This is a genomic window from Alicyclobacillus kakegawensis NBRC 103104 (assembly GCF_001552655.1).
Taxonomy (GTDB): domain Bacteria; phylum Bacillota; class Bacilli; order Alicyclobacillales; family Alicyclobacillaceae; genus Alicyclobacillus_G; species Alicyclobacillus_G kakegawensis.
In genome coordinates this window covers 1-57,671 of the sequence record NZ_BCRP01000009.1, presented here as the reverse complement: position 1 = coordinate 57,671, position 57,671 = coordinate 1, and the positions used below count along the sequence as shown (strand labels likewise).

At 59.2% G+C, this 57,671-nt stretch carries 45 protein-coding genes, 2 tRNA genes, 1 other RNA gene and 1 CRISPR repeat array; of the genes, 17 read left to right on the top strand and 31 right to left on the bottom strand.

The genetic code is table 11. The annotated features are described in order from the left end of the window. The first annotated feature begins 53 nt into the window (after positions 1-53). Positions 54-1,784 (top strand): putative polysaccharide biosynthesis protein, encoded by a 1,731-nt coding sequence (locus tag AK2_RS08830; RefSeq protein ID WP_067933458.1) that lies wholly within the window; start codon positions 54-56, stop codon positions 1,782-1,784. 122 nt (positions 1,785-1,906) lie between these two features. On the opposite strand, the gene AK2_RS08825 is transcribed toward AK2_RS08830, so the two are convergent. From AK2_RS08825 to AK2_RS17295, 10 genes are all read right to left on the bottom strand, one after another. Continuing rightward, the gene (locus AK2_RS08825; RefSeq protein WP_067926314.1) at positions 1,907-2,179 is read right to left on the bottom strand and encodes a pro-sigmaK processing inhibitor BofA family protein; all 273 of its coding nucleotides are present in this window, start codon (positions 2,177-2,179) and stop codon (positions 1,907-1,909) included. Positions 2,180-2,225: 46 nt separating this feature from the next. After that, a complete protein-coding gene (locus tag AK2_RS08820) occupies positions 2,226-2,528 on the bottom strand; it encodes a YaaL family protein (RefSeq protein ID WP_067933456.1) in 303 nt (100 codons plus the stop codon). Between the two features lie 137 nt (positions 2,529-2,665). Next, entirely contained in the window at positions 2,666-3,265 is a 600-nt protein-coding gene (gene recR, locus AK2_RS08815) for a recombination mediator RecR (protein ID WP_067926308.1), read from the bottom strand. A gap of 3 nt (positions 3,266-3,268) precedes the next feature. Then, the gene (locus tag AK2_RS08810; protein WP_067926305.1) at positions 3,269-3,580 is read right to left on the bottom strand and encodes a YbaB/EbfC family nucleoid-associated protein; all 312 of its coding nucleotides are present in this window, start codon (positions 3,578-3,580) and stop codon (positions 3,269-3,271) included. A gap of 6 nt (positions 3,581-3,586) precedes the next feature. Beyond that, positions 3,587-5,323 (bottom strand): DNA polymerase III subunit gamma/tau, encoded by a 1,737-nt coding sequence (gene dnaX, locus AK2_RS08805; protein WP_067933454.1) that lies wholly within the window; start codon positions 5,321-5,323, stop codon positions 3,587-3,589. Positions 5,324-5,432: 109 nt separating this feature from the next. Then, positions 5,433-6,593, bottom strand: coding sequence for a two-component system sensor histidine kinase NtrB (locus AK2_RS08800; RefSeq protein ID WP_067933452.1), 1,161 nt, complete (start codon positions 6,591-6,593; stop codon positions 5,433-5,435). 153 nt (positions 6,594-6,746) lie between these two features. Next, positions 6,747-6,846: signal recognition particle sRNA small type (ffs, locus tag AK2_RS08795), an RNA gene on the bottom strand. Positions 6,847-7,008: 162 nt separating this feature from the next. Beyond that, positions 7,009-7,098, bottom strand: a tRNA-Ser gene (locus AK2_RS08790). Between the two features lie 23 nt (positions 7,099-7,121). Beyond that, positions 7,122-7,622 (bottom strand): tRNA adenosine(34) deaminase TadA, encoded by a 501-nt coding sequence (gene tadA, locus AK2_RS17300; protein WP_245632842.1) that lies wholly within the window; start codon positions 7,620-7,622, stop codon positions 7,122-7,124. Next, a complete protein-coding gene (locus AK2_RS17295; RefSeq protein WP_067933450.1) occupies positions 7,616-7,939 on the bottom strand; it encodes a late competence development ComFB family protein in 324 nt (107 codons plus the stop codon). The genes tadA and AK2_RS17295 overlap by 7 nt, the downstream gene beginning before the upstream one ends. A gap of 214 nt (positions 7,940-8,153) precedes the next feature. Here AK2_RS17295 and asnB point away from each other — a divergent pair, with 214 nt between their 5' ends. Continuing rightward, positions 8,154-10,001 carry an asparagine synthase (glutamine-hydrolyzing) gene (gene asnB / locus AK2_RS08775; protein ID WP_067933448.1) on the top strand — a complete coding sequence of 616 codons (1,848 nt, stop codon included), beginning with the start codon at positions 8,154-8,156 and terminating at the stop codon, positions 9,999-10,001. 193 nt (positions 10,002-10,194) lie between these two features. Here the strand turns inward: asnB and AK2_RS08770 are convergent, their stop codons facing one another. Further along, positions 10,195-10,677, bottom strand: a complete 483-nt coding sequence (locus AK2_RS08770) for a hypothetical protein (protein WP_067933446.1) — start codon at positions 10,675-10,677, stop codon at positions 10,195-10,197. 140 nt (positions 10,678-10,817) lie between these two features. After that, a complete protein-coding gene (locus AK2_RS08765) occupies positions 10,818-13,664 on the bottom strand; it encodes a UPF0182 family protein (RefSeq protein WP_067933444.1) in 2,847 nt (948 codons plus the stop codon). A gap of 483 nt (positions 13,665-14,147) precedes the next feature. Here AK2_RS08765 and AK2_RS08760 point away from each other — a divergent pair, with 483 nt between their 5' ends. From AK2_RS08760 to AK2_RS08750, 3 genes are all read left to right on the top strand, one after another. Next, entirely contained in the window at positions 14,148-16,445 is a 2,298-nt protein-coding gene (locus AK2_RS08760; RefSeq protein WP_067933442.1) for a DUF1430 domain-containing protein, read from the top strand. Between the two features lie 5 nt (positions 16,446-16,450). Further along, positions 16,451-17,176, top strand: coding sequence for an ABC transporter ATP-binding protein (locus AK2_RS08755; protein ID WP_083521011.1), 726 nt, complete (start codon positions 16,451-16,453; stop codon positions 17,174-17,176). Between the two features lie 109 nt (positions 17,177-17,285). Next, positions 17,286-17,816 (top strand): hypothetical protein, encoded by a 531-nt coding sequence (locus AK2_RS08750; protein ID WP_067933437.1) that lies wholly within the window; start codon positions 17,286-17,288, stop codon positions 17,814-17,816. A 34-nt stretch (positions 17,817-17,850) separates the two neighbouring features. Here AK2_RS08750 and AK2_RS08745 read toward each other — a convergent pair whose 3' ends face one another. Further along, positions 17,851-18,876 carry a LysR substrate-binding domain-containing protein gene (locus tag AK2_RS08745; protein ID WP_067933435.1) on the bottom strand — a complete coding sequence of 342 codons (1,026 nt, stop codon included), beginning with the start codon at positions 18,874-18,876 and terminating at the stop codon, positions 17,851-17,853. Positions 18,877-19,017: 141 nt separating this feature from the next. Here AK2_RS08745 and AK2_RS08740 point away from each other — a divergent pair, with 141 nt between their 5' ends. From AK2_RS08740 to AK2_RS08720, 5 genes are all read left to right on the top strand, one after another. After that, the gene (locus AK2_RS08740; protein ID WP_169794759.1) at positions 19,018-20,589 is read left to right on the top strand and encodes an acetolactate synthase large subunit; all 1,572 of its coding nucleotides are present in this window, start codon (positions 19,018-19,020) and stop codon (positions 20,587-20,589) included. A gap of 79 nt (positions 20,590-20,668) precedes the next feature. Further along, positions 20,669-22,048, top strand: a complete 1,380-nt coding sequence (locus tag AK2_RS08735) for an MFS transporter (protein ID WP_169794758.1) — start codon at positions 20,669-20,671, stop codon at positions 22,046-22,048. A gap of 149 nt (positions 22,049-22,197) precedes the next feature. Next, positions 22,198-22,524, top strand: a complete 327-nt coding sequence (locus tag AK2_RS08730; RefSeq protein ID WP_067933429.1) for a hypothetical protein — start codon at positions 22,198-22,200, stop codon at positions 22,522-22,524. A 257-nt stretch (positions 22,525-22,781) separates the two neighbouring features. Beyond that, entirely contained in the window at positions 22,782-23,081 is a 300-nt protein-coding gene (locus AK2_RS08725; RefSeq protein ID WP_067929512.1) for a hypothetical protein, read from the top strand. A 234-nt stretch (positions 23,082-23,315) separates the two neighbouring features. After that, complete coding sequence (locus tag AK2_RS08720) at positions 23,316-23,603, top strand: hypothetical protein (RefSeq protein WP_067929513.1); 288 nt, start codon at positions 23,316-23,318, stop codon at positions 23,601-23,603. A gap of 68 nt (positions 23,604-23,671) precedes the next feature. On the opposite strand, the gene AK2_RS08715 is transcribed toward AK2_RS08720, so the two are convergent. Continuing rightward, positions 23,672-23,747, bottom strand: a tRNA-Met gene (locus AK2_RS08715). A gap of 427 nt (positions 23,748-24,174) precedes the next feature. On the opposite strand from AK2_RS08715, the gene proC reads away from it, so the two are divergent. Then, the gene (proC, locus tag AK2_RS08710) at positions 24,175-24,999 is read left to right on the top strand and encodes a pyrroline-5-carboxylate reductase (protein WP_067933428.1); all 825 of its coding nucleotides are present in this window, start codon (positions 24,175-24,177) and stop codon (positions 24,997-24,999) included. A 187-nt stretch (positions 25,000-25,186) separates the two neighbouring features. Continuing rightward, complete coding sequence (locus tag AK2_RS08705; RefSeq protein WP_067929515.1) at positions 25,187-25,588, top strand: GNAT family N-acetyltransferase; 402 nt, start codon at positions 25,187-25,189, stop codon at positions 25,586-25,588. Between the two features lie 38 nt (positions 25,589-25,626). On the opposite strand, the gene AK2_RS08700 is transcribed toward AK2_RS08705, so the two are convergent. The 13 genes from AK2_RS08700 to AK2_RS08640 form a co-directional block, all read right to left on the bottom strand. After that, positions 25,627-26,118, bottom strand: a complete 492-nt coding sequence (locus AK2_RS08700; RefSeq protein WP_067933427.1) for a glutathione peroxidase — start codon at positions 26,116-26,118, stop codon at positions 25,627-25,629. Positions 26,119-26,526: 408 nt separating this feature from the next. Then, a CRISPR array of direct repeats spans positions 26,527-33,535; the repeat unit is 30 nt; unit sequence GTTTCAATCCCTTAAAGGCAGTCTAACAAC. 212 nt (positions 33,536-33,747) lie between these two features. Then, positions 33,748-34,011, bottom strand: coding sequence for a CRISPR-associated endonuclease Cas2 (cas2, locus tag AK2_RS08695; protein WP_067929305.1), 264 nt, complete (start codon positions 34,009-34,011; stop codon positions 33,748-33,750). A gap of 19 nt (positions 34,012-34,030) precedes the next feature. Then, positions 34,031-35,026 (bottom strand): type I-B CRISPR-associated endonuclease Cas1b, encoded by a 996-nt coding sequence (cas1b, locus tag AK2_RS08690; protein ID WP_067933426.1) that lies wholly within the window; start codon positions 35,024-35,026, stop codon positions 34,031-34,033. 39 nt (positions 35,027-35,065) lie between these two features. Continuing rightward, positions 35,066-35,578 (bottom strand): CRISPR-associated protein Cas4, encoded by a 513-nt coding sequence (gene cas4, locus AK2_RS16455; protein WP_245632835.1) that lies wholly within the window; start codon positions 35,576-35,578, stop codon positions 35,066-35,068. A 14-nt stretch (positions 35,579-35,592) separates the two neighbouring features. Then, positions 35,593-38,085 carry a CRISPR-associated helicase/endonuclease Cas3 gene (locus AK2_RS08680; RefSeq protein ID WP_083521009.1) on the bottom strand — a complete coding sequence of 831 codons (2,493 nt, stop codon included), beginning with the start codon at positions 38,083-38,085 and terminating at the stop codon, positions 35,593-35,595. Next, entirely contained in the window at positions 38,082-38,843 is a 762-nt protein-coding gene (gene cas5 / locus AK2_RS17785; RefSeq protein ID WP_369406133.1) for a CRISPR-associated protein Cas5, read from the bottom strand. Before cas5 ends, AK2_RS08680 begins: the two co-directional genes overlap by 4 nt. Before the next feature lie 29 nt (positions 38,844-38,872). Then, positions 38,873-39,823: a type I-B CRISPR-associated protein Cas7/Csh2 gene (gene cas7b / locus AK2_RS08670; protein ID WP_067933422.1), complete on the bottom strand. Its 951-nt coding sequence runs from the start codon at positions 39,821-39,823 to the stop codon at positions 38,873-38,875. 33 nt (positions 39,824-39,856) lie between these two features. Then, a complete protein-coding gene (cas8b, locus tag AK2_RS08665; protein WP_067933420.1) occupies positions 39,857-41,884 on the bottom strand; it encodes a type I-B CRISPR-associated protein Cas8b/Csh1 in 2,028 nt (675 codons plus the stop codon). A gap of 4 nt (positions 41,885-41,888) precedes the next feature. After that, a complete protein-coding gene (gene cas6 / locus AK2_RS08660; RefSeq protein WP_067933419.1) occupies positions 41,889-42,644 on the bottom strand; it encodes a CRISPR-associated endoribonuclease Cas6 in 756 nt (251 codons plus the stop codon). Between the two features lie 491 nt (positions 42,645-43,135). Next, positions 43,136-43,960, bottom strand: a complete 825-nt coding sequence (locus AK2_RS08655; RefSeq protein ID WP_067933418.1) for an energy-coupling factor transporter transmembrane component T family protein — start codon at positions 43,958-43,960, stop codon at positions 43,136-43,138. Continuing rightward, entirely contained in the window at positions 43,947-45,695 is a 1,749-nt protein-coding gene (locus AK2_RS08650) for an ABC transporter ATP-binding protein (protein WP_067933414.1), read from the bottom strand. Before AK2_RS08650 ends, AK2_RS08655 begins: the two co-directional genes overlap by 14 nt. Beyond that, a complete protein-coding gene (locus AK2_RS08645; RefSeq protein ID WP_067933412.1) occupies positions 45,682-46,251 on the bottom strand; it encodes an ECF-type riboflavin transporter substrate-binding protein in 570 nt (189 codons plus the stop codon). The genes AK2_RS08650 and AK2_RS08645 overlap by 14 nt, the downstream gene beginning before the upstream one ends. 313 nt (positions 46,252-46,564) lie before the next feature. Beyond that, on the bottom strand, positions 46,565-47,773 hold the full coding sequence (locus AK2_RS08640) for a threonine synthase (RefSeq protein WP_067933410.1): 1,209 nt from the start codon (positions 47,771-47,773) through the stop codon (positions 46,565-46,567). Positions 47,774-48,003: 230 nt separating this feature from the next. Between AK2_RS08640 and AK2_RS08635 the strand changes: the two genes are divergently transcribed. Then, positions 48,004-49,248, top strand: coding sequence for a dicarboxylate/amino acid:cation symporter (locus AK2_RS08635; RefSeq protein WP_157076282.1), 1,245 nt, complete (start codon positions 48,004-48,006; stop codon positions 49,246-49,248). A 111-nt stretch (positions 49,249-49,359) separates the two neighbouring features. Here the strand turns inward: AK2_RS08635 and nadA are convergent, their stop codons facing one another. The 3 genes from nadA to AK2_RS08620 all read right to left on the bottom strand — a co-directional run bounded on the left by nadA (position 49,360) and on the right by AK2_RS08620 (position 52,277). Further along, positions 49,360-50,316, bottom strand: a complete 957-nt coding sequence (nadA, locus tag AK2_RS08630; protein WP_067933408.1) for a quinolinate synthase NadA — start codon at positions 50,314-50,316, stop codon at positions 49,360-49,362. A gap of 172 nt (positions 50,317-50,488) precedes the next feature. Next, on the bottom strand, positions 50,489-51,169 hold the full coding sequence (locus AK2_RS08625) for a macro domain-containing protein (protein WP_067933404.1): 681 nt from the start codon (positions 51,167-51,169) through the stop codon (positions 50,489-50,491). A 121-nt stretch (positions 51,170-51,290) separates the two neighbouring features. Further along, on the bottom strand, positions 51,291-52,277 hold the full coding sequence (locus tag AK2_RS08620) for a Gfo/Idh/MocA family protein (protein WP_067933402.1): 987 nt from the start codon (positions 52,275-52,277) through the stop codon (positions 51,291-51,293). A gap of 167 nt (positions 52,278-52,444) precedes the next feature. Between AK2_RS08620 and gluQRS the strand changes: the two genes are divergently transcribed. From gluQRS to AK2_RS08600, 4 genes are all read left to right on the top strand, one after another. After that, positions 52,445-53,455: a tRNA glutamyl-Q(34) synthetase GluQRS gene (gene gluQRS, locus AK2_RS08615; protein WP_067933400.1), complete on the top strand. Its 1,011-nt coding sequence runs from the start codon at positions 52,445-52,447 to the stop codon at positions 53,453-53,455. Positions 53,456-53,611: 156 nt separating this feature from the next. Further along, the gene (locus tag AK2_RS08610; RefSeq protein WP_157076281.1) at positions 53,612-54,622 is read left to right on the top strand and encodes a helix-turn-helix transcriptional regulator; all 1,011 of its coding nucleotides are present in this window, start codon (positions 53,612-53,614) and stop codon (positions 54,620-54,622) included. Positions 54,623-55,018: 396 nt separating this feature from the next. Further along, the gene (locus AK2_RS08605; RefSeq protein WP_083521005.1) at positions 55,019-55,822 is read left to right on the top strand and encodes a Dam family site-specific DNA-(adenine-N6)-methyltransferase; all 804 of its coding nucleotides are present in this window, start codon (positions 55,019-55,021) and stop codon (positions 55,820-55,822) included. A gap of 193 nt (positions 55,823-56,015) precedes the next feature. Then, complete coding sequence (locus tag AK2_RS08600) at positions 56,016-56,687, top strand: response regulator (RefSeq protein ID WP_067933391.1); 672 nt, start codon at positions 56,016-56,018, stop codon at positions 56,685-56,687. Between the two features lie 81 nt (positions 56,688-56,768). Here the strand turns inward: AK2_RS08600 and phtC are convergent, their stop codons facing one another. Next, entirely contained in the window at positions 56,769-57,509 is a 741-nt protein-coding gene (phtC, locus tag AK2_RS08595; RefSeq protein WP_067933389.1) for a 3,4-dihydroxyphthalate decarboxylase, read from the bottom strand. Positions 57,510-57,671 lie beyond the last annotated feature (162 nt).

Genomic DNA, 57,671 nt, shown 5'->3' with positions numbered 1-57,671 from the left:
TGGCGGACGAGAGGCGGCAGCACGAGGCGTGGCGGGGAGCGGCTTGTGCTATAATGCTGTTGCCTTGCGATTGGAGGTGTGTCCCCACGGCCGCGTCGAACCTGGCAAAAGGCGCCGCCATCATGGTGGCGTGCGTCACGCTCGCGAAGTTTCTGGGTCTTGTCTACAACATCCCGCTCAACTACCTGATTGGCCCAGAGGGCCTGGGTATCTACTCCGTCGCCTATGCGCTGTACAACATCCTGCTTGTGGTTTCAACCTCCGGATTCCCAACCGCCCTTGGCCGCCTGATTTCCGAACGACGCGCAAAAAAGCAATACGCGGATGTGGAGCAGATGTTTTCCACCACACTCCTGGTGGTAAATATTTTTGGCGTGTGTTCCTTTTTTTTCATGTGGTTTGGGGCGCCGCTCTACGCTCGCCTGGTGGCGCTGAAAGCGGCCGACGTGGGGGTCGGGCAGGTGGTGTGGGCGGTGCGCGCGCTCGCGCCCAGCCTGCTGATTCTCCCCTCGCTCAGCGCCTTGCGCGGTTACGTGCAGGGGTTTCAACAGATGGCGCCGTCCGCTTATTCCCAAGCGGTGGAACAACTGGTACGCGTCCTGACCATCGTCATCGGGGCCTGGTTGGTGGTCGACGTCTGGGATCCGGGCAACATCGCCGGCGGTGCGGCGGCGGCGACGTTTGGGGCGTTCACCGGCGCCCTGGCCGGACTGGTGCTGTTAGCCGCGGCCGTCATCCCGCTGCGGCGCCGCTTTCACCGCGAGCGCGGCGATTGGCGGGTCAGCGAGTCGCGGCGGCAGTCGCTCGCCGTCCTCTACCGCTATGCGCTGCCCGTCAGCCTGGGCGCCATGGTTGTGCCGATATCCGGGCAGATTGACTCTTTGACGGTGCAGAACTTTCTCATGTGGGGCGGCGACACATTTCACCAAGCGACCAGCCAGTTTGGCATCCTCACCCGGCAGGCGTTGCCGCTCATCAACATCCCGCTGTCGTTTGCCTACGCCATTGGGGCGTCCGTCATGCCGGCGATTGCCCACGCCCGCGCGCTGGGCGACAACCGCAGCGTCGAACGCCACATCGCCGGCACCATCCGATCGATGATGTTCATCACGTTTCCCACGTCCGCAGTGCTGTTGACCCTCGCCCACCCCATCGACATGGCGCTGTACGGGACGTACAGCGGCTGGGTGATTATCGCCAGCGTCTCGGTGATGAGCGTCCTCAGCGGCCTGGAGCTGATTTCCACCTACATGCTGCAGGGGCTCGGCGAGATGTACCGGCCCGTGCGCAACATGTTCATCGGCATCGCCATCAAGACGCTGTTCAACCTGGCGCTCATTCTTCCGCTCGGCGTCATTGGAGCGGCCGTGGCGTCCACCATCGGCTACCTGTTCTCCTCCAGCCTGAACGTGCTGGCGGTGAAAAAGTACGGCGACATCCGCTTCTCGCTGCTGCGCGAGACAGCGCCGGCGCTGGCGGCCGCCCTGGTTTGCAGCGTGGTCTTGCTCGGCGGCTCCTGGCTCGGACACTTCATAGGGGTCGCGCTGGCCGGTCGGCACACCGTGCTGGTGGCCTGGATACAGCTCGTGGTGGCGTTGGGGCTGGGCGCGGTTGCCTACCTCTTGACTGGCATCCGGCTGCAGGCGGTGAGACCCAACGAACTGGCCAACCTGCCGCTGATGGGCGCGCGCCTCGCCCGCCTGGCCGCACGGCTCCAGCCGTCCCGGGTCAGGGCCGGATCGTCGGCCGGAGGGACACCCAGGTCGACTTATCGACGCAGATGAAAACAGCCCGCGCCGGCTCCCTCGGCGGGGCGGCGCGGGTTGACATCAGCGATACAAGCGGCGATACAAGCGCGAGGCTGCGGCGCGGTGCAGACACCCGGGCGGGCGTAAGCGGGACGGCGTCACCCGGGCACCACCCACAGATGCAGCACCACCAACGCCAACACACCCGGGATGCCCAGCAGCCCGGCCGTCAGCGCGGTGAACGGATTGAACGGCAGGTGAAACTGCACGTAATGGCCCAACCAATTCACCACCAGAACAAACAGGCAGCCGGCGGCGGCACTGCGAATAAGCTTGCCCAGCACCTGACCCGGATGGCGGGCGGCCTGGGCCAGCACAATGACGGCAATCAGGCCGAGGGCTGCCCACAGATACAACGATGTGTGCGACATGTGGATGCGCTCCTCCCCTCGCGGGCTGAGGCGGCATGGACAACCCTCACGGCCCGGGTGGGTCCGATTCGGCCCACAGCCAGTTCAGCCCGGTGACGCGGATGTCCCGCTCCCTCGCCAGGTTGAGCAGGTACCGGAACTGCTGCTCCGCCGCCCCCATCCGAAACACCGTGTGGTCGACCAAGCGCGGATCGACCACGTGGTCAAACTGGCTGCGCGCCAGCTCCATCTCGCGTTTAGCGAGGACCAGCTCGTGGATGAGCAGGTCGGCATCGAGCTGTCCGTTCACACTCTGCATCTGCCGGATGCGGCGCCCATGGACCTGTGGCTGATGGGCGTTCCCCTTCATGCCGCTCCCATCTCCCTTGTCGCTGAAATTAATAGATCATAGGCAAGAGAGTGGGACAATATGACTCGCTCGCGAGCGCGGATGGAAACACCCGCGCCGCCGCTCAAGATGGCGGCCGGCAGCGGCCGGGCGCGCCTTCACACCTGGCGGCGGCCCTCGAGCGCCTTCGCCAGGGTGACCTCGTCGGCGTACTCCAGGTCGCCGCCGACCGGCAGGCCGTGCGCGATACGGGTGACGTTGAGCGAAAACGGCTTGAGCAGGCGCGAGATATACATGGCCGTTGCCTCGCCTTCCACGTTTGGATTGGTGGCGAGGATGACCTCCTGTACCTTGGAGTCGGCCAGGCGCTGCACCAATTCGCGAATCCGGATGTCGCCGGGGCCGATGCCGTCCATCGGGGAAATGGCGCCGTGCAGCACGTGGTAGCGGCCGTTGTACTCGTTGGTCCGTTCCATCGCCGCCACGTCCCGCGCGTCCTGCACGACACAGAGGACGGTTTCGTCGCGCGAAGGATCGGAACAGATGCGGCAGGGATTGACGTCGGTGATGTTGCAGCAGACGGAGCACTCGCTCAGGTTCAGCTTGACTTCGCGCAGCGCCGCCGCAAACTCCTCCACATCCGCCAGGTCCATGCTGAGAACGTGAAACGCCAGGCGGCTGGCCGTCTTCGGGCCAATGCCAGGCAGCTTCATGAACTGCTCAACCAGGTGCGTAATCGGCGCCGGGTAACTTTGCATCGCTTAGAACAACCCGGGCAGGTTAAGACCTCGCGTGTATTTCCCCAGCTCCGACTCCGCCAGCTCATCGACCTGTTTGAGCGCGTCCTGCAAAGCGGCCAGCACCAAGTCCTGCAGCATTTCCACGTCGTCCGGGTTGACCACGTCCTTGGCAATCTCTATCGCCAGCGGCTCCTTGTGGCCGTTCATGCGCACTTTGACCACGCCGCCGCCCGCGCTGCCTTCAATCTCCCGCTCGGCCAGCGCCGCCTGCGCCTTCATCATTTCGTCCTGCAGCTTTTTTGCCTGACGCATCAACTGATTCATGTTCTTCACGCGGACTCACTCTCCATCGATGATCTCCACCACATCTTGGCCAAACACTTCCACCGCTTTGGCCACCAAGCTTTCGCCGTCATCCTCGGCCGCCTGGGCAGGGTGGGGTTTCCGCTCGGCCGAAAACGCCTCCCAATCCGGCCGGTGCAGGGCGAGAAAGCGCAGTGGCGCTCCACACCCCTCGGACAGCGCCTGTTCAATCAGCGTGCGGACATTGGGCTTCATCACCGCGTCGCGGTGGATGCGGCTGGCAAAGGCGATGACCACCGTATCCTCGGTTGCCAGGACCGGTTCGCCGCCCATCAGCCAGGCGTGGGCCTGAATTTGCTGCCCGCGCACCCACTGCAGCACGTCCGGCCAGGCCGCCTGCACACGCGCGAGCACATCCGCGTTGGCCGCTGCCGCCAATTGCTTCAGCACCTGCATCTTGCGGCTGTGCCCGGAGGCCGGACGCCTTGGCGCCGGCGCGCTGTCGGCGCCGCGCGCGGCAGTGTCCCCCGCTGCAGATCCATCCGCGGCAGGAGCGGCCGTCGCGCGCCCGGTGAATTCGTCCGCCCGCTCCGCGGCCGCATCCCCCGCGTCCGCAGCGAAGCTGCGGCCTGTTCCCGGCCGCGGCCGATTTGTCCCCGCCTGCGTCCCATCCGACCGCTCCGGCGCCGCCTGTGGCGGCCGTTCCGTGGCTACCGTCAGCAACGCCGCCTCCAGCGCCAGCCGCGGTTGTTCCACATAGCGCATACTGGTGTACGTTTCCCCCAGCTTTTTCACCGCCGCCAGCAGCCACGCCTGCGAACAAACGGCAGCCGCCTGTTGGTAAGCGCCCAGCAGCGGTCCCATCTGCGCATCGCCGGCGGACAGCTTGACGACAAACACGTCGCGCAAGGTCTGCAACAGGTCGTGCACAATCCGTCCCGGGTCTTTCCCGGCCCGGTACCATTCCGCCAGGTCGGCCAAAACCTTCGCCACGTCGCCTTGCGCCAGCGCCGTGACCAGGCTCAGCAGCCCCTCTGTCTCCACGCCGCCCATCACGTGCGCGGCGTCGGCGGCCCGGATGGTGCCGTCAGCAAACGCCGCCGTCTGCTCCAGGAGGCCGAGCGCGTCACGCAGTCCCCCATCCGCCGCGTGCGCAATCCGCCACAGGGCTTCCGGCTCCGCCTGCCAGCCTTCCTTCCCACACACCTCGGACAACCGTTCGACAATCGCCTCCGGCTCGATGCGGCGGAAATCAAACCGCTGGCAGCGCGAGATGATGGTCGCCGGAATCTTATGCGGCTCCGTGGTGGCCAACACAAACAACGTATGCGCAGGCGGCTCTTCCAGCGTCTTCAGCAGGGCGTTGAAAGCCTCGGTCGTGAGCATGTGCACCTCGTCCACGATGTAGACCTTGCGCCGCAGACTGGCAGGGGCATATTGCACCTTGTCGCGCAGTTGGCGAATCTCGTCCACACCGCGGTTGGAAGCCGCGTCAATTTCCTCCACATCGACGTTCGTCCCCTGATTGATGCTCTCGCACGCCTCGCAGTGGTTGCAGGGATCCGCCCCCGCCAGCGTCTCGCAGTTGACCGCCTTGGCCAACACTTTGGCGGCACTGGTCTTGCCCGTGCCGCGCGGCCCGCAGAACAGGTAGGCGTGGGCCACCTGGCCGCGCAGGATGGCGTTCGTCAGCGTCTGGCGCACGTGTGGTTGGCCCACCAAATCCGAAAACGTCTGCGGGCGCCACGCCCGGTATATGGCCTGGTACGACAACCCACCACCCCCTCCTGCATAGGACGCCGCTGTCTCTATCGGGATCAGCCTTGAGAACTCCCTTAAAGGTAGCACAGGAACAGGGGCCAGACAAACCCACAATGCGGGCTCAGCCGGCGGTCGTGGAGCGCGCATCGGCCGCTGCGCAGGCAGATGGCGCCGAGGCGCCGCGCGTGTCGTTCTCCAGCGGCAAGAAGACGGAGAAAGTGGTGCCAAAGCCTTTGGAAAATACGCGGATGCTCCCGCCGTGATCGGCGGCAATCCGCTGGCAGATGGGCAGGCCGAGACCGGTGCCCTTGTCCTTTGTGGTAAAAAACGCTTCGAATATCTTATCCGTCTGGTAGGGAGGGATGCCCGGACCGGTGTCGGACACGTCCAGGCGCAGCCATCCCCCCTCCACCGTCGCCCTGATGCCCAACCGGCCCCCGTTCTCCATGGCCTCCAGCGCGTTTTTCGCCAGATTCAGGATGAGCTGCTTGAGCATCGCCACGTCCGCCCAGATCCAGGCCTGGCAAGCATTATCATCCAAATGTTGCGTAAATTCCGCGCCGCGCAACAGCGCATCGGCGGCTATCACCGGCTGCAAATCGGCCAACACCGCCGCCACCGCGCACCGCTCTTTCTGCATCCGCCGCGGCTTGGACAAAAGCAGCAACTCGGTGACCAGGTTGTTAATGCGCTGAATCTCTTCCATGACGAGTTCGATGTATCCGATTTCCTCCCGCAGGCCGCAAGCGTCCAAGCGCTCCCTGAGCATCTGCAGGAACCCTCGGACCGTCGTCAGCGGGTTGCGAATCTCGTGCGCGACGCCAGCGGCGATTTTTCCCACTGTGGCCAGCTTCTCTGTTGTCTGCATGTTTTGCTCCATCGCCGTCAGGCTGCCGAGGTCCTTGGCCATCACCAGCATGCCACCCGGCCGGTTGCCGTAACTTTGCAGGGGATAGCTGTCCACCAGGAGGTGGCGTAGCTGCCCATGCGACTCCCAGGCGACCAGCCGATCCCGCAACGGCTCCCGCGTCAGCACCGTGTCCATCAACAGGCGGTACGCGTCCCGGTCCGGCGGGAAGCAGTCCGCCAAGGGGACGGCCACACCCACCTCCAACCGGTCTCCCAGCAGTTCCCGGGCCACATCGTTCAGCACAAACACGTCCAAATCTTCATCCAGATAGAGCAGCCCCGCATTCATCGCGCGCGCCCACAGCGGCATGCTGTCGAGCAGCTTGGTCAGTTGCTCCGGCCATTGTGCCCCAGGCTCTGTATTGTCGTGCATCGCGGTTCCCTCCTGACGGCTGTGCATGTCTAGCTATTTCCCCACCAGCCGGAGAGTTCCTGCACGGTCGACAAAACCTCCATTCGCTCGACAGCCCTCGACGATCCGGCCCAGTTCCGGCCCATACGCAAAGGCGCGCCCTCTGACCAGGAACCAAACCAGGTGCGCCCACGTCGCCCGAAAGCACTTCCTTAGTGCTGCTTCCGCCAGGACCTGACACGGTTCGGAAGGTTTCGCCGCATGGGACCCAATTTGGTTCCTGACCGCAAGGCGCGCCTGAATGGGCCGGGGTCAGGTTGTCATGGGAGAATTCAGGAGGAAAGCGCAAATGGCGACGAGCCATTTGCGCCGAGTTCGAGCCTTACGGCTCTCCGCGTTGCGCCAAACGCGGTGGTCACTTTGCCGCTTTCGCGGCTGGCGGAGAGAGTGGGATTCGAACCCACGAGCCCCTTGCAGGGCTACTCGCTTTCGAGGCGAGCTCCTTCAACCACTCGGACATCTCTCCATGCTCGACCTGTGCGCTCATCCTCACCCGCAGGACTCGTCCGCCTCCGTGGCAGGCCGGTTGTTCCTGCGCAGACCTTGGAAAAAGTCCTTCAGTATCATACCACATTCTTCTGCCAAGATGCCAGCGGAAATTTCCGGCTGGTGATTCCACAGCCCCGGCTGCAGCACGGACAGCTTCGACTGGACAGCCCCGCCTTTCGCATCGGCCGCCCCGTAGACCAGGCGCCGTACCCGCGCCAACATCACCGCCCCCGCGCACATCGGGCACGGCTCCAGGGTCACATACAGGTCACACTCCGCCAGCCGCCAGGTTCCGAGGCGCCGGCTTGCCGCGCGCAGCGCCAGCAGCTCCGCGTGGGCGGTCGGATCGGCCCAGGTTTCGCGCCAGTTGTGGGCCGTGGCGACCACCTCGCCGCCTTGCACAATGACAGCGCCAATCGGCACCTCGCCGCGCTCGGCCGCCCTGCGCGCCGCCTCCAGCGCCAGCGACATGTAGTGTTCATCCAAGCTCCGGTTCAAGATCTGCCCGCCTCCCCCGTCCGGCACGCCTCCGGCTGTGTTTCCCGGGGGAGCTCGTGGTGCGGGTTTGCCCCGACCGCGAGGGCGGCGATGGTCAGCTCGCGCAACAAGTCGAGCCGCATCTGCGAATCCAGGTACTGGGCCTTCACGTACGCCTGCCCAAGGTCGCTGGTCACATACCGGGAAGGCAGGCGATTCAACGCGTACGCGAGGATGTCGTCCCGACAGCGCGGACACTCGCAGGCCAGCTTGCCGCTTCCCGCGAGCGCCTGGTCGAACACCATGCGGGCGAGCGTTTCCGTCACATTGCACAAGGACATCGTGCACCCCTCCTGCCCTGCAGCCGCAGGTGAGAGCGACTGCACCCCTAGTGTATACCTTTTTGCCACGTTCAGCTTGCCTGTTTTCACGGATCGGCCGCAAGGACGGACAACCTCCGGCTTCCGCACGGTGACGTTCTGGGCGTTTGCACCCCCTGGGCGTGTCGCGCATAGGTTACGCTGACTTGACAACAAGAAGCGGGGAGGCCTGCCGATGTGTGGAATCGCTGGTTGGGTTGACTGGGAACGGGACCTCACCCGAGAGCTGGAGACCATCCGCGCGATGGGAGAGACGATGGCCTGCCGCGGCCCGGACGCTTCGGGCGAGTGGCTGAGCCAGTCGGCCGCGTTTGCCCACCGCCGACTGATTGTGGTAGATCCGGAGGGCGGCAGGCAGCCGATGACGCGCCGCTTTGGCGAACATTCCTATACCATCACCTACAACGGGGAGTTGTACAACACCGACGAGGTGCGCCGAGAGCTGGCGGCCCGCGGATATTCCTTTCAATCGTACTCCGACACCGAGGTGGCGCTCGTCGCCTATGTCGAGTGGGGGCCCGCCGCGTTGGAAAAGCTCAATGGCATCTTCGCCTACGCGATTTGGGATGAAACCAAACGCACCCTTTTCATGGCCCGTGACAGGCTGGGTGTCAAACCGCTGTTCTACGCGCAGCGGGGGCGCGGGCTGTTGTTCGCCTCCGAACTGAAGGGACTGCTCGCCAACCCATTGGTCCATCCGGTCGTAGACGCGGAAGGGCTGGCGGAGGTGTTTTTGGTCGGACCGGGCCGCACGCCCGGGCACGGGGTGTTCCACGGTGTCAAAGAGCTGCGGGCCGGATACTACCTTTTGGCCAACGAGGGCTACGTGCGCGAGCACCCCTACTGGCAACTGACCGCAGAGCCCCACACCGATGACGCCGAGACGACAGTCGCCAAGGTGCGGGAGCTGTTGGTGGACACCGTCAACCGACAACTGGTCTCCGATGTCCCGGTTTGCACGTTCCTGTCCGGAGGGGTCGACTCCAGCGCGGTATCGGCCATCGCCGCCGAAGCCTATCGCCGGCGCGGCCTGCCGCCGTTGGACACGTATTCTATCGACTTCGTCGATATGGCGGAAAACTTCGAGGAGAACAGCTTTCAGACCGGCATTGACGCCCCTTGGGCGCGCCGCGTCAGCGAGTTTATCGGCAGCCGGCACCACCCGGTCGTGTTCGGCATGGAGGAACAGCTCCAACACCTCTTCACGCCCATCACCGCCCGCGACCTGCCGGGCATGTACGACATCGACACGTCGCTGTACCTGTTCTGCAAGGCCATCAAGCAACGCGCCACCGTCGCGCTGTCGGGGGAAGCAGCCGACGAAGTGTTTGGCGGATATCCGTGGTTCCACCGCGAAGAGGCGCTGACAGCCCACACGTTCCCCTGGTCGCTGCAGTTGGACGAACGCGTCCGCGTGATGTCGCCGGAACTGCAAACAACCGTCCGCCCGTTCGAGTACGTGGCCGACAGGTACCGCGACGCGCTCGCCGAGGTGCCGAGGCTGCCCGGCGAGAACGCCCGCGAGGCGCGCGTGCGGGAAATTGGCTACCTGAGCATCACCCGGTTTTTGGCCACGTTGCTGGATAGGAAGGACAGGATGAGCATGGCGACCGGTCTTGAGGTGCGCGTTCCGTTTTGCGACCACCGGCTGGTGCAGTACGTGTTCAACATCCCCTGGCACTTGAAGACCATCGGCGGCCAGGTAAAAGGGGTGCTGCGCGAAGCGATGCGCGGCTACCTGCCGGACGACGTGCTCTCCCGCAAGAAGAGCCCCTACCCGTCCGATCCGAACCCGCGCTACCTGGAGACGACCCGCTCCCTGGCCCTGGCCATGCTGGAGGACGCAAACGCACCGATTCGCCCGCTGATTGACGCCGGCGCTATCCGCGAACTGGCCGCGTCCAGCTACAAGAAGGGCGAGCACCGCCCCTGGTACGGCCAAATCGCGGGGACCGCCCAGATGTTCCATTACTTGGTACAGATAGACAACTGGCTGCGCGACTATAAGGTGCGCATTGTGTAGGGAATCACGTGTGGCCGCAAGGCTCTGGTTTCGCGAGCCAGCGGCGGCGAATCCTAAGGATTCAAGGCCGATAACATACATCGCGGCCCCATCCCGCTGGTCGAGGTGGGGCCGCGCCAAGCAAACTCTGCAGACGCAGCCCGAGTCGAAACGCCATGGCAGACCACGGCGCCCTGCCGACAAGGCAGGGCCATTAGCCCTGCCGCGCCAGGCGCATCTCCTCCTCCAAGGTTGCCAAGCGGCAATTGTGGTCATTCAGGCGCTTTTCATGGCGCAGCACATTCCCTTCGGTGCTGTCACGAAAGGATGAGTATTGGCTCCAAAGGCGCGAGTTTTCCTTCCGCAGGTCTTCAATCTGCCGCGAGATGCCCTCCGCGAAGTCGACCAGCATATGCTTGAATTCGGCAAACCTGGCATCCATCATGCGCTCAATGCGCGGCAGCCACACCATCTCAAACTTCTCTTCCAGAGCGGCATCCAGCCGACGGTCCAACGCAGCCTCAAGCTTCGCGGGCAGCTGCCTGTCCAAGGCCTCCTCTATCCTCTTGGGCAGCTGCTCGTCCAACGCTGCCGCAATCTTCCCAGGCAATTGCTCGTCCAACGCCGCCGCAATCTTGCCAGGCAACTGCTCGTCCAACACTTCGGTCAAGACGCGCCTCAGCATCTGCTCGTCCACGGGGGCTCTCACTCCTCAGCACTGTTTGCCTCCACCGTCCACGCCATCCTGAGCCCAGTATACGCCGGCCGAAAAGCGGGTGAACAGGCCCACTTTGTCCGAATTCGATAACACTTTGTGAAGCCTGCGCTGCTTGAAACCTACCGTTGCTGGTTGCCCCCGGCCTTGGTCAACGCCTGCAGCCGCGCCAACACGTCGCCCAGCTGTTTCAAGTCCTTGCCTGCCGCCTCAAAGTCGCCTTTCGCAGTGTCCTCCGTATACCGTTGGAACCACTGGTTGGCCTGCTGCGCCAGGCTCGCCGCGTCCGTGCCGCCCGCGCCAGCACCGGCGCCGCCCGTCGTCGATCCGCCCGTGTTCATGCCGGCGCCCTGCCCGGCCCCGGTTCCCTGCCCGGCGCCAGCCCCCGCGCCGCTCTGTCCGCCGGCGCCGGATGTGCCCGTTCCGGCTCCGCTGGGCGCGTTCGGCTGCGGCGTGTTCGGCGAAACGGCGGAGAGCAGGTTGTCGATGGCCGAAGCGAGCGAGGTGCCCATGTACACCTGCTTGTTGTAATCGACGATGACTCGCTCCAGTTGCGGCAGCGAGTTTTCGCGGCTGGCCACCAAGTACACGGGCTCGATGTACAACAGCGAATCCCCAACCGGCACCAGCAGCAGGTCGCCGCGCACAACGTGCGAGCCCTGTTGGTTCCACAGGCTCAACTGCTGGGAAATGGTCGGGTCCGAGTCAATCTGGTTTTCCGCCTGCAACGGACCAAACTGCAGCTGTGATTGCGGGAACTGGTACAGCGTCAGCCGGCCGTAGTTGCCCGGGTCATTGTGCGCAATCAGCCAGCCGTTCAGGTTATCCTTGCCGTTGGGCGTGAACAGGGCGCTCAGGACAAAGTGCGGCGCTGTCTCGCCGGGCATGCGGATCATCTGGTAGACCGGCGGCCGGGTGGTGGTCTCGTTCTGATGGTAGATCTGCTTGGCCAGCTGCCACTGGTCCTCCCGGTTGTAAAAGGCGGACGCGTCGGTCATGTGGTAGCGGGTCAGCGCCTCCGCCTGAGCGGCGAACAGATCCTGCGGGTAGCGGAAATGGGCGCGCACGTCCGCCGGCACCTGGGTCGTGAACAGCCCCGGATAGACGCGCATCAGGCTTTGCAGGAGCGGATCGCGCGTGTCGATGGCGTAGAACGTCACCTGACCCGTGTAGGCGTCCACCACCACCTTGACCGAGTTGCGGAGGTAATCGGCGCCCATGAACGGCTGCGCGTACGGGATGTTGTCGGTCTCGGTGTAGGCGTCGAGCATCCACAGGATGTGGCCGCGGCTGTCGACAAACGGGAAGGCGTCATGGTCATAGCGCAAGAACGGCGCGATGTCCTGCACCCGTTTGTAGATGTTCCGGTCAAACAGCCATTCCGACTTGTCGGTCAACTGGTCGCTGGTGAAAAACCGAAGCGTCCCCTGCTTGATGGTCAAAAGCAGCCGGTTGCCGTTAATGGGCAAGCCGTACCCGCCCCGGTAATGGGACGACTTGTCGGACGATCCGACCGGATAATCGAACTCGGGCTGCTTCGAGGGAGCAATCACGTTCTGCCCGCGCAGGCCGAAGTAAATCTCCGGCCGGGTGATCTTTGGAAACGGCGCCGTGGTGGTCTGTGGTGTGTTGCCGGCGAGGATGGTGGGCAGGCCGTCCTGGTCAAACTGGTTGACCGGGCTCGCCGCCAGGCCGTAGCCGTGTGTGTAGACCAGCGTCGTGTTGACCCAGGTCTTGACCGGCAACTGGGACGAATCCAGCTCCCGGGCGGCCACATACACCTCATGCCCGTCGTACCGGTCCACAGCCGCCTTGGCGAAGGTGAAATAGCTCTTGAAGCTCTGCAACTGGTTGTAGATGCTGGTGGTCTGCCCCTGGTCGTTGACGCGGACGTTGTCGAGCGCGTTTTTGTCCTTCTCCACCGCCGCCTTGGTCAGAGTCGCAGCGGCCTGGAACGGCTTGGCGTCCACCTGCTCGATGTTCAGGCCGTAGCGGGTGGCGGAGATGGTGTCCTGGATGTAGGGCAGCTCGGCGGTGCTCTGGTTGGGGTGGACGTACAGGCCGTTGACCAGCGCGGAAACAATCCAAGTGAACACGTAGCCGCTAACGGTCAGGGCGCCGGCCTGCACGACTCGCCGCCACACCCGGCCGGCGGGGCGCACAAACCCGTCTTCGCTGGGCAGCACCTGGTCGACGCGCCAGGCGGCGACCGCCAGCGCGAGCGCCAACGCGAGCAGGGTCAGGGCGTGGAACCAAGTGAACACCGGGATCACAAGACGGGCGTTGACAAAGTCGGGGCCGTAGACGAACGACTGATTGCCCCCGGCCAGCATCAGCCCGTAGCGCTGCAGAGCCGCCAGGGCGGCGAGCACGACAAAGATGGCCGATAGCAGCGCCAACAGCACCCGCGCCTGTCCGCGCACCGACACCTCCACCTTGTCGCTCGCGCGCGTGACGACGTACTGGCGCAGCCACAACACCGCCAGGCAGGCGGCGCGGGCGGCCGCAAACAGGGCCAGCGTCCCCACCAGCCGCCCCAGCACCGCCTCCAGCAGCGGCCAGACGTACACGTAAAATGAGTAGTCGAGGTGATGGAGCGGATCGGCCCGGCCGAAGGACGCGTGGGAGAACGCCAAGTACCAGTCGGTCGGGTTGATGGAACCCATGCCGTACCCGATTGCCCAGCCGATAAGGACCGCGGCGGTGCCCATGATGCGCGTGCCCCAGCGCGGCCACAGGCGCATCAGGGGCCGCAGCGCCCACAGCCCCAGCATGGCGTACAGGACGGCCCCGCCGTAACGGGCGCCGAGCGTCAGCCACATGTTCTTGGCGTACACCGCGCCGTAGCCCAGCGCCTCGTGCAGGCGATACTGATACAGCTTATCCAACCCCACATTCAACACCACAGCCAACACGACCACCATGAGTAGCACCCATGGCCAACGCCGCCGGCGCGGCTTTGCTGCCATCGCCCATCCCCCTTGAATCCGTACCCAAATAGACTGTGTCGTGCCCATTGTAACACGCGTCGTGCGGGCGTGGCATGAACGGCATGCCTTTCACCATGGTCTTCAACGTCCCGTACAGCGCCCATTGCGGTTATACAAACAATTCTATAAAATCCGGGTTGTGAGGGACTTACTTGAATTCGGTTCTCAGGTACGATTTGTTCCCCGTTGGCATACTCTCATGTTTCATTACCGCGTCATCCGGCAAAATGCCGTCCTACTGGAGCCGCGTTCGGATGGAGGTCAAAGGGATGGGCCAGGACAATTTATGGTATATAAACTAAGTGGAGGACCTTGAGGATAGATATGCTGGCTGGTACACCTGTTGCGTAATCCCGCCCTGCCCGAGACCCCGGCAACCAGAGGATAGGCCCGGCCGCTTTCTTCGCGACAGCGGCCGCCAATCAGTGCACCCAGCATCGTCCGCGAGGGAGAAAAGACGCTTTGAAAAAGCTGCTCACCTTCTTTTTCATGCTCGTGTCGGCGTTTTCGTTTGCGCTCACGTATTCGCAGGTCCAGCAAGCCACCATAGAAAAGGCGGAGAATGCGGACCTTGACGTCGGTCGGCCGTTCTGGATTCCGGACGGGCCGCTGTTTTTCGCTCCCAACAGCTGGAAGGAGATCTATCCCTTGTTGCTGCGGGCGGCCAAAGAGTCGGATGTCAACCTGTTCCGAGTGAGCATCGGCTACACCAGCGACAATCAGCCGGAAATCACGCAATACATCTTGCTCACGGGCCCCTCTCACCTCTATGACCGTTTCAGCCTACTAAGCGGCCGTTTCCTGACCCCGATGGAAACCCAACACGGCAGAGCTTTCATCTCCTCGGCACCAACCGGCAGTTCGCGACAGGTGGGAACTCTGAAAACGTTCAGCGGCACGGCGCTCATCGAGATTCGACCACTGCTGGAAGCAGGTACATACCTGCCGCTGTCCGGGCAGTTTTCGGTCGAGGCTGCGACCGCCCGCGCGTACCAAACATTTGTCAACCAATTCGTGGCCGAGATCAACCGTCATTTCCAGCGTGAGCTGGAACGTCCGTACACGCCCAAGGACTTCACGAACAGCGCAGTGGGTATAACGGTGAGCAGGCCCAAAGGGTTCGGAACGACTGGATACGGGTTGTTGCAATACGTGCAAGAGATCCGGTACCTGGTGATGTTCATCACGCTCATCCTGCTTGTGTACCATAGTTTTCACGCCGCCAAGCGGATCGGCGTGATGAAAATGCACGGGATATCCAACGGGCGGATCTGGTTTCTTGTAATTGGGCGGTTTATCCTGCTCAGTTTTCTGCTCTCATCGGCAGCGTGCGTGTCGGCGGGGATCGCCGTTCCGCATACGACCGTCCTGTTTGTGTCCCATATCCTGCTCACGCAGTGTGAAATGTACGCCCTGATTGCGGTGGCGTCGCTCATCACGTACCTGTACATCGCGAGGGTCCGCGTGAGCGGCGCGATTAAGAAACGCAGACACACCACCAGCGTCTTGGTCGTGAACACCCTGGTGAAAGCGGGCTGGTCCGTGGTCCTGGCGCTCCTGATGTTCGCCGCCTGGAGCCAGTACACGCTTCGCCACGGCCAGCAGGCGCTGCTCGCCAGATGGCAGGAAACCCCCAAAACGAACGGCTATGGCGTGTTCTATCCCGTGTCGGTGGGACATGACTTCCTCAGCGCCGCGCAAGGGGACAACAGCGCACAATACGTCGAGACCCGCTGGCTGTATCCCTACCTGAATCAACGAGGAGCCCTCTTTATCGACGCCGAGGAGTATGAAGAGCCGTACCTGCGCTTGCCCGAGCCCGCCGGTTTTGTCCGCTCCGTCACGGTTAATCCGAACTACCTGCGCCGCTTTCCGGTCTATGACGTGCATCATCACCCCGTGCGCATATCCGACCGGACAAGCGACCGGATTCTGCTCGTGCCGGAAAAATACAGCAGCCAACAAAAAAAGATCCTCTCCTACTTCCGCAATGAGAGACGGGAGGCATACCAGGAGGAAAAACCGTTCCCCGTTTCCAATCGGGTCAAGCACCAGTCAATCCGTATCATCTGGCTGGCCAATCACCAGCAGCTTTTCAGTTTCGATCCAGAAGTCTTCCCGCAGCAACACAACAACATCGTGGATCCCATCATTCAAGTGGCCACGGAAAGCAACACCGTCTCGACTGACGGGTTAGGATACATCGATGGGCGGGAAGCCTCGGCGCTGAAGGTCCGACTCATCCAGGGCGATTCCATCCGCACCTGGATGACGCTGGATCCCGAACTGAAGAAGCTCCATCTTGACGACCGACTGCAAAACCTGGTGGGCATCGACGAAGCGATTCAACAGAGCATCCACCTGCTGCAAGTCGAAATGAACGGGTTCTTGCTCATCGCCCTGGGACTGCTGGCGAGTTCGTCCTTCCTCGTCGCACAGAACCTGACGATTTTCTTCACGAAGTACCGACAGCGGTTTCTGGTGCGCCGGCTGTTCGGATGGTGCTTTGTCCGCACGTACAAAGAGTACCTGCTGTTCTTTGCCTGCACGTGGATTGGACAATCCCTGATTTGCCTCGCCGTGCTGCATGGGATGTACACCAGTGGCCCGCCGGAATCAAGCAGGATGACGGGCGCCGCCGTCGCCCATCTGTTGACCATCCTGGCCGCCCTCATCGCCATCGAGCTGGCCGCCTCGGTCGGCGCCTTGATTCGTATGGAACGCCAGAATATCGCCCAGAGCTTGAAGGAAGGGACCTGATAGACATGGCAACCATTTGTGAACTCGTCCGTGTCCACAAACGCTACGGACGTCGCATCGTGCTGGACGATTACAGCCTCACGGTCGCCGATGGGGAAATGGTGGCCATCACAGGCAAGAGCGGAGCCGGAAAAACCACGGTGTTGAACCTCATGGGACTGCTCGAAAAACCGGACAAAGGAGTAGTCCGGGTGTTCGGCAGGCCCAGCCCGCAGATTGGGTCCCGCCAGGCCAGCCGCCTTCTGCGCACCCGCATCGGCTACCTGTTTCAGAACTACGCCCTGGTGGACGAAGAGACTGTGGACGCCAATCTGGAGGTCGCCCTGATGTACGCCAAGAAATCCAAGAGGGAGAGACAAAGACAGAAAGAGACGGCACTGGCGGAGGTGGGGCTGGAGATTCCGCTCCACAGCAAAGTCTATGAACTGTCCGGCGGTGAGCAGCAGCGGGTGGCAGTAGCGAGAATTCTGCTGAAGCCCTGCGACCTCATTCTCGCCGACGAACCGACAGGTTCACTGGACGCCTGCAACCGGGACGCCATCCTGGAAATCCTCAAGAACCTGAACCGCGCCGGCAAAACCATCGTCATCGCCACGCACGATCCGCACGTAGTTGCGGCTTGTACGCGTACGGTGCAGCTGGAATATGAGAAAATGACCGAAAACGCCTCGGATGGCAGCATGAACTATATAGGGGATGTTTATGAATCCAACTGTTCGAAGGGGCCGTGAGAAAATCGCCACGCTTCATTCAAGCGTTCGCCCGTGGGTCACCTCCTCCATCACCGGGGCGCTTTTGGGTGTTTTGGCACAGTTCCTCAGACAAGTTCCGGGGGTTTTCATGGATCTCGGGGCTTCGACCGCCCCGTGGGTCACATTCGGTTTCTTGCTGGCTGTCTCGGCCTCGCGCGGTGTCCGGACGCCACGCAAGGCGATCTTCGTCAGCACCGGGACAGTGGCTGCGTACCTCCTTGCGTGGCTTGTGTTGTACCACCTTCTGTTCGTGCTGCGCTTTTCCTTGCCCCTGCGTGATGGATGGCGCGAAGCCGCACCTTGGCTCGTCGCCGCCGTACCCGCATGCCCGATTCTCGGCGCGGTCGCTGCCCTATCTCACAAACCTGGGCGCCTCGGGGACACATGTCTCGCCGCACCCATCGCTTGGACGCTGCCGGAAGCACTCGGGAGCGTGGGATTAGGTTGGTCGGCTGTCGCCGCCATTGTAATCCCTGTAGCCGTTTTCGTCGCCCTGTTGATTCGTATGGCGCGCGCCGAACGCCGGGTGCATGCGCTCACGCTGCTGACCGCTGCCGTAGCGCTAGGAGCATTGGGCGTTGCCCTGTTCCCGGTTGTCCGGAGTCTGATTCATTCCTAAGGGCTGGCCAAGGGTGATGGATATATACCGCTCGCTATGGTCGATCCGCGCGTCCATTCTGCTCCCCCATCCACTGCACCGTAAAATCGGCAAACGCCCGCGCCGCAGCGGATAATTCCCCCTGTTCCCACCACACGATGCCGACCGTGCGGCGGATGGGCGGGCTGACCACCGGCCGCTCCACCACGCCCGCATCGGCCCCCGCGCCCAGCGGCGGTAGCACGCTCACCCCCAGCCCCGCCCGCACGAAGGCGCGGATGGTGTCCGTCTCCTCGGCCTCAAAGGCGACGCGCGGGACAAAACCCGCTTCCATACAGGCTTGCTGGACCAACTCGCGCAGCGTATAGCCCGGCTTGAACAAAATGAACGGCTCTTCCGCCAGCGCGGCCAGGTGCAGGCCCCGCCCCCGCGCAGCGTCCCCGGCCCCAGCGTCCTCCGTCGCCGTCCTGTCCTCCATTGCCGCTCCGTGCTGCATGCCCTCCTCATCCTGCATCGCCGCGCCATCCTCCGTCGCCGCCCCTTCCTGCGCCATCCGCGCGTCCGCCGGCAGCACCGCCACCAGCTCCTCCTCGAACAGCCGGCGCCCCTCCACCGGCACGCCGGACAGCGGCTTCCACGGCGCGACAATGGCCAAATCAAGCGCCCCCTCAAGCAGCGCATCCACCAGCCGCCGCACCCGGTCCTGCACCAAATCGAACGTGACCGCCGGCTCCACCTGGCGGTATGCGGCCAACAGCCGCGGCACCACATGCACACCGACGCTGTGCGGAAAGCCGAGACGGATAACGCCCGCGTGCGGATCGTGAAAACGGCGCGCTTCCTCGCGGGCAACCTCCACCTGGCGCAAAACGCGCTCCGCCTGCGGCAGGAAGCGCCGGCCGAACGGAGAGAGCCGCACGCCCTTGCCCTCGCGCACAAACAAGGGCGCGCCCAGTTCCTCCTCCAGCAGGTGAATCTGGCGGCTGACTGCCGACTGGGCCACGTGCAGGCGTTTCGCCGCCTGCGTGACGTGACCAAGACGAGCCGCCGTGACAAAGTAGCGCAATTGATGAAAATCCAACAAGATCCCTCCCGCCGATCCCTATTTCATCTCATAACGAGAACTATTTCATCGAATAGATATATTTTATCGAACGGTCGGCCTCGCTTACAATAGAGCCGAGACATGCGGAAAGCCAACAGCCGTCAGGGAGGTAACCCCGTGAAAGCCAGCGATCTGCTTGTGCGCTGCCTGGAGGCGGAAGGTGTGGAGTACATCTTCGGCATCCCGGGCGAAGAAAACATTGATTTGATGGACTCACTCACTCGTTCCTCCATCCGTTTCGTCCTCACCCGGCACGAACAGGCGGCGGCCTTTATGGCCGACGTCTACGGCCGTCTGACGGGGCGTCCCGGCGTCTGCCTGGCGACGCTCGGCCCGGGCGCGACCAACCTCATCACCGGCGTCGCCAACGCGCACCTGGACCGGTCCCCCCTGGTCGCCCTTACCGGCCAGGCCGAGCGCACCCGGTTGCATAAGGAGTCGCATCAAAACGTCGACACCATCCAGCTGTTCAAAGGCATCACCAAGTACGACCAGCAAATCCTCTCCCCCCGCACCATCCCGGAGGTGGTGCGCAAGGCGTTCTCGCTCGCCGCGTCGGACAACCCGGGCGCGGTGCACCTGCAGCTGCCCGAGGACGTCGCCCGCGCCGAGGTCGAGGGCCGGCCCCTCCCCATCGGACGCTTGGCCGATCCGTACCCGGACGGGTACAGTCTGCGCGAAGCGGCGCGGCTCATCATGAGCGCCGAGCGGCCCATCATCCTGGCCGGCAACGGCGTCATCCGCAACCAGGCCTGGGGAGAAGTTCGGCAGCTGGTGGAGGAGGCCAACCTGCCGCTGGTCAACACGTTCATGGCCAAAGGGGTGCTGCCGTTTGCACACCCGCTCAACCTGTTCACCGTCGGCGGCAAACCCTACCCGACCGGGCTGCGCCCGCTCCATGAAGCCGACCTGGTGATTGCCATTGGCTTCGACCTGGTGGAATATGATCCCGCCACCTGGAACGCGGACGGCCGTCGCCGGGTCCTGCACATCCACAATGTGCCGGCAGAGACGGACGCCCACTTCCCGGTGGAACTAGACTTGGTCGGAGACCTGCGCTACACCCTGCGCGCCCTGGCCGACATGGTCGGGCACCGTCCAGATCCACAACCCCACCTGGCGATTCGCGCCCGGCGCCTCGACGCCCTCTCCACCCCGCCGAGCCCTTCCGAGGCGTTGCCGCACCAGGTGATGTGGACCCTGACCGAACGGCTGCCGGAGGACGCGGTGGTCATCTCGGACGTGGGCCTGCACAAGGTGTGGACGGCGCGCTGGTACCAGCCCAAGCAGGCCGGGCGGACCCTCATCTTCAACGGCCTGGCCGCCATGGGCGGGGCCCTGCCCGGGGGCATCGCCGCCCGCCTCGCCTGCCCGCAGGCGCCCGTGGTCGTGATCTCGGGGGACGGCGGGTTTTTGATGAACTCGCAGGAGCTAGAGACCGCCCGGCGCCTGGGCACAGGCTTTTGCGCGATTGTGTTCAACGACAAGCGCTACAGCCTGATTGAGCGCAAACAGCAAGACGCAAACCTCGCGGTCACCGGGATCGCCTTTGACAACCCGGACTTTCGTCTGTACGCCGAAAGCTTCGGCGTCAAGCACCGGCTGGCGGTCGACGCCGAGTCATTCGCGCGCGAGCTGGACGGGGCGCTGCAGGACGGGGAGTTGACCCTGTTGGAAGTGGTGTGCTAATCGCAATCCTGAAAAATGGAGGCACATAAGGTAGAATCAAAGGTGCATGGACCCGAACCCAAGCGAGGTGAGTTCCCCCGTGAAACCCCAGGCTCCGCGCCGACCGGACACGACCAAGCCATCCGCCCGAAACCAATCAGTCATCCTGCTCACCGGGCAGGCGGTTTCCAGTGTGGGCAACTACATCTATCTGGTGGCCATCAACGTGTTCGTGCTGCAGACCACCCATTCGGCGGCCGCCGTCGCCGGATTGTGGGTGATGGCGCCTTTGGCCGCCATCACATTCGGCACCTGGTGCGGGAGCCTGACCGACAGGTGGGAAAAACGCGCGACACTGCTCGGCGTGGAGTGCTTTCGCGCGCTGGCCACCGCCCTCATCCCGCTGGCCAACCACCTCTCTGTCCTCTACCTGTTGCTCTGGTTGATCAACGGGGGACGCTGCTTTTTCGACAACGCCTACCTCGCCTACATCATGGAGCGGATTCCGTCCGAGAGGCGGAAGAGGTTCAACGCCATCAGCGGCATGCTGCAGTCCGGGGCGCTGGTGTTGGGGCCGGCGGTGGGGGCTGGATTTTTGCTTCTGGGCGCCGCCAAACCGGCCATCTGGCTGGACAGCCTCTCGTTTCTCGTCTCGGCCGTGTCGTTTCTGTTGCTGCCCCGGTCCACAGTGTCTGCGCGCCAGCCGCAAGCCGAGACGGCCGCAAGCCCAGCCTCACCGGCAAGCGCCCCGCCGCCCGCAGCTCCACAGCCGTCCATACCCGTGTCCGACGCAATCCCGATGCCAAGGACCTGGCGAGGCCGTCTCCTGGCGCTCCCGCGCACTCTGGCCGCTGATTGGCGCCAAGCCGGGGGCTTTTTGCGCCAGAACTGGCTGTACGCCTGCGTGTACAGCTTGTTTTGGCTGATCATGAGCCTGGCCGCCGCGGGCGACGCGCAGGAGGTGGTCTTCACCCAGGACGCTCTGCACCTGCCCAGTTCCGCATACAGCGCCTTGGTCTGCGCCGCCGGCATCGGCTACACCGCCGGCGGCGTGACGGCGGCGGTGCTGGCCCGCCGCCTGTCGACCCGTTGGATGATGGCCGTCGGAGCGCCCCTGTCGCTGGCCGCTTATCTTGGCTACGCCTGCAGCCGGTCGTTCCCGGAGGCGGCCGCCTGCCTCATCCTGCTCGGCGGATTTTTCTCCATCTGCGGAGCCGGGTTTTCCACGTACCAACAATCCGCCCTGCCCGCCCACCTGGCCGGGCGCGTGCAAAACCTGCTGGGAAGCGGGCAGCAGGTGCTGAACGCCGCGTGCACGGTCGCAGGCGGCCTCATCGCCGACCGGATAGGCGTCCGCCTGATGATGCAATCCGACAGCCTGATTGCCCTGGCGGCCGCCCTCGCTCTGGCCATCGTCGCCCTCTGGCCGGCACACCGCCGGACCTTGGCTGTTGGGGACGACGTCGCCCCGTTCGTCTGAACCATCCGCCCTTGCGCGGGTGTCGCGGCAAGCCTGTACGAAATCCCGCGGATACCCGGAAAATTTCAGTCAGTTTGAGCAGGAAATGGGCTGCCGGCAGCGAATCGAAAGAACGTGACATCAATCTCCTAGGGGTTGGAGGGGTAAGGGTGCTGTTCCCTATCGGGAGGATACGTTGGACACGCGCCGTTCTGGCGCATGACGACATCGACACGGACGACTTGGTACGGGCATTTTCCCGATACATGCAGGGGGACTGGGGAGACCTGGACGAAGCGGCGCAGCTCGAAAATGATCTGGCGCTCACCAACGGCAGCCCGGTCTGTGCTGTCTACACTTCGCGCCAAGGCACACGCTTTTGCATCTGCACTAAGGACGAGAGCACCATCGTCTCCCTGCCTGACGAACGACACGCCAGCGGCGCCTCTCTGCAGCCGCACGCCCAAAGTCGGCGCCACTATCGTCATGATTCATAGGGGCCCTTATCCGGAACATTCCTCCACCGCTGGCACCCGTTTGTAGGGATAGGGCGAGGCTTGGCAATACCCGGGATATTCCCTATGAATCATACTCCGGATAGCTGTACATCCGAAATTCCCAATCTATAATAATTACAAATTCAATAAATCGACGCAAGCGTCCGTCGATGCCAAGCATGAAACGCCCGTGTCCGACACCAGGGCGTTTTTTGGCCCCGGACGGCACGGGACATCAACGCGAGAAGGTGGTGTGTATGTACGATGTCTCGCTCTTCTCCGTAGATTCCATTCACACGATAGGTGGCGCCAGCGCAGCCGTGCTGCTCATCGTCCAATTGCTCAAAGACTTGCCCGGACTGCGCAGGATACCGACCAAACTGCTGGCTCTCGTGGTCGGAGAGGCTTTGTTTCTCGCCATCACCACCCCTCTGCCAACCACCAGCGTCGGGTGGGCGGTGCTGCTGCTCAACGGCGTGCTGGCCGCATCGGTCGCCATAGGCGGCTGGCACATTGTGCGACGGTTAACCCCGAACGATAAAAAGAAAGAATGGTGAACATCCCGATGTACAGAGACAACCTCGACAGCCCGCGGCGCGAAGACCGGCCGCGGGCTTTCCACAGCCTCCACTCCCCCGCCCATGCCTGCAATCTCTCAACCTCGCCTGGCAGATTGATTGAATCCGAACAAAACCGGCAAGACTGGGGATAGACCTGAATTCCGGGCGTGGCAGGCAACCCCCCTTATCTGTCGACGGGCCGCGTCCGAAGAACCCTGCGGAGGTGCGCAGATGCTGCCTGTTTCCCATGTCCTTGAGGTTTCGGAAGCGTTGGAGACCCTGCGGCAAATCTGGTATTCCTATGCGGAAGGATACATACCGCCGGTCACCGGCACCGAACTGGACGACGCGCAGTTGGAAGAGTTGGAGGCCAAGCTGCCCACCGGCTGGACTTTGTCCATCATGCCACGCGGTGACATTTTAGCCGGCCGCCCCATCCTCATCGACGGCCAGATGCACCTCGTCATCTGCCACGTCGAACGCGACGGCCGCCCGTCCATCTTGCAGCGTCCGCTCTAGCGGGCTTGTATCCCGCTGCATACGAGAACGGTCCGGCTCGCGCGTGCGATCCGGACCGATCTGTTGTTTGGTTGCGGGGGCAGGACTCGAACCTGCGACCTTCGGGTTATGAGCCCGACGAGCTGCCGACTGCTCCACCCCGCGCCGACAGGCCCTACCTTACCATGGAATTGGACCGAAGTCAAATCCAAACCGTCTTGACCGTCTTGCCATGTGTCGAAACTGCGTGTATAATCATCCCCAATCGAATCATTACGGCGACGACGAAGGCCAGTAGTTCCGGACAACGGACTCAGAGAGGGACGGTCAGCGGCTGAAAGCCGTCCTGTCACGGACCGGAACGAACCCACCTTTCGAGCTGACACCCCCATAAGGTGTCCGGATCGCACCGATATCTGCGACAATGAGGCGCCCGCCTGACGTGGTGACTGTTAGGCCCTGAACACCCTCTGGGCGGCGCGAATCAGGGTGGTACCGCGGGAGATAGCTCTCGCCCCTGCCAGACCGGCAGGCGGCGAGGGCTTTTTTGATGCAGGCAGAGAGCGAAAAGCGGACAAACGGAGGGAGAATCATGAACACCTGGAGCGGGGAGATATTCGTCATTGGGGCAGGATCCATGGCCGAAGCGTTCATTCGCGGCGTGACGGAGACGCATACCGTGCCGCCCCACCAGATTGCCGTCACCAACCGCAGCAACCGGGAGCGGCTGGCCCGCCTCGCGCAGGAGTACGGTGTGCGCGTGGCCGAATCACTGAACGAGGCCGCGTCCGCCCGGCTCGTCGTCGTGGCCACCAAGCCAAGCGACGTGGACGGCGCCCTGGCGGCGGTCGCGCCGCACCTGCACGGGCAGCTGCTGTTGTCCTTCGCCGCTGGGATTCCGATTGCCCGCCTGCGACAGCAGAGCCAAGGCAAGGTCTGCCCCATTCGCACGATGCCCAACATCCCCGTCTCCGTGCTCGCCGGCATGACCACCGTGACCTTCGGCGAGGGCGTGACGAACGCCGACAAGCAGGACGTCCTCCTGCTCCTCAGCCAGCTCGGGGAGGTGGCCGAGATCCCCGAGTCGCTGATGGACGCGGCGACCGCGGTCTCCGGCAGCGGGCCCGGCTTCCTCTGCTACCTGCTGGAGGCGATGGAGGAAGCGGCCATCTCGCTGGGCTTCGAGGCGGAACTCGCCCGCCGCCTCCTGTTGCAGACGTTGATTGGCACCGCTCGTACCCTGTCCGAGTGGGGCCTGAGCCCCGGCGAACTGCGCCGCCGCGTCACCTCACCGGGCGGCACCACCTTTGCCGGGCTGGAAGTGATGCGCACCGGCGAAGTGCACCACCTGCTGGGCAAGGCCCTGCACGCGGCCGCGGAGCGATCCCGCCAGTTCAGTCAGTCGCTCCCGGTCTGAGCTCCAAGGGGCACTCTCTTGCGTCCGGCGCCGACCGAGCGCAGGCGCGACGCCAGCGGGCCCCGGACGATTGCGTGAGCAGCGGCGATCCTGTCGGCGGAGACAGACACCGGCATCTTATCCAGACAAGGTACTTGCCACCTCATGGCTTCGACATTGCTTTGGCGCACACGGAGGTGAGCGGCCCATGGCCGACATCGCATTCGAGGTCAACGGACCTGTAACGGTTGAAGAAGCCATCCGCGTTTATCGCACATCGGGGCTGCGGCGGCCGTATCAAGATACCGAGCGGATTGAGTTTATGCTCAAGCACACCGATTTGCTCGTCACCGCCCGCGACAACGGTCGACTCGTCGGCATCGCCCGCGCCCTGACCGACTTCCGGTTCTACTGCTTCCTCACCGACCTCGCCGTGGACGCGGACTACCAGAAACAGGGCATCGGCAAGGGGCTGCTGCAGACCGTGCAGGGTGAACTGGGGGAAGAAGTGTCGTTGGTGCTGTTGTCGTCGCCCGGCGCGATGACCTATTACCCCCATGTCGGCTTTCACAAGGCGGACAACGCCTGGGTGCTGCCCAGGCAGCGGTGAGACAGGGGCAAGCCCCGCCGCGCCATGCCGTCTCCTGGCTACGGCGCCGGTTTCTCCAACTCGGCCACCACATCCGGCTCCAGTTCATGCGGCGTCGTGTTGGGGGCATACCGACGGACCACACTGCCGTCCCTCCCCACGAAGAACTTGGTGAAATTCCACTTGATAGCCTCGGTCCCCATGGCGCCCTTTGCTTGCTCCTTCAAGTATTGGTAGAGAGGATGCGCGTTCTTGCCGTTCACCTCAATTTTGGCGAACATCGGGAAGCTGACGCGGTAGTTCGTCTGGCAAAACTGCAGGATTTCGTCGTTCGTCCCCGGTTCCTGCCCACCAAACTGGTTGCAAGGGAAACCGAGAATCTCGAGCCCCTCTTTCTGATGCGCCTCGTACAGCGCCTGCAAACCTTCGTACTGCGGCGTGAATCCACAGCGGCTGGCGACATTGACAATGAGCAGCACCTTGCCGCGATAGTCCGAGAGCGACTGCGGCGTCCCGTCGATCCGTTCGACGGTGAAATCGTATACAGACACGGTTGCGGCCTCCTTCCCAGGTTTGGGGCGGATTCTCTTGGACCCTTACCATGCTTGTCGAGCTCGGAGGAACTCAGCCCAAGGATGAATCCCATTCTCTTTTTACTCTTTCGCCTAGTAGCCTGCCCACTCCTCCTGCCGGAAGCATGTGCAACAGCGTTTGGCTGCGTACGGCTGCGAAAAGCCTCTCCCTGACCAAACAGCGCCAATACCAGCACTGCCGGCCATCGTGCGATCTGCACGGCCTCTCTTGTACGGCTAGGTGACTGAAATATATATGCCGGCGATGACGTCGTTCAGTTCAAGAGTTGTTTGTTGCCTCAAACTCAGAATTACTTCATTACAGGAATGCTCAAGGGTAGTCTAACCAACTGAATGGTATCTCGAACTCGCCATTCTTATGCGGGTGTTTCAATCCCTTAAAGGCAGTCTAATAACTCTCCTGGGTTCTTCGAACCCTTCGGAGCTTGTTGTCCAGTTTCAATCCCTTAAAGGCAGTCTAACAACACGTCTCGGTTGCATGGGTCATGCGTTCTCACCTGCGTTTCAATCCCTTAAAGGCAGTCGAACAACGGATTGGCTGGACGAGATTGAGGAACGATTAGGGGCATGTTTCAATCCCTTAAAGGCAGTCTAACAACCGATCCAATACCGTGGTTCTGCGTCTTTCGTCACCTGTTTCAATCCCTTAAAGGCAGTCTAACAACCAGGATCACGCCATCACCAAAGTACCGCACCCTGCGGTTTCAATCCCTTAAAGGCAGTCTAACAACGCGAGTACAGACCGGTGATGCGCAAGGGGGTACCCGCGTTTCAATCCCTTAAAGGCAGTCTAACAACCCGGTTAGCGCGCCGACCGTGTATTTGATTTCGGCGTTTCAATCCCTTAAAGGCAGTCTAACAACTAGCTCATATTGGACAAGATATCCACTCCAGGACAACGTTTCAATCCCTTAAAGGCAGTCTAACAACCTGGCCGGAACTTGCACAAGGTGATTACACGTATAGAAGTTTCAATCCCTTAAAGGCAGTCTAACAACGTCCATTGCTTGGCTGGGATTGCTGTTGACCACTTCGTTTCAATCCCTTAAAGGCAGTCTAACAACACATGGGCTATCTGGTGAAGCGCGCCGGGACCGACCGGTTTCAATCCCTTAAAGGCAGTCTAACAACGAGGCTTTGCGGCGGTCACCGTGAAAGTGACCGCCTAGTTTCAATCCCTTAAAGGCAGTCTAACAACCCGTGTGTTATAACGAGTGAGAAGTTTGTTGCTCCAAGCGTGTTTCAATCCCTTAAAGGCAGTCTAACAACTAAAGCATGGGTACGTGTGAAATCAACTGTCCAACGTTTCAATCCCTTAAAGGCAGTCTAACAACGCGCCGACACGACTTCGGCCGGCAGCTGCTCACCCTGTGGTTTCAATCCCTTAAAGGCAGTCTAACAACCGTGAAAAAGAAGAGGGATTAGAAGAGTTGTTTAGGAGCTGTTTCAATCCCTTAAAGGCAGTCTAACAACATGAGGCTGGAGCCTGAAATTGACTTGAACGCCCACATTCGTTTCAATCCCTTAAAGGCAGTCTAACAACACGCATATGCGGCCATCGACTGGGGTTTTGACGGTCGGCGTTTCAATCCCTTAAAGGCAGTCTAACAACGGAGATGAGCAAGGTCAGGGCACTATCAGGCGCGAAGTTTCAATCCCTTAAAGGCAGTCTAACAACGGGAGGCTGGAGATTTTTCGCGCGGGATGGATGTATGGAGTTTCAATCCCTTAAAGGCAGTCTAACAACCCAAGGACGCTGCGCAAGAGCTGGATGCCCTTGGTGTGTTTCAATCCCTTAAAGGCAGTCTAACAACGTGGCCATACTAATTCATCACTTCAACGGTAAAGTGGTTTCAATCCCTTAAAGGCAGTCTAACAACTGAATCGTTCGGGGGTAATAATCTTGGGAAGAGCCTGCGGTTTCAATCCCTTAAAGGCAGTCTAACAACTCCAGGTCGCTTCAGCCACTTTCTTGGGCGCGATAACGTTTCAATCCCTTAAAGGCAGTCTAACAACCTGGGGCCCGCTGAACAGCATCCAAACCCTCACGGACATCACGGTTTCAATCCCTTAAAGGCAGTCTAACAACAGGAGGTGGAAGAGTGGACATCGAAGCACGTATGGGTTTCAATCCCTTAAAGGCAGTCTAACAACCGTGTCTCCACACCCACGGCCCCGGAGTTGCAGCTTTGTTTCAATCCCTTAAAGGCAGTCTAACAACGGACAGACAGGAGTGATCGTTGGGTGAGTTTGGGAGTTTCAATCCCTTAAAGGCAGTCTAACAACTTGAACTTGCCGCCCATCTTGAAGGCGAATATGGAAGTTTCAATCCCTTAAAGGCAGTCTAACAACTGTGTCATCATCGACAGCCAGTGTCCCTTTACCATTGCGTTTCAATCCCTTAAAGGCAGTCTAACAACCCGACTTGCCGTCTGCTTGTGAAAGAATTTCCAAACAGTTTCAATCCCTTAAAGGCAGTCTAACAACTTGTTTGTGTAGACCAGAGTGAAGTACGGGCGTTGTAGTTTCAATCCCTTAAAGGCAGTCTAACAACCGGGCCATCCACTCGGAGAAAAACCTTGGCATCTTGTTTCAATCCCTTAAAGGCAGTCTAACAACTACTGCCATATGATGGTCGGGTAGTTATTTGAGCGGAGTTTCAATCCCTTAAAGGCAGTCTAACAACGAACTGATGGCGGCCACTACTTTTTCGAGAACTTGTGAGTTTCAATCCCTTAAAGGCAGTCTAACAACTCTATTTCTCCGCGCCATTCCCCGCTTTCCGGGTCGAGTTTCAATCCCTTAAAGGCAGTCTAACAACGTTCTTTCTTCGTTCGCACATCGTCAGGATGAAGTTGTTTCAATCCCTTAAAGGCAGTCTAACAACGAGTTTATTGGTTAGGACGGCCGCGCTGCCGGCATGTTTCAATCCCTTAAAGGCAGTCTAACAACGCGATCTGGAAAGGATCATGGAGTCTTTAGAGAGCGGGTTTCAATCCCTTAAAGGCAGTCTAACAACTTCTCACTGCTGAAGATGAACGACGAGAACTCGCGGTTTCAATCCCTTAAAGGCAGTCTAACAACCATCGTTTGCTAGTTTAGCACGATCCGAGTATACGAGTTTCAATCCCTTAAAGGCAGTCTAACAACTCGAGTTGCAGGACGCGCGCCATTGGAATCCTACGCAGTTTCAATCCCTTAAAGGCAGTCTAACAACAGGGATCTTCCCAAGCTTCCTGGGCATCCGAGAAATAAGTTTCAATCCCTTAAAGGCAGTCTAACAACGAGTACGGCAATCGTGGGAGCGGCCTGGAGGCGCTGATGTTTCAATCCCTTAAAGGCAGTCTAACAACGTGCCATCCGTTCACCACCTCCCAACGTTTTGTTGTTTGTTTCAATCCCTTAAAGGCAGTCTAACAACTAGTAGATGCAGTATATTCCGGCGCTTCTCGTCCAGCATGTTTCAATCCCTTAAAGGCAGTCTAACAACTCTGCGCGTACTGCTTCATCGTAAAATCTTGTTAGTTTCTGTTTCAATCCCTTAAAGGCAGTCTAACAACCCAACTGTTGCTCGCCTTGCTGTAGGCTGCGACGGTGGAGTTTCAATCCCTTAAAGGCAGTCTAACAACTGAAATGCTTCGCCTTTTGTTCCGCTCTCGTATCTCATCGTTTCAATCCCTTAAAGGCAGTCTAACAACGCGGCGACACGCTTCACATCGTGGATCTCAAGTACGGGTTTCAATCCCTTAAAGGCAGTCTAACAACTCGAGCGCGTGCGCCAACGGATGCGAAACGGAAGAGTTTCAATCCCTTAAAGGCAGTCTAACAACCAGCCATCGGAGTTACGTTCCCCCTTATCTAGTGGAGTTTCAATCCCTTAAAGGCAGTCTAACAACCGTTGTCATCGTCTGCAGACTGCGCGAGATCCGACGGAGTTTCAATCCCTTAAAGGCAGTCTAACAACTCAGCCTCCTTCAGCAGGGCTTGTGCCTGCTCGAGTTTCAATCCCTTAAAGGCAGTCTAACAACGAGCGACGTGAACGTCAGCGCGGTGCCGGTGCTGCGTTTCAATCCCTTAAAGGCAGTCTAACAACCCTATGTGTTTCCACCGCTGGTTTTCCACAGGCAATCCAGTTTCAATCCCTTAAAGGCAGTCTAACAACGGTCTTTCCGCTGGTGTATACGCTGGCCGATGGTTGTTTCAATCCCTTAAAGGCAGTCTAACAACGTTAAATTTAGACCATAAGGTTTGAGGCCATGGGCTAGTTTCAATCCCTTAAAGGCAGTCTAACAACGGTATCGACAAGACCAACGCCCTCCTCGAAGAGATGTTTCAATCCCTTAAAGGCAGTCTAACAACAGATCGTAGATGTCGTTGAACTCGACCCAGTCTCCGTGTTTCAATCCCTTAAAGGCAGTCTAACAACTGAAAAAACCGCCCATTGGGCGGCCCGCTTTCGTAGTTTCAATCCCTTAAAGGCAGTCTAACAACTTGAGCAGTGTGAACGCACCGTAAGCACTCATGACGGTTTCAATCCCTTAAAGGCAGTCTAACAACGCAGCGACGTCGGTATCGCAGCCTCTGAACGTGCCGGTGTTTCAATCCCTTAAAGGCAGTCTAACAACTCGTTGTCATCGTCTGCAGACTGCGCGAGATCCGACGGAGTTTCAATCCCTTAAAGGCAGTCTAACAACCAAAGTGCCGTCCATTCGTGACTTCCCGAAACCTATCGTTTCAATCCCTTAAAGGCAGTCTAACAACCGAGCATAGGCCGCGCGTTCGTCCCAAGGAACGAGAGTTTCAATCCCTTAAAGGCAGTCTAACAACCCGCCAGCACCTGCAGCCGCAGCCGTGAACGCAGACGGTTTCAATCCCTTAAAGGCAGTCTAACAACGAAACCCTGGCGCGCATGGCTCACCTTTACGAGGTGAGTTTCAATCCCTTAAAGGCAGTCTAACAACGTACTTCCCATGGGTCGAGGGATTTGGCGAACTGAAGGAGTTTCAATCCCTTAAAGGCAGTCTAACAACCTGAATGAGCGTCTGCAGGTCCCTCTTCTGAGCTGCATGTTTCAATCCCTTAAAGGCAGTCTAACAACTCAGCGCCTCCACATCCACGCTGGCCGACTTACCAAGTGGTTTCAATCCCTTAAAGGCAGTCTAACAACAAGCTGCAGCACACGCGCCATCGGAATTCGGCGCACAAGTTTCAATCCCTTAAAGGCAGTCTAACAACAGTCCGACGCCGAAAGATAGTATCGGCACGCTACGTAGTTTCAATCCCTTAAAGGCAGTCTAACAACGTCTCCCTGCCCGCCAGAGAGTTTTCCGCCGCCCTGGTTTCAATCCCTTAAAGGCAGTCTAACAACCCTGTCTAGCTCCGTGACCGTCATTACGGCATAGTTTGGTTTCAATCCCTTAAAGGCAGTCTAACAACCCAGACGGAAGGCCGTTTGAAGCTCATTCACAGAGAGTTTCAATCCCTTAAAGGCAGTCTAACAACTGGTACTAGCTTTGTGCTGTTGGCTTGCATCTGGCCGTTCCGTTTCAATCCCTTAAAGGCAGTCTAACAACCCGTTTGCAGACGGAAGGCCGTATGGATGGACGGGAGTTTCAATCCCTTAAAGGCAGTCTAACAACCGGTCGCTTCCTTCTGCACGAAGTCTAGCGCGGCTGGTTTCAATCCCTTAAAGGCAGTCTAACAACAGGGTTCCCGTCCCCTGCTCGCCATGCCAGTACCCAGTGTTTCAATCCCTTAAAGGCAGTCTAACAACGAGTCTGGTGAGTCAAGCTGGTCGTCGACCGGTTCCAAGTTTCAATCCCTTAAAGGCAGTCTAACAACGGTGCCAGATGAAGAGGTCGTGGGCTCATATGCCAGTTTCAATCCCTTAAAGGCAGTCTAACAACCGAGAGGATAGAGTTGTTCCCTGCATATTGCCAAAGTTTCAATCCCTTAAAGGCAGTCTAACAACGTGCCTATCATATCTCGCGTGAAAGTCGCGGAGCAGTTTCAATCCCTTAAAGGCAGTCTAACAACTTTGTTTTCGCAACGAAAGGCGGGACGAGCCGTGATGTTTCAATCCCTTAAAGGCAGTCTAACAACCATGTTCGCTGTTCCGGACGGCAATGATGCCTTTTGGTTTCAATCCCTTAAAGGCAGTCTAACAACTCGGCCGTATGCGGCCCGGTACTGGTCGTCGATCTTGCTGTTTCAATCCCTTAAAGGCAGTCTAACAACGCAGAACAACACGAGCTATCAGATCCAAGTCACGGTCAGTTTCAATCCCTTAAAGGCAGTCTAACAACTGTATACGCCATCGTTCATGTCGCGCCCTCCGCGAAGTGTTTCAATCCCTTAAAGGCAGTCTAACAACTGATGGCTGTCTCGTCCTGCTTGATCTCTTTCTCACTGTTTCAATCCCTTAAAGGCAGTCTAACAACGCATAATTCGTACCGGAGGCGTAGGCGTTGATCCGGTTTCAATCCCTTAAAGGCAGTCTAACAACAGACGCACAGGCCATCATCGTCGTAGTCATCCCAGAGTTTCAATCCCTTAAAGGCAGTCTAACAACTAGGCGTACCCGGGGTTGCCTCATCGTCCAGCTCCCCGTAGTTTCAATCCCTTAAAGGCAGTCTAACAACTGAGATTTTGCGTCAACATACCCGTCAACATACCCGTGTTTCAATCCCTTAAAGGCAGTCTAACAACGTCGCACCTTTCCTGTGATGACTTTGGTTGTGTTGTGTTTCAATCCCTTAAAGGCAGTCTAACAACAGAGGCCAATTCCACCTAACCAAATCATGCAGACGATTGGTTTCAATCCCTTAAAGGCAGTCTAACAACGGATTCGGACGGGCAATTCCGGCTTTCGCACCGTATGTTTCAATCCCTTAAAGGCAGTCTAACAACTTGCCAAAACCCGCGACGGTTGCGAGCGATGACCGCGTTTCAATCCCTTAAAGGCAGTCTAACAACGGCCAAAGAGTCGTGATTTACTCAGCTTTCACGTTAGTTTCAATCCCTTAAAGGCAGTCTAACAACCCATTCGCCGTTGTTATATTCTGGCAGCGGTCGATAGTTTCAATCCCTTAAAGGCAGTCTAACAACTAAAGTCAGTGGCGGCGGTCAGGCAGCCGAAATCATGTTTCAATCCCTTAAAGGCAGTCTAACAACGTCGAAATCTGTTGCCCCACCGTGCCGGACGCTTGATTGTTTCAATCCCTTAAAGGCAGTCTAACAACATTTATGTTGATGGGAATATTGATGTTAGGTTTCGTGAGTTTCAATCCCTTAAAGGCAGTCTAACAACCGACCAACACCAGTGCAAAGGACAGAATCTTATCTAGTTTCAATCCCTTAAAGGCAGTCTAACAACCCATTTTTTCCGCATAGGTGTCCTCAAGTCAAACGGCTGGTAAATTGTAAGAAGCGGTTTCTGCTAGGTCCATGATACCGAAAAACCCTTGCTGTAACAACGAATGTGATTGTTCCCGCGCTGTCGTCGATCTTTCGGGATTTTGACGCGACCGCAGATCGACGACGGCCAAGCGATGGCTGACGTAGACGTATGGGCCGTATTTCCGTATTTCAAAGAAAGCGGTCCTCTCCGCCCTTCTGGACGCCCATGCTCTCACGGCTCGTGTAACGTGTCGAGCGGAATATATAAAATAGAACCGAATCATCCTCCGGTGAGATAATAGCGGCTAACTTTCGCTTGAGCTCTTCAAACCCCGCTTTTGTAATTTCACCCTCTAGAACTGAATTTTGAACCCAATAAAGGTAACGACGGCACGTTTTTAAGACCTTCGATACTCTTTTCACATTCACGTCATACACAACGATAACAAACACCTTACACCCTCCCCACATATTACCATCGAGCAACAAAAGGAATATACGCTTTTTCCCCAAGGAGATGCTTCTCCAATTTATAGAGTTCCATACGAATTAACCGTCGATAGGATACCGGTCTCCCCAATTCACGTGGTTGTATAGTTTGCTGTAAACGCTCGTCCCATTGCTTAATAAAGATAGCGCGCCCAGTGTCATTGAGAAGAACTCCTCCTGATCCCTTTACAAAGTGAGAGGGTTTCAACATTCCCTTTCCCACTAGAGTGAAGATGATCCTGTCGACGAGTATTGGCTTGAATATCTCAGCCACGTCCAGGTTAAGAGTAAAACGCCTGAAATTGGTAGCATGCAAGTAGCCAATGCGCGCGTCAAGGTGCGTTTTATAGATCTCACTGAGCACCGTCGTATATAGCATGGAATTTCCGAAACTGATCAAGGCGTTTAGCGGATTCTTCGGAGGACGCTTCGTTCTCCCCTCGAACCGAAAACCTTTGTCTTGAAGAATCGCATCAAAGGCTCCGTAATATGCCTCGCGGATATTTCCTTCAATTGCCATCAACTGAGTGACATCCTCGTATTCATCAATAGTAGACAGTAGGGATTCAATCCGTTCAATTGGCCCCGCTACGTCTCGTTCACGACTTTGGTAGTACTTTAAAACCCTACGGATATTTTGTGCGGAACCTTGAATAAACCGGCGAGCTATCTCCGCCCGTAATTTTACATTGAGATAGTGGCTGGCCTGGCGAAGTATCATGTCGCCCGACACGATATGCTCTCGAGGATATATGGTACCTGCATAGTAACCATGATGGTTGAAATAGTGAACCAAAGCTTCGTTTTGGGATAGAAAATTCAGTACTTTAGAATTAAATATTACTTCGCCGAAAAGGAATATATCCCGGACTGTTGTAACTGGGATGAACTTCTTTCCCTCTTCGGTCTCGAAAAATAAGGTGTTGTCCTTTCTTTTCAACTCGCCATTGGAGAAAATGTATACGCTCTTCTCAACCATAGGTTCTCCTCCATATTCTGCTGCACAGGAACGCTGAAGCTATGCCCAACAAAACTCGGCATAAGCGCACTGCCGGCATACAGGAATTCGTGTTGGCGCCGGTGGAGATCCTTGAGCGAGTAACTCCCGAATATGGGACAAAGTACGCACAATTTCTGCCTTCTCAGATTCGCCCAATGTAACGCGAATGACTCTCTTCTCCTCTGGAAAGTGCAACTCACCTACCGCCTCTATCCCTTCCTCGTGGAGCTGATACAGATAATAGAGCAACTGCATTCGCGCCGAATGTTCATGCCGAGAACTTTTCTTTACCTCATAAACAACCAATTGTCCATCGCGTCTTACCAACCGATCCATTTTTCCGCTGCCCAAATCGGCCTCTTGCGTGGCTCTGGGAAACGACTGTTCATGGATCATGCGCCCCAAGCGAATGTTGTCGTCATCCTCGTCGGGCGTAAGCTGGCGTGACATCAACCAAGCTTCGCGAGGACAGACATGAAAATACCAGACCAATGTGCCGGTTACAGGTATATCTTCGATCATTCCGTCCATCGTGCCCCCTCTCGTTACAACATAAGTTGGATATCTTCCGGCTGATAGGCCAGCCCTGTCACCGGGTGGTAATACTCGTGCCCATTCCCCACGCCAGGCAGGTACCACAACCCTCCATCTCCAATTGGCTGTGCACCTAATGACATGGCACGCTTCGCGCGCACGGAAAGAATGTAGCCATGAAACTCTGCTTTCCGTCGCAAATACGTTTCCTGACGCCGACGAAAATCCAGCTCGTGTACAACGTCTGTCTGGTACCACGTCCATAACTCTGCGGCTGACTCGTCACATTCTACGAAGAGATTTACATACGACGGATACTCGGTGATTAAATGAAAGTCACAAACCGCCAACCCGTCACCTTCTTTTCCTGGAGAGAAGTCAAGATTGGCGGCCGAGCGCCAGATCTGCTCCGAGTCTCCCTTGGATATGGTGTCAGCCAGCGTCTCAAAATAATTTGTCACAAGCCGGGGTAACGCAGATTCCGGTATCACACCTGCCCCAGAGCCACCCAAATGTTTGTCCAACGCTCGTAGTGTAGCTTCCGACTTAAAGGCCTTGTAGACCACTTCCATCGAACTGCGCGCTCCAGACTCGCGCAGGAGCTGAAATACGCGCACCTCCCCCCTGTCGGATGAAGCGTTGTTGCGATTACACCGGCCTGCCGCCTGCACTATGGAATCGATCGGTGCCAATTCTCGGTATACCACGTCTACGTCCAGATCGACCCCCGCTTCGACAACCTGCGTGGCTACAACGAGAACGGGATGTCCGGCTCTACTTGCAGCGACGATCTCCTCAACACGCTTCCTGCGTATAGCCGGCACCACGTTCCCAGACAAGTAGCTTAAATGTTCCACAGTGCCTCGTAATTGCTGCTCAAGCCGCTGAAACACCTCTATCGACGTATGAATCGTGTTGAAGATGAGCAAGTATGACTGATCACGCCGGAATCTCTGCAGAAAATCGTCTATAAACTGGTCCAGGGATACGGGTGAGAGATCCACGTACAGATCAACCCGATCCAATTGTTCAAATAAATCCTGCACTTCCTGAGGCTCCCCAGCCAATTCGACGGCTCCGGAGACCAATAGTCGGGGCTGGGTCGCCGTCATCAGGATGACCTTCATCCGCAATTCTTTCACAGCAGTAGTCAACAAATTGCCAATTAGGGGCCAGTATTCGGCAGGTAAACTCTGCACCTCATCCAAAATCAAAATCGAATTAGCCAAACGGTGCAAACGTTTCAAGGCACGATTTCGATAACCCAACAACGTATCAAACAGTTGCACAAACGTGGTTACAACACATTCACTATCCCATCCTTCCTGCAGCATCAAGGCATCTTCGACCGGCAGCTCAACGCCATCGCGTTGAGCCTTGACAGGGGCCAAGTGGTGATGCATCATCACATATTGATGTTCATTGCCGCTGAAGGCATCCAGACTGCTCAGGACGCTTCTGAGTACCTCATAATTTTGATCGATAATGCTCGTAAATGGCATTGCATAGATGACGCGCGGGACCCCTTGTCCTGTGGCTTGACCGTGATTTCTCAGGTACATCGCTGCTGCGAGGGCAGACAGGGTTTTCCCGCTCCCAGTCGGGGCAGTCAGTGTGAACAACCCGTTTTCGCAAAAATCTCTTGCGCGCTGGCGAACCCTCTCGTATAGCCCCCGTCGCACAGTGGCCATGCCATGAACCCCTCTAAATCTCTTTGCGACATAGTCATCCACAATGGTGGCAGGTATATCCACACGTGTGGAAGTGACAATGTGTGCGGCATCGCGCTTGTCTCCATCAATCAACGCCGAGAAGCATCGAAGCAACCGCAAGAACACGGGGTGGCCCTTCATGTCAGCCGTACGACGATACGAACGGGCATCCTTGACCAACCGACTAAATGTCTTCCACCAGCCATCTTCAACAAATTCCTGCACATGTGGAACGAAACCCTCGGGCAGCAGATTGGGCAATCCATAAGCTGCCCTGCCTAACTCGGCAGCGACATCGCTCATATGCGTCGCCAGATCGCGCACTTGGTGGGACGCTTTGAACAGCGGATCGGAGAGTTGGTTTGTTATTTCAAACGGATCCGCTGCACGCATGCATTGCCTGCCAATGTCTACGTCGAGATTGGCCAGGTCTCCATGGTGATGTTTGATCGCCAGATAAATGAGCAGTGGATCCCACTCTCGCAGCCACTGGTGAGTGGCGAGAACCCTATACGCTTCAAACGCACCATACAATGCCGATATGAATGAGTGTTGCTGAAAACCCTTGGGGTGAACATGGCCGGTGACAAGATAGGTCTGAAAGTAAGACGTAAACTTGCCAAAGTCGTGGCACAAACCCGATAGAGCTCCAAATCTCTGCAGACTCACATCACGGTCGGCCAATGCTGCGGCTGCAGCATTGGCCACCGCTTGTAGGTGGTCGGATAGACGAGTCCGGCGAGAGATCCGTCCATCGGCTTCACGCCAGACGTGAGAATCGTAATCCCTCACCTTAAAGACTCACCGTCCTCAGCAAAGGCTATGACTTCCGAATGGCCGCCTGTAAAATGCAATCGCCAAGCTGGGGAGCGCAATCGCAAGGGCATGGGATTCCCAGAACGTTCCAGGATAAATTCCCGGCTCCAACCGTGAGTGCGATGTGGTCCGAAGCTGTATGGCATCAGGTCCTTGACCGCTTCAACAGGCTTTCCCATGTTATCGTCAAAACCGGAGGCCCAGCCTGCCACATCATCCAAAAGGCAAGGGGTGACGACATCAATATCGGTTCCCGCGGGAATAAGTTGCAGGCGGTCAACGGTAACGAGCTCCACCCAGTGCAAGGACGCAAGCATGGAAGCCGTTCCCAGAGCAACTGGATAGACCGGTTTGTGCTCGGCTATCCGTTCCACCAGCTCGCTCATGACGGCTGAGTCCCTATGGGAGAAATATATTCTGTATGTTAGGACGCCCTCCCCCGTTTGCGGTATGACCAGTTCCGTGGGCACCTGGGTATGGCCATTGGACCCCGACAAATCCGATGGAGATTTCACAAACAAGTTGTTTATCGTTTGCATGACGGTACGCACAGGCGTGCGCAGGGACACAGTCAACCAAGAGTTTCTTGGTCCGAGCTGCTCATAATAGGAATCCCGCTCCAGCCCCAATATAGCGGCTACGATGCCGCTAAGGGTTGTTCGCGGAGGCACCAAGTACGTGAGAGAAGAGGAATTCGTATGAACCTTGCGGAAGTGGGCCATTCTCCCGCTCATTTCAAAGACCACAATGCCATCGGGAATGGTCATGAGCCCGTCACTCTCGCACCGCTTTCAACTGCAATCACCTTTCTAGGAACGAGTTGTTCCATCACTGTGGCCAGAGGCGCCGCTTTTTCTTTATACAGGACTGAGAAATCGGGGTGCTGCCAAAGATGAACAGCTGCAATGCGTTCCTGATAAGCGAGAACGCGTTCCACAAGCCGATCAACGTGCAGCCGGACATCCCCTGTTTCGCGCAAATTCTCCTTCTCCTCCAGATTGAGAAGTTCACGCCAATCGCCCAGGATAGTCCGGTCATCCGTGTACTCCACGCGAAGATAAAGCCGCGGGTACTGTCCGATCTTGCTGCGGGTGGTCTGCAATGGAATGGCCTCCACCAAAGCTTGATCCAACCAGGCTAGATCCCCCGGTTGCAACCGCGTGAGTTCTGCGCGTTTCCCGCTGACGACACCGGCAAACGCCAGTAAGGAATAGTAGACCCGATAATCTTTGCCAAATGTGCCCTGACTTTTTTCCTCCTGCGAGCTGAACCGGGAACTGATGGTATAGGAATTCACCAGGTCGACATGGTTTAACGAATACCCCCACGTGAACTGCACAGGTCCCGTGACCTGAATGGAAGAACCAGAGCCTGCTGACTCACCCTTGATGGGCATGGTCGCCCCGAACAAACGAATGTCAATCAACCTGTCCAAAATCACAGGCAGGTCGGCGACGGTCGGTTTCTTGTTGCCACCCATGACACTCTGCAACCGCTTGTCTGCTGTCACAACCTCGCCTTGTTTTGGTTGCGCAACATACAATTCGTGCCCCATGTCCTGAAGATAATCCCGGATGTACCGTTTGAGGCGCACGTCACTCACCAGGTTGCGCCTCGCCTGATAGTCCATGCGAGGACGATTTTCATCGTCCGGATCGCCGTTGGGATTCGCCAATCGCGCGTCGTACAAAAACAGCAGTTCACTGTTGTTCATTTCGGTGTCCTCCCTTGTATTTTGTGCAATGGATTATGATTCTGAATCCCCGACCAAGCTTTCTGGCATCTGTGTATTCTGCCTCCGGTGAGAAAGAATCTGCTTGCGTCGGTAGGCAAAGCCGGTGAGAATGTAGAATACAGCTTCCTCATCGGTCAGCCTGTACTCAGCCTTCCAGCGTGGCGGATTGGTCTCCAGGGCTTGGGCAAAAGCAAAGTGCATGCGGAACAACGCTTCGGATTCGGTTGACCACTGGAATAACTTATATTGCTGGAAAGCTTCCTCAATCTTTCCAACCAATCGAATCACGTCAGCCGCGCTCATACCCCGGTAATTGATCTTCTCCAACACTGGCATGGTCTTGAGATTGTTGTTCCATTGCGCGGTGGCCACGCTGCATACAGCCGCTCCCAACCAAAACAGGGCCTCCTGCGAGGCACGATACCCAACCTGCCTGAGGAAAGCGTCTGCATCCAAATGAGTGTCTCGCTGCACATCTTTCGCCTCCCTATGAAACGGAGATCCCATGAGCTGCTTCAGGTCTTGCAACATCGACAGCACCATATTCGCCAACAGAACGTCATCGCTCAGACGAGATAATTCAAACCCAGCCTGCGGCGCCATGACATTCGTGGAGGCGTAGCGGCCAAAACGATGAATCTGTATCAATTTGCAGAAGGACTCCATCAGGGTTCGGTACGATATCGCTTGTCCCGTCAGCAACGCGTCAAACAGTTGCAGCACGCGCCGGTACTCTTCACTCCGATTCGTCCGCGTGACAGGAATGAGACGGTACAGTGCTGTGAAATCAGGCGTCCAGCGGATTCGTTCCTGGTTCGTCCCACGAGGGCCAAACAGGTCCTCACCTAGTCGCTCATACCGTCGAAAGGCGCGACGCAACTCCTGGAACCGAGTTCGCGGGACGTCCCGAACCAGGTTATACAGGCGCAGCTCCGCGTTGTTCCACACATGAAACAACAAGTTGACTACATAACCGAGGTACCCGTATTCTTCCTGATCCATTTGTATCTCGTCCTCCAGGTCAGCGATGCCCGCGAAGTTCACAACGGATTGGACCTGATGACGAACGAGCCTGGTCCATGCCCGGGGGTCTACCTCGGATGAATTTGGACCTAGAATCTCAGGAATGACGTAGAAACGCAGGTGACCTATTTGTGTTCTCATGTGGCCGTGCACAAACGCCTCCGCGGCCAGGAGAGCCTTGTAACACGTGGAGCAGACAACCAAATTCCGGTTGAACCTCTCCCTCCGCACGCCGCTGGCGAATGAAATCTTGTCCGTGTTGTAGTACTTGAATTTCATGCGCGTAAAATTGGCTGTGACCAGGTCCTCTGCCCCGCATGCTGAACATATGCCTGGCGAAGCTTCCTCCGCAAAGATATTCAGAATTCTGTCATGAACCACCAGCTCGCGGTAATCCGGATGATCTACAATTCGTTTCCCGTCGATGCATAATGACCACAGCACGACGCGGTTGCTGCTGATATTGGCCGCTTGCATAACCCGTTTTTCTATATCCGGGATAAACGTTTTCCCGCGAATCGTTTCCTCCGGGTTCGTTTGCCGGGAGCCCACCACTTCTTTCCACTCATCCGGGTGCAGGAAACCAAGCGCAACGAGATCGAGCACATAACGGTAACGTTCTTCAGGCCCCCGCTGTGGTCCTAAATCCACCATCCAGTGCGCTTGGATGTCCGAGAGCGTCGTTTTCAGCGACGAACCGTCCGGAAGCATCTGTTGTAGGTTCACGATGGTCTGGGATAGAATGTAGCGCAGGGAATTCGTTGTAGCGGTCCACTGTGGGCTGTTTGGACCTGCCGCGTTCCCAACCCAGAGCAATTCCTCGGCAAGGCGCTCCCTGTCACTTTCCCGACATTCAACTTTTTGGAACTCCAATTGCGGACGGTGAGTATCGATATTGACCCAAACGATGTACGGGTCTTTTCCCTGTACTGACGGCATGGGCTGCACCAATGTCAAGAGGAGATCGTCCTCACCACGGGCCAACATGCTTCCCAAGCGCACCATAGCATCGAGCATGGTCTCACCTCCCTCGGGAAAAGATGTCAATCATGCCAAATCCACCTGAGTTCTTCATCCCGACCCCCGCATTCCAAGCCAATTCCAACATTTTCCTTGTTCCTCGCAGTCGGAAATCACCGTCCCATCCGTGAACTGGTGTGTCTTGGTAGAGGATGATTCGCTCCTTGAGGCTGTTTTCGTCTACCGGGATCATCTCAAACTGAGCATCATCGTCGGTGATGTCCATCCCCAATGCTGTAGCCTTCAAAATTAGATTCTTGCGAAGCAATGACGTGAACTCAGGGGTGCCCGGACGATAGTAGTGTGTAAACTTGCGTCCGTCGGGTTGTTTCACGGTCCTATACACAGTGACAGGCGACAGCAGACGAATCTGGGATTGCGTTGTGGTTCCGGTATAGGTCTCGAGCCTGACAGCCCCCACTTGTACCTCCATCCCTCCCAACAACACATGCTTTGCTTTGAGAAGAGACATGGAAAAATCGTAGATGAGCTCGTCTAACGCGCTGGCCACCGTCCAACGGACTGGCCCGTGAAAGGTGATGGTTTTTGATTTCCGGTCCATCACGTACGGTCCTTCCAAGCGCGAAAACGTAAAGAGTTTTACCGGCTTGCCTTTCACCCTTCGCAAGCCTTGGTCGTGTAACACAGTCCGATAGGGCGTGTTCAGGTAGCTGTACCACACACCCGCCAACAAGTGGTTGTATTGAAGAGGCAGGCGCAAGGGTGTCTTGCTGATAAACTCGAGCGAGATCCGCATCCATTCACCTCCATTCAGAAGAAACTGATATATGAATTATAGCATCATTATGCTTCTATATTGAAATCTGAATAAAACTTTCTAGATATAGGTGTCTGAAGAGAGAAATCAAAATACACTCGTGACAACGACGGAGTCTATTTACAGGAATTGTCTTCCCTTGAGCTTTGCAGGCTGTATGATACAATCGCCCTTCTTCACGAGAGTCATTGTCTCCGTATCCCCTGCTGCTTCCCGACAATTCCTGTCTGCCTGGACAAAACCAAGAGTAAATCCCCAGGGTGACAGATCACGTCACGGAACAAAAGTTCGCCTATGAATTTCGCCGCCTACTTGAGAGCGACATCACCTGTGGCCGCAGCCACGCATAACGCGCATAAAAAGCAAAAAAGAAGCTGCCCTTTCACTTCGGGCAGCGGGGCACAACCCACCAGTCAAGTGCCGCCTTTCCCTAAAACGCGATGGACCACCCTTGATAGGGTCCCTTCGCCTTACGGAGCCCAGAACGAGGAAAATACCGTCCACTTCAAGTAAATGGATACTCCCAAAACCGCCAAGGAGGCCAGACAAACCACATAATCCAGCCTGCTGAACTGGGTGGCGCTGTACCAGGTGCGCGTCTTGCTCCGCCCAAACCCCCGCAGCTCCATAGCGTCCGTCACGGTTTGAACCCTATCCAGGCTGGAGAACACGAGCGGGACGACGATGGCCGCCATTCCCTTGGCTTTCTTCCATATCCCCAGGCGATTTCCGGTCAGGTCAAGGCCGCGAACCTGTTGTCCATACGCAATATGTTGGAATTCGCGCTGCACGGTGGGCAGGTAGCGAAGGGCTATGTTGAGGGCATAAGCAATTTTATACGGGAGCCCGAGTCGATGCAGACTGCTGGCAAGACGCCCAGGATGTGTGGTCAATACAAACAGGATGGCCATGGGAAAGATGGCCGCGTACTTGATCATGAGCATCAGGCTGTACACGAGCGTCTCTCGGGTCACCCGCACGGGCCCAACGGAAAGCAGCACGTGCTGGACGGGAAAGTAACGCCCAGCGTATCCAGGAGTCAACACGTTCGTAAGCACGGCCGTCAGCAAAACAAACCCAAACAGCGTGAAAACCATCGTCCGGATCTGCGAAAACGGGATGCCTGACAAGGATATCAGCCCTATGCCCACCAGCAGAAAAACGGCCAACACCCGCATGTCGATGAAAAGAAAGATCGAGGCGGTCCAGGTGCCTAAGAGGACGATTTTCGTACGTCCATCCAATCGGTGCAGGAATGATTGCCCAGGGTGGTACTGGAGACTAAGCGGTTTCACCTGATGCCTCCTCCCGTTCGATAAATCGCCGAATGAGGCTCTCCGCCTCGTCAGCCATGCCCAATCGCTCGGCGAGCCGATACAGGCTTGTCACCTGCAGTCCCGCCTCCATGAGCAAGGATTGATCGCTGAAGACCTTGGAGACGGGCCCGTCCCCCCGCAGGCGCCCGTGGGCAAGTACCAAAGCCCGGTCCGTGTATTCCAAAGCCAACTGCATGTCGTGGGTCACCACCAGCATGGCGATGCCTGCCTTGGCAAGCCTGGAGATGAAGTTCATGATCTCTCGCGCGTGCCGATAGTCCTGGCCGGCCGTTGGCTCGTCCAATATCAACATGCTGGGTCGCAGCGCCAGCGCGGCGGCGATTGTAAGCCGTTTCTTTTGGCCGAAACTCAACGCGTGGATGGGCCAATGTCGATAGCCCGCCAGGTCGCAGATGCGAAGTGCCTCCTCCACCCGCTGCACGACCTCGGCCTCCGCCAGCCCCCAATTGCGCGGGCCAAACGCCACCTCGTCAAACACCTTGTCCTGGGACAGCATGTGATGCGGGTTTTGCATCACGTACCCAATCGCCCGCCCGTGCTCGGTCACCGACCAACCATCCGTCTTCTCGCCGTGGATACGGACGCTTCCGTGCCGCGGTTTCAAAATCCCCAAAAGCAAGTGGCACAGAGTCGACTTTCCCGCCCCGTTGTGCCCCAGCAGAGACACGCGTTCACCCGGATAGACGGAAAACGAAACGTTGTCCAGTGCAGCATGACCACCCGGGTACGCGAAGCCCAGGTCGCGAACCTCTACCACCGGCGGCTTTGGCGAAGGGACGGGGGCCCCCCGATTCAGGTCTTCCTCTTTCCGGGGGTGCGTGGCCCACTGAACGGCGCGCTGGACCGTGCCGTCCCGAGGCACCTGGTTGACGGTGACAGGCACAGACTCCGCGTCATATGTGGCCCCCATGCGCTGAAGCGCCTCCAGGTACAGGGGGAGGCGAATTCCCGCTTTTTCCAGCCGTCCCGAAACCAGCATCTCCGCGACGCTCAAGTCCGCCTGGATGCGTCCGTCGTCGATGAGGATGATCCTGTCCATATCCATCGCCAGGACATCCTCCAAACGGTGTTCGATGATTACCACAGTCTTGCCCAACCGTTTGTGCAATTCGTCGATGAGCAGCATCATCTGCCGGCCACTCTCCGGATCGAGATTCGCAAGCGGTTCGTCAAACAGGAGGATGTCCGGCAGCATCGCCAGCACGCCCGCCAAGGCCGTTTTCTGTTTCTGCCCGCCGGACAAATCGTGCGGGCTCTGCTCTCGATGAGGCCGCATTCGCACGACATCCAGCGCCTCCTGCACGCGCTTTTTCATCTCGTGCAACGGCATCGCTTGGTTCTCCAAGGCAAACGCAACATCCTCGGCGACGGTCAGGCCGACAAACTGGCTCTCCGGATCCTGCAGGACGGTGCCCACGCAATCGGCGATCTCACTGATGCGGGCCCGCGATGTGTCCTTTCCTGCAACGCGAATTGTCCCCGAAAGGCGGCCGCGAAAGCTGTGCGGAATCAACCCGTTGATGCATCGGGCCAAAGTGGACTTGCCCGATCCGCTCGGCCCGACGATGAGTACGCGTTGACCCGCCCGAATCTCCAGGCTGACGTCCCGTAAGCTCGGGTCCGCCAGGCCAGCGTACGTGAACGTGACACCGTGAAGTGAGATGACGGGTTGCTGACGGTCACGAAGCGCCAACTTGCAGATTCTCCCCGGTCTTTCTCCGCCTTGACACCGCCGCAAGCAAGGCCAGGCCCAAGGTGACCACCCACGCCGAATTGACGAGCGCAGGAATCAGCGCCCACGACACCACCGCGGTCAGAAACGGCGTGCCGGTCGCCCAGTCAATCAAGGACGGCAGGACAAGGCCCACAATATTCCCGGCAATGTTGAGCACGGCAATCAGGATGTAATGCTTTCCTTTGACCAGGCCGCGGTCTAAGTCGAAGTCGCTGAAAAGGTAAATGAGTCCGGCGATCAGACCGATGATGCCATTGCCAATTTCCCAGTGCGGATAGATCTGGCCCGCCAGCAGGTCGGTGAGAAACGACCCAATGGCCCCCGCGAAGAAGCCGACCAGGGGTCCATACCACGCAGCCAGGAGTGTGAGGATGACAATAGCCGGCCGCAAACTGTTTCCAGCTACTGGAATGAAATTCGTGGCGTAAGACAACAGTCCGTATAACACCGCTCCAATCCCTATCACAACCACACGCTTGGTACTGATGCGCCATGCAGACTCCTTTGTGAACAATGAGATTCCTCCTAAAAATTCCTGTTCGTGGCACAGGTGGACCCACGTCAGTCCCTGGACGAGCGACCCATCGGCCAGTCCTACCATTCGAAACACTCAATCTGGCTGGATTACCCGAATTCTAATCATTAGTTTTCCAAGATGTCAAGTATGAATTTTGTGTTCGGGACATGGGCGAAGAGATGACCACAGAGACAGGGCACAAAACGCCGCAACACCTCAGCAAAAAGCGGCCCACGCCATGCGGGCCGCTGGTCCACCGGATGAATCCGCGTCGTCAAGCCACTTCAGGTTCAGGTTGGCATCCTTTTCATCAAGACAAATCATCCTCCGGCCGCAGCGTGGGCACGTCCACCGATACCGTGTTCGGGTATTTGATGCCCGCACCCGTGTTCAACAAAACGACCGACTCCCCGTCGCGGATCCAGCCCGATTCGCGCAGTTTGCGCGCAGCCGCGAGCGTGGCGGCTCCCTCGGGACAGATAAACGCACCTTCCTGTCGCGCCAGGTCCGCCTGTGCCCGCAACGTCTCCTCGTCGTCAATCGCGATGGCGCACCCTTCCGTCTGATACACAGCTTCCAGGACGAGAAAATCGCCCAAAGCCTTTGGCACTGTGATGCCAAAGGCCACAGTGGACGCATTCTCCCAAAATTCACTCTCTGTTTTGCCCTGCTCCCACGCCCGCACCAACGGCGCGCAACCGCTGGCTTGCACACAGACCAAGCGCGGCACCTTCTCGCCAATCCAGCCAAGGGCCTGCAACTCCCGCAGCGCCTTGTAGATGCCGATGATGCCAACCCCGCCGCCAGTCGGATAGAGGATGACGTCCGGCACCTCCCAGCCGAATTGCTCCAAAATCTCAAGCCCCATCGTCTTTTTCCCCTCTAGACGATACGGCTCTTTCAGCGTGGAAGCGTCAAACCAACCGTGCTCGGCAACCGCCCGCCGGACGATGGCCCCGGCGTCGCTGATCAACCCGTCGACAAGATACAAATCAGCCCCGGCGATGGCGCACTCGTTGCGGGTAATCGCGGGCGCATCCTCCGGCATGACAATGACGGCTCGGATGCCTGCCCGGGCCGCATAGGTGGCCCACGCCGCGCCCGCATTGCCGTTGGTGGGCATTGCCACCACTTGGATGCCCAGCTCTTTGGCCCGCGAGACGCCGACGGCCGCCCCCCGCGCCTTGAACGATCCGGTCGGGACCAGCCCCTCATCCTTCATGTACAGCCGCGGGACGCCTATCGACTCCCCGATGCGCGCGAGCGGCACAAGCGGGGTCATCCCTTCCCCGAGCGACACCACGTTCTGTTCCTCCTGCACCGGCAGCAGCTCGTGGTAACGCCACAGCGTATTCGGGCGGCCCGCCAAGTCATCCTTTGACCATTCGCGGCGCATGGCCTCGAGGTCGTATCTCGCCAATAGCGGCGATCCGCACGCACACACCTGTTGAGGCACATCCGCCTGATACGTCGCACGGCACTTGGGACACTCCAGATGGGAAAGGTAACTGTACCGCATTGAGTCTCACTCCTTCATCGCGGCGCCGCAAGCGGCAAACGTGGGCCATCAACCGCCAATCCTCGTCTTGTGGGACGCTGCCGGTCCTTCAATCTGCGCCGCCAGTCCTGGGCATGGCCTTGACCTTACCCATGATACATGACCTGGATCCCCAGGAAAAGCCATAATTCGAAGGTTTATATGGTTGACTTATAAACTTACTCGGATAAAATCGACCAGAGGTGATTGCGATGAAGCGACTTTCATTCCCCGTCCAAATCGTCATTGGGCTCGCTGCCGGCCTGATTGTGGGCTTGTGCAGCAAAACGCTCGGCATCTACATGCAGGATGTCGGGGACGCGTTTACTCGTTTGATTGAAATGGCCATCATTCCCCTGATCTTCCCGCTTATCGTCCTCGGTGTTGCGCAAATGCGCTCCCTGCGCCGCTTGGGCCGCATTGCGGGAAAGGCCATCCTGTACTTCGAAGTGGTGACCACCGTGATCCTGCTGGTGGCCGTGATAATCGGAAATGTGATCCCTGTCGGAGCGGATTTCCCGCTGCCACACACGTCAACGGCTGCCCTGCACGGCTTCGCCCAGGGGATCGATTTTCAGCAATTTCTTCTCAACATTATTCCCGACAACGTCTTCGCATCCTTCGTCAATGGCGATCTGTTGCCGATAGTATTCTTCTCGCTTTTCCTCGGCCTCGCCATGGCCGCCGCGGGGGAAACGGTGCAGCCCCTTTACGATGTATTGTCGGCCCTGTCGACCGCCATGTTCAAAGTCATTGAATACGTGGTCCGATTCACCCCGATTGGCGTATTCGGCTTCATCGCCTACGATGTCGCAGAATATGGATGGGGAAGCCTGCGTTCCATGGCCGAGTTCGTGCTCATCGCCTACGTGGGGATGCTTGTGGTCATGTTGGTGATTCTCCCTGTCACCGCTCGCCTGTTCGGTGTCCGGTACTGGACGTTGATCCGATACATCTGGGACCTCATCGCGCTCGCCTTCGTCACCCGCAGCTCCGAGGTCGTTTTAGCGCCCCTGACTAAACGCCTGGAACAGTTCGGCGCCCACAATTCCATCGTCTCCTTCGTGCTGCCGGTCGGGTACTCGTTCAACCTGGACGGCGCCACCGTCTATGAGGCCATTGCCGTGTTGTTTTTATCCCATGTATACCACTTGCACTTGTCATTGGGACAACAGTTTGAGACCATTGGACTGCTCATGATCCTCACCAAGGGCCTGGCCGGTGTGCCGGGAGCCGCCATCGTCGTGTTGATTGCCACCGCCAAGGCCATCGGACTGCCCCTGGAGGGCATCTCGCTGCTCGTCGGCGTCGACTTCATTGTCGATATGGCCCGCACCGCGGTCAACGTGGTCGGAAACTCGCTCGCATCCGTTGTGATTGCGAAATCGGAGCGTTTGTTCCAACCTCAAGAAGAGACGCCACGCCCGCTTCCAGTCGAAGCACAAGGGCGCGTGTAATTCCCGGCGGCACGGCCCGGCGTCGACGCAGCTTGCAGCTTACAAGGCGCAATGCTGACAGCATCACAAACGCCCCAGCCGCAGCGACTGGGGCGTGCAAACACTCCCGCCCTACCCTATCGCAACCATCCGCTCAATCGCCACACGCGCCTGGCGGGCGATGCCTTCCGGCACCGAGATGACGTGGCGCGTGTGGCGCAGGGCGTCGCGCACCTTTTCCAGGGTGATCATCTTCATAAACGGGCAGACCGCGTCCGGGTTGGCGGGGAGGAACCGCTTGCCCGGGCTTTGTTTTTGCATCTGGTGCAGGATGCCGGTCTCTGTGGCGACGATGAACTCCTCCGCGTCCGACGCCAAACTGTGCTTGAGCATGCCGCCGGTGGAGAGAATGTGCGTCCGGTCGCGCGGCAGCGTGCCCTCCGCGGCCAGGTACATGTTCGACGTCGAGCACCCGCACTCAGGGTGCACCAGCAGCTCTGCGCGCGGATGATTCTGCAGGACGGTGCGCACCTGGGTCGGCCGGATGCCGGCGTGCACGTGACACTCTCCCATCCAAATGTGCATGTTGTCGCGCCCGGTCACCTTCTGCACGTAAGACCCGAGAAACATGTCGGGCAAAAACAAAATCTCCTGGTCACGCGGAATAGATTCCACCACCTGCACGGCATTGGACGACGTGCAACAGTAGTCGGCGAGGGCCTTGACCTCGGCCGTGGTGTTCACGTAGGCGACGACCACCGCATCCGGGTATTGGGCCTTCCATTGCCGCAGCTCATCAGGGGTGATGCTGTCCGCCAGCGAACACCCTGCCTGCAGGTCGGGCAAGAGCACGGTCTTGTCCGGATTGAGCACGGCCGCGGTCTCGGCCATGAAATGCACCCCGCAGAATACGATGACGTCCGCATCCGTGTTCGCCGCGGCGCGCGCCAAGGCCAGGGAGTCCCCGAGCACGTCGGCGACGTCCTGCACCTCGGGGCGCTGGTAGTTGTGCGCCAGGATGAGCGCGTTCTTCTCGCGCTTCAGGGCCTCTATCTCCTCCACCAACCCGGCCTCAACAGAAGCCAGCATCGGCAATCACCTCGTCTTCGTTTGTCGATCCGCCCGCATCAAGCGGGCAAGCGCCTGCCCAAACTAACTGTATATACAGTTGAATTTACATGATGACCCGTGAAAAAGCCAGCCCCCGCGAGGCTGGCTCCTCACTTTTCCAGGTGTTTCGCCCTGGTGGCCGTCTATCCCGTCAGCCGCCTGCCTTTCCCGGCTCCTGCTCCGACAACGGGCCCGCGATGTCATCCAGCGCCTGCTCGTATACCTGCAGGTCCGCGTCTGAGAACAGCACGACCCGAATCTCGCGAATGGATCCGGGCGGTGGCGGAGGGGTGGACAGGCGGACACCCGGGACGGCCGGATCGACCAAGGGGAGAGGCGCCTGGGACGCCAAGTCCTCTCCGTTCAGAAAGGCAAGCATCGCTCGCAGCGCCAGCGGAGCCGCACGGCGGATGGGGAATCCGAACGCCCCGGTGCTGATGGAGGGAAACGCGATGGAGGCGATGGGCGGCTGCCCGACCGCGATGGCCAGGCGCAGGGCGTTCCAATAGGTCAGGGCCAGGGTTCGGTCCGGATCGTCATCCGTGGCGTACACAGGCCCGGTGGTGTGGACGACATACTTGGCGGGCAATCGATACCCGTACGTCAACACGGGCTGTGCGGTGGCGGCCAAAGCCCCGTGCAGCACCTGCTCACGCACGCGCCGGCAGGCAATCAGCAATTCGGGCCCGGCGGCGCGGTGGATGGCGCCGTCCACCCCCCCTCCGCCGAGCAGCGTGCGATTGGCGGCGTTGACGATGGCGTCCACCGGCTGCTTCGTGATGTCCCCGCCCAGGAGAGAAATGGTGCAGCCCTGGTGGGCATACTGGCGCATAGATACGTCCCTCCTTGGGTGGCCATCCATGGCCCTCCGCGGACCGCGGATGGGTGGATGCCTTCAGCATGCAAAATGTCGGCCGCCCTGCCTCCCTCCTCAAGCCCATGTCCCCGGCCAATCACCGCCCGTGGGCGGTCGTGTCGCGGCCCACAGCCTGGTAAATGGCGTCGAGAATCGCCATGTTGCGCAACGTTTGCTCGGGGGTTTGGCGCAGCGTCTCCTCGCCACGGATGCAGGCGCTGAAGTGTTCCACCTCAAGCCGGTACATGTCCACTTTCGGCACCCGTTCCACCCGCTCACCGTCCTGGTTGCGCCAGATGATGGACGGATCGCCTTTGTCCGGCCGGAACGGCCAGGTGACCACGAGGCTCCCTGCCTCCCCCGCCAGCTCCACACGCTGCCTGTCCGCCGCCGCAAACGAGGCGTCGAAGTGCGCCAACACGCCGCCGGGGAAGGCCAGGGCTGCCGTTACCGCCCGGTCCACGCCGCGCTTGTCCAGATCCCCGACCGCCCGCACCACCTCGGGCAACGCGTCGCCGGCGAACGACCGGATGACATGGACGCAGTAACAGCCGACGTCGTACAGCGCTCCGCCTCCCTCTGGGTACCAGCGGATGTCCTGCTCATTGCGCAGCCAGAACGAAAAACTGGCGTTGATGAGGCGCAGCTTGCCCAGCGCCCCCTGTTCCACCAGCTCGCGCACCCGGGCCCATTGCGGATGGAAGCCGTACATAAACGCTTCCATGAAGACCACGCCGTTGTCCCGGCAGACCTGCACCATGCGCTCCGCCTGCGCCCGGTTGAGGGCGGCCGGCTTCTCACACAACACGTGCTTGCCCGCCTCGGCCGCACGCACCGTCCACTCCGCGTGCAGGTGGTTCGGCAACGGGATGTACACCGCGTCGATGTCCGTATCGGCCAACAGCTCTTCGTACGATCCGTACGCTCTCTCAATCCGGTTGCGCTCGGCGTAAGCCATCGCCGTCTCGGGGCGGCGGCTGGCCACCGCTGTCAACTCCGCCCCCTCCGCCTGGTGCAGGGCTGGAATCAACGCCCCTTCGGCAATCTTGGCGGTGCCAAGAATGCCCCAACGAATCTTGCGCACTGGACGCTCCTCCTCCCGGCGAACCATGATCTACCTCTGTTTGCATCGTCTTGTACAGAATAAGCGTATTCATATTGCCCAATGTTCGTCAATAAGAAGGTGGCCCGCCATCCGGACGCAGCGCGCACGGACGCCGATGGTATCATAAAAGGCAGGTGAGGATGGGAATGAACGAGGGAACCAACGGACGGGAGACGCGTTCTTTGGTGCGCGGCCGGTTTGCGCCGACCCCCTCGGGCCGGCTTCACATCGGCAACGCGCTCGTGGCGCTGCTGGCGTGGCTGCAGGTGCGCCAGGCAGGTGGAGAGTTTGTCCTGCGCATCGAAGACATAGACCGCCCCCGATGCCGCGAGGAATACGTGGCCGATTTGCTCATCGACTTGCGCTGGCTGGGACTGGATTGGGATGAAGGGCCTGACGTGGGCGGGCCCTACGGCCCGTACCGACAACGGGATCGAAGCCAACATTATGAAGAAGCGTTGGCCCAGCTTGAGGCGGGCGGGTGGCTGTACCCGTGCTTTTGCAGCCGCGCCGACTTGGCCCGCGCAGCCAGCGCCCCGCATGGCCTGGCCGCCGAGGGACCCGCATACCCGGGCACGTGCCGGCATCTGAGCGCAGCCGAGCGGATCGCCAAAGCACAGCAGAAGCGGCCGGCGCTGCGCTTTCATGTCCCGGATGATGCGGTCGAATTCCACGACGTCATCCTCGGCAAGCAGCGCTTTCAGGCGGGCGCCGGCGGCGACTTTATTGTGCGACGGGCGGACGGCTTCTTCGCGTACCAGTTGGCCGTGGTGGTGGACGACGCGGCCATGCGCATTACGGATGTGCTGCGCGGCGCCGATCTGCTCGATTCGACGCCACGGCAGGTGTGGTTGTACGAGGCGTTGGGCTGGCCAGTGCCCAGGTTCGCGCACGCCCCGCTGGTGACCGACGCCGCCGGTCGGCGCCTGTCCAAGCGGGAGAAGTCGCTACACCTCGCCGCCCTGCGCGAGGCGGGCGTGCCGCCCGAGCGTGTCGTCGGCCAACTGGCATACTGGGCGGGACTCATCGACCGGTTGGAGGACGTGCGGCCCGAAGAACTGATGGGCCACTTTTGCCCGCATCGCCTCCCGGCATCCGTCACGCCCGCCCCGGAGACGTGGCGCCTCGGTGCCTGGCCGTGGCAGGAGAGCATGTGAACTGCGGTCAAAGGAGGCCGCAGAGCGACGGCCACCCAATCCGTGTGCCGGCGCGCCCGACTCCCTGGCTTGGCCGCCCGGCTATTGACGGTTGGCTGGGGCAAACCTATCATCTTGTATGGAATTGGCAGATTCTTGGATGATTGGGTGAACGCGATGCCCGATTCACAAAGCGTCCGCCTGGCCGGGCGGTTGTTTGACCTCGTCCACCTGATTTGGCAACACCCGAAAGAGTACACCGCCGCGCGGCTGGCCGATTACTTCCACACCTCCGTGCGCACCGTCCGCCGCGACATCCGCACCCTGGAGGACGTCGGCATCCGGGTGGAGTCGGAACCGGGGGGCGGCTACTTCATTATGCAGGACCTGCGGCGCATGCCCGCGCCGCTGAACGACGCCGAGAAGATGGTTCTGGAAATCATGCCCTCGCTGCTCGCCGGCGCGCTGGCCCACGGCCGCGTACACCCGCTGCTCTCCGCCTACCAACGGGCGATGGAAAAACTGCTGAACCACTCGTTCCCGCCTGCCCAACAGGCGGCGCTGGTCGCCGACGGCGCCTCCCCGTCGCTGGCGGCCGGTATGAACGAGACGGCACAGTCTGTCCAGGACGGCGTGATTCTCGAGATCCTGCAGGCCATTCGGCGCAGCCATACCCTGCGCATGGTCTACCGCAAGATCACCTCTCCCGCCTCCGAAGTCCGCCTGGTAGATCCGTACGCCCTTGTCCCCGAGAAAAACTCGCTCTATATCGTGGGCTATTGCCACCTGCGCCGCGCCTTTCGCACCTTCAAGGTGGTGCGCATCGAAAGTGCGGAGTGTTTGCCCCAGCCGTTCACGCGCCAACGGGAGTTCTCCCTCTCCCAATTCCTCCGCTCTGCCTGGGGCATAGACCAGTCCGGCCCCGAGTCGGACATCCACCTCCTCTTCACCGCGGAGGCGGCACGTTACGCGAAGGAAGAAATCAGCGGTGAGCGGCTCCTGTCGACAACCGAGTGGCCAGACGGGCGCTACGAAGTCTGGGTGCGCACCCACTGGAACCGTGAGTTTCAGCGCTTCTTGCTGCAATACGGGGCAGACGTGGAGGTCTTGGAGCCGGCGGCCCTGCGGGCAGACATGCGGAGAGAGATTGAGGCGATGAAAAAACGGTATCGAACGGACGTTCCGTGACGCGATATGACACCCCCGCGCGTTAGGCTTCGGGGCATAGAGAGAATCCGAGCGAGGCTGCCGTCCTCCGCCGGGCGGCGCTTGGTTCCGGCCCGGCCGCAGGGCTGGCCTGGCACGGACGCCACCGCGCGGGCGGCGGCCAACGCGAGGCGCCCAAGGGGAAAGGGTAAGTGGCTCCCCGGTCGAACGATGGGTGTACCATCCGGTCGGGGGGCTGCGGGCGTATCCGCGTCTGTGCCGGTTGTATCGCGCGACATTCTCCCCCTCAAACCGATGGAACTTTCCGCATGCCGCGTGATAGACTGGTCGGTGGTGCCTACGGATGGCCCGCCTCACCGAACCGCTTGACATCACTTTGCACGCTATCCCGCAGAGGAGATGAAAAGGAGACACACCATGAGGCCGTTCTTGAAGTGGGCAGGGGGAAAATATCGAATTGTACAACGCATACGGGAGCACCTGCCTGACGGCAAACGCCTCATTGAGCCGTTTGTGGGATCTGGGGCCGTCTTTCTTAACACCGACTTCGACGAGTACATCCTGTCGGACATCAACCAGGACCTGATACGGGTATATGAAATCCTCCAACAGGATGGCGATTCCTTCATCTCCTACTGCAAACCATTGTTCACCCCCGAGAACAACGCGCCCGATAGGTACTACGAGTTGCGCACCGAATTCAACGAAACCGACGACCTGTGGCGAAAGTCTGCGCTGTTTATCTACTTGAACCGACACGGTTACAACGGGTTGTGCCGGTACAACTCCAATGGAAAGTTCAACGTTCCGTTTGGGCGTTACAAGCGGCCGTATTTCCCCGAACCAGAAATGCGCTATTTTGCCCACAAGGCGCAAAGGGCCAGGTTTTGCTTGGCCGACTTTCGCGCCGTCATGGAGCAGGCCCAACCGGGCGATGTCATCTACTGTGATCCCCCCTACGTCCCGCTTTCCAAGACGGCTCGTTTCACCGATTATGCCGCAGGTGGCTTCGGCCCGCAGGACCAGGCGGATTTGGCGCAATTGGCCGCGGCGCTCGGCAACAGAGGGATTCCCGTTCTGATATCGAACCACGAGACCGATTTCACGAATCAGGCGTACGCGGCGGCCAAGATCGAACGCTTTGATGTCCAGCGGATGATCAGTTGTGACGGCGCGAATCGCGGTTCGGTGACGGAGGTCTTGGCCCTGTTTGGCACCTGAGCAGCGCCTGCCGCACACAAAGCCTGCTTGCAAGCCCCCGTTCCATAAGCCCTGCTGACTTGACTAGTCCAAACGCACCCTCCCCGTTCCCCGGGGGACTCCTTTGGACTCGTCGGAAAACGGTCCAACCCGGCCTTTCGGCACCAGCAGAGACCCCCGTATCCTCAAGGTGGTATGGGAAGGGGAGACTGCCATGGAGGAAACAGCTGTGATTCGCGTCCTGATTGCCGATGAACTGGAACTGCTGCGGGCCGGCCTGGCCTGCATCCTACAGTCCACCCCGGGCCTTGTGTTGGCAGGCCAGGCCGCCAACGGGGAGGAAGCGATAGCCGCGGCGCAAACCGCTAAACCGGACGTGGTCTTGATGGACATGAACCTGCCGGACATGGATGGCTTTCGGGCCACCCGGGAACTTTTGCGCAGCCAGCCTTCCGTCCGCGTGGTCCTGATGGCCACAGATTTGAGGGAGGACACGCTTGTCAAGGCCATCTCGGCCGGGGCTGCCGGGTACATCCTGAAAAACGCGCCCCCGTCAGAGGTGGTGGAAGGGATACAAAAAGCACACCGGAGTGAGTACGTGGTCCCGAGTCAAGTGACGGTGCTGGTGGTGCGGCGTCTGTTGCGGGAGTACGGTGAGAAAGGCGAGTTCACGCCGCGGGAAACGGACATCTTGCGCTGGTTGACCACGGGTGCCACGAACAAACAGCTGGCCCAGGCGCTCGGCATCAGCGTCAGCACGGTCGGCAATTACATCCAGCGGCTGCTGAAGAAGCTGGGCCTGGAGAACCGCGCCCAGCTCGCGGCCTATGCGGTCCGGGAAGGGTATCAATTGGACCCACAAAAACAATTGGAGACACGATGGTGACTAGCCTTCATTCTACCGCATAGACGCGCATCCGCCCATCGCCGCCAGCGCCACCTGCTCCCGCCCTGCCCGGCCAGCAACTTAGTTTTCCTGCAGCGGCGCCCCTTCCCAATGCGCCAGTTTGCGTACGTAGAACCGCCACACCCACTCCTCGTTGAACGTGCGCCCGAGGTCCGGCAGCTCCCGCAGGTCCTCTTCCGAGATGGAAGCCACCGTCCGGCCGGTCTGTGCGGCTTGTAGCGTGACCTTGGCCAGCGCATGGAAGTTCAACGCGCGTACCACGGTTTCCTCCAGCGTGCGCCCCGTCACCGTGATGCCATGCCCCTTCATCAAGCAGATATGGCAATCCCCCATCGTCTGGACGAGCGGAAGCGCCAGTTCCGTACGTGAAATGAGGTAGGCGTGGGGAAACACGGGAATGCCTTCGACAGCCATCCGCATGGCGGGGATGTTATAAGCACCGAAGATGGGCTTCCAATCCAACTCCGTGATGCCGCACACCAGAGCGGCAGGCGGGTGCGCATGAATGACGCAGCCCACCTCCTGCCGCGCGCGATAGATCTCCGCATGAATCGGCAGTTCATTCGGCACGCAATAGCCTTCTTCCGCCCCCGCCCCGTCGAACGTCACGCGCTGGATTGCGTCCGCCCGTGTGTACGCCACGCCCGCTTCGTGCGGGCCGCGGCAACGGATCCACATCTCCTCCGTGCCAGGAATACGCAGGCTGACGTGCCCGAGGATTTCATCGACTAACCCCTCCATACCAAGAATCCTGCACGCCGTGGCGATGGCCTCCCGCGGCTGCTCCAGTGCGCTGCTCATCCGCCTTCACTCCTCCGCCATGTGTGGGGCGGTGACCCGGTCGACCTCGACCGCCTCACCTTTGGCGCCACACGCGTGACACCACCAGAAACAGATGGACCGCCCCGCGTCCGAATATGGGTTCACCAGGCTGCGCGGATTCACCAATGATGCTCCGCAGCG

Excerpts from the sequence above, each read along its gene's own strand:
- AK2_RS08625 (WP_067933404.1), bottom strand. The coding sequence starts at position 51,169 with ATGCGCCAGTATGCCCACCAGGGCTGCACCATTTCTCTCCTGGGCGGG.
- AK2_RS08820 (WP_067933456.1), bottom strand. The coding sequence starts at position 2,528 with ATGAAGGGGAACGCCCATCAGCCACAGGTCCATGGGCGCCGCATCCGG.
- cas1b (WP_067933426.1), bottom strand. The coding sequence starts at position 35,026 with ATGGTTGAGAAGAGCGTATACATTTTCTCCAATGGCGAGTTGAAAAGA.
- asnB (WP_067933448.1), top strand. The coding sequence starts at position 8,154 with ATGTGTGGAATCGCTGGTTGGGTTGACTGGGAACGGGACCTCACCCGA.
- AK2_RS08720 (WP_067929513.1), top strand. The coding sequence starts at position 23,316 with ATGCTGCCTGTTTCCCATGTCCTTGAGGTTTCGGAAGCGTTGGAGACC.
- AK2_RS08800 (WP_067933452.1), bottom strand. The coding sequence starts at position 6,593 with ATGCACGACAATACAGAGCCTGGGGCACAATGGCCGGAGCAACTGACC.
- AK2_RS08605 (WP_083521005.1), top strand. The coding sequence starts at position 55,019 with ATGAGGCCGTTCTTGAAGTGGGCAGGGGGAAAATATCGAATTGTACAA.
- AK2_RS08755 (WP_083521011.1), top strand. The coding sequence starts at position 16,451 with ATGGCAACCATTTGTGAACTCGTCCGTGTCCACAAACGCTACGGACGT.
- AK2_RS08635 (WP_157076282.1), top strand. The coding sequence starts at position 48,004 with ATGAAGCGACTTTCATTCCCCGTCCAAATCGTCATTGGGCTCGCTGCC.
- nadA (WP_067933408.1), bottom strand. The coding sequence starts at position 50,316 with ATGCTGGCTTCTGTTGAGGCCGGGTTGGTGGAGGAGATAGAGGCCCTG.
- AK2_RS08765 (WP_067933444.1), bottom strand. The coding sequence starts at position 13,664 with ATGGCAGCAAAGCCGCGCCGGCGGCGTTGGCCATGGGTGCTACTCATG.
- gluQRS (WP_067933400.1), top strand. The coding sequence starts at position 52,445 with ATGAACGAGGGAACCAACGGACGGGAGACGCGTTCTTTGGTGCGCGGC.
- cas6 (WP_067933419.1), bottom strand. The coding sequence starts at position 42,644 with ATGCGGATCTCGCTCGAGTTTATCAGCAAGACACCCTTGCGCCTGCCT.
- recR (WP_067926308.1), bottom strand. The coding sequence starts at position 3,265 with ATGCAAAGTTACCCGGCGCCGATTACGCACCTGGTTGAGCAGTTCATG.
- AK2_RS08750 (WP_067933437.1), top strand. The coding sequence starts at position 17,286 with ATGGATCTCGGGGCTTCGACCGCCCCGTGGGTCACATTCGGTTTCTTG.
- AK2_RS17295 (WP_067933450.1), bottom strand. The coding sequence starts at position 7,939 with ATGTCCTTGTGCAATGTGACGGAAACGCTCGCCCGCATGGTGTTCGAC.
- AK2_RS08725 (WP_067929512.1), top strand. The coding sequence starts at position 22,782 with ATGTACGATGTCTCGCTCTTCTCCGTAGATTCCATTCACACGATAGGT.
- AK2_RS08600 (WP_067933391.1), top strand. The coding sequence starts at position 56,016 with ATGGAGGAAACAGCTGTGATTCGCGTCCTGATTGCCGATGAACTGGAA.
- cas5 (WP_369406133.1), bottom strand. The coding sequence starts at position 38,843 with ATGAGCGGGAGAATGGCCCACTTCCGCAAGGTTCATACGAATTCCTCT.
- AK2_RS08610 (WP_157076281.1), top strand. The coding sequence starts at position 53,612 with ATGCCCGATTCACAAAGCGTCCGCCTGGCCGGGCGGTTGTTTGACCTC.
- phtC (WP_067933389.1), bottom strand. The coding sequence starts at position 57,509 with ATGAGCAGCGCACTGGAGCAGCCGCGGGAGGCCATCGCCACGGCGTGC.
- proC (WP_067933428.1), top strand. The coding sequence starts at position 24,175 with ATGAACACCTGGAGCGGGGAGATATTCGTCATTGGGGCAGGATCCATG.
- cas8b (WP_067933420.1), bottom strand. The coding sequence starts at position 41,884 with ATGCTCGATGCTATGGTGCGCTTGGGAAGCATGTTGGCCCGTGGTGAG.
- AK2_RS08825 (WP_067926314.1), bottom strand. The coding sequence starts at position 2,179 with ATGTCGCACACATCGTTGTATCTGTGGGCAGCCCTCGGCCTGATTGCC.
- AK2_RS08830 (WP_067933458.1), top strand. The coding sequence starts at position 54 with ATGCTGTTGCCTTGCGATTGGAGGTGTGTCCCCACGGCCGCGTCGAAC.
- AK2_RS08640 (WP_067933410.1), bottom strand. The coding sequence starts at position 47,773 with ATGCGGTACAGTTACCTTTCCCATCTGGAGTGTCCCAAGTGCCGTGCG.
- AK2_RS08705 (WP_067929515.1), top strand. The coding sequence starts at position 25,187 with ATGGCCGACATCGCATTCGAGGTCAACGGACCTGTAACGGTTGAAGAA.
- cas4 (WP_245632835.1), bottom strand. The coding sequence starts at position 35,578 with ATGGACGGAATGATCGAAGATATACCTGTAACCGGCACATTGGTCTGG.
- cas7b (WP_067933422.1), bottom strand. The coding sequence starts at position 39,823 with ATGAACAACAGTGAACTGCTGTTTTTGTACGACGCGCGATTGGCGAAT.